Source organism: Rothia sp. LK2588, from assembly GCF_040946465.1.
Taxonomy (GTDB): Bacteria; Actinomycetota; Actinomycetes; order Actinomycetales; family Micrococcaceae; genus Rothia.
Map to the genome: position 1 here is coordinate 56,874 of NZ_JAYWLS010000004.1, position 57,671 is coordinate 114,544.

At 61.8% G+C, this 57,671-nt stretch carries 50 protein-coding genes and 2 tRNA genes (2 of these 52 cut by a window edge); 11 read left to right on the forward strand and 41 right to left on the reverse strand.

Going from position 1 to position 57,671, the window contains the following annotated elements:
* The 5 genes from VVR12_RS08935 to dapB form a co-directional block, all read right to left on the reverse strand.
* Positions 1-3,107, reverse strand: partial view of a DNA translocase FtsK 4TM domain-containing protein gene (locus VVR12_RS08935; protein ID WP_368550867.1) — the 5' portion only. It extends 34 nt beyond the left edge of the window; only the first 3,107 of its 3,141 coding nucleotides appear in the window; its start codon is at positions 3,105-3,107; its stop codon lies off the left edge, out of view.
* Between the two features lie 109 nt (positions 3,108-3,216).
* Complete coding sequence (locus VVR12_RS08940; RefSeq protein WP_368550868.1) at positions 3,217-4,929, reverse strand: ribonuclease J; 1,713 nt, start codon at positions 4,927-4,929, stop codon at positions 3,217-3,219.
* Between the two features lie 87 nt (positions 4,930-5,016).
* Entirely contained in the window at positions 5,017-5,952 is a 936-nt protein-coding gene (gene dapA / locus VVR12_RS08945; RefSeq protein ID WP_368550870.1) for a 4-hydroxy-tetrahydrodipicolinate synthase, read from the reverse strand.
* A 73-nt stretch (positions 5,953-6,025) separates the two neighbouring features.
* On the reverse strand, positions 6,026-6,655 hold the full coding sequence (locus tag VVR12_RS08950; RefSeq protein ID WP_368550871.1) for a hypothetical protein: 630 nt from the start codon (positions 6,653-6,655) through the stop codon (positions 6,026-6,028).
* Positions 6,645-7,397 (reverse strand): 4-hydroxy-tetrahydrodipicolinate reductase, encoded by a 753-nt coding sequence (gene dapB / locus VVR12_RS08955; protein WP_368550872.1) that lies wholly within the window; start codon positions 7,395-7,397, stop codon positions 6,645-6,647. The genes VVR12_RS08950 and dapB overlap by 11 nt, the downstream gene beginning before the upstream one ends.
* Before the next feature lie 188 nt (positions 7,398-7,585).
* Between dapB and VVR12_RS08960 the strand changes: the two genes are divergently transcribed.
* On the forward strand, positions 7,586-9,529 hold the full coding sequence (locus VVR12_RS08960; RefSeq protein ID WP_368550873.1) for an acyltransferase family protein: 1,944 nt from the start codon (positions 7,586-7,588) through the stop codon (positions 9,527-9,529).
* Here the strand turns inward: VVR12_RS08960 and VVR12_RS08965 are convergent.
* The 5 genes from VVR12_RS08965 to VVR12_RS08985 all read right to left on the reverse strand — a co-directional run bounded on the left by VVR12_RS08965 (position 9,526) and on the right by VVR12_RS08985 (position 15,686).
* Positions 9,526-10,854, reverse strand: a complete 1,329-nt coding sequence (locus tag VVR12_RS08965; protein WP_368550874.1) for a M16 family metallopeptidase — start codon at positions 10,852-10,854, stop codon at positions 9,526-9,528. The two genes, VVR12_RS08960 and VVR12_RS08965, sit on opposite strands and share 4 nt — an antisense overlap.
* 165 nt (positions 10,855-11,019) lie before the next feature.
* Positions 11,020-13,257 (reverse strand): polyribonucleotide nucleotidyltransferase, encoded by a 2,238-nt coding sequence (locus tag VVR12_RS08970; RefSeq protein WP_368550875.1) that lies wholly within the window; start codon positions 13,255-13,257, stop codon positions 11,020-11,022.
* Between the two features lie 250 nt (positions 13,258-13,507).
* Positions 13,508-13,777, reverse strand: coding sequence for a 30S ribosomal protein S15 (rpsO, locus tag VVR12_RS08975; protein WP_368550876.1), 270 nt, complete (start codon positions 13,775-13,777; stop codon positions 13,508-13,510).
* Positions 13,778-13,939: 162 nt separating this feature from the next.
* A complete protein-coding gene (locus tag VVR12_RS08980; RefSeq protein ID WP_368550877.1) occupies positions 13,940-15,376 on the reverse strand; it encodes an amino acid permease in 1,437 nt (478 codons plus the stop codon).
* Between the two features lie 10 nt (positions 15,377-15,386).
* A complete protein-coding gene (locus tag VVR12_RS08985) occupies positions 15,387-15,686 on the reverse strand; it encodes a hypothetical protein (protein ID WP_368550878.1) in 300 nt (99 codons plus the stop codon).
* 159 nt (positions 15,687-15,845) lie between these two features.
* On the opposite strand from VVR12_RS08985, the gene VVR12_RS08990 reads away from it, so the two are divergent.
* Genes VVR12_RS08990 through VVR12_RS09000 form a run of 3 tightly spaced genes read left to right on the forward strand, consistent with a single transcriptional unit; the run spans position 15,846 to position 17,913 of the window.
* Positions 15,846-16,313 (forward strand): S-ribosylhomocysteine lyase, encoded by a 468-nt coding sequence (locus tag VVR12_RS08990; protein ID WP_368550879.1) that lies wholly within the window; start codon positions 15,846-15,848, stop codon positions 16,311-16,313.
* Positions 16,313-17,089 (forward strand): 5'-methylthioadenosine/S-adenosylhomocysteine nucleosidase, encoded by a 777-nt coding sequence (mtnN, locus tag VVR12_RS08995; RefSeq protein ID WP_368550880.1) that lies wholly within the window; start codon positions 16,313-16,315, stop codon positions 17,087-17,089. The genes VVR12_RS08990 and mtnN overlap by 1 nt, the downstream gene beginning before the upstream one ends.
* A complete protein-coding gene (locus tag VVR12_RS09000) occupies positions 17,086-17,913 on the forward strand; it encodes an aldo/keto reductase (RefSeq protein WP_368550881.1) in 828 nt (275 codons plus the stop codon). Before mtnN ends, VVR12_RS09000 begins: the two co-directional genes overlap by 4 nt.
* Before the next feature lie 54 nt (positions 17,914-17,967).
* Here VVR12_RS09000 and VVR12_RS09005 read toward each other — a convergent pair whose 3' ends face one another.
* From VVR12_RS09005 to rimP, 9 genes are all read right to left on the reverse strand, one after another.
* On the reverse strand, positions 17,968-18,924 hold the full coding sequence (locus VVR12_RS09005) for a bifunctional riboflavin kinase/FAD synthetase (RefSeq protein ID WP_368550882.1): 957 nt from the start codon (positions 18,922-18,924) through the stop codon (positions 17,968-17,970).
* A gap of 31 nt (positions 18,925-18,955) precedes the next feature.
* Positions 18,956-19,414 carry a hypothetical protein gene (locus tag VVR12_RS09010; protein ID WP_368550883.1) on the reverse strand — a complete coding sequence of 153 codons (459 nt, stop codon included), beginning with the start codon at positions 19,412-19,414 and terminating at the stop codon, positions 18,956-18,958.
* A 32-nt stretch (positions 19,415-19,446) separates the two neighbouring features.
* On the reverse strand, positions 19,447-19,821 hold the full coding sequence (locus VVR12_RS09015) for a hypothetical protein (protein WP_368550884.1): 375 nt from the start codon (positions 19,819-19,821) through the stop codon (positions 19,447-19,449).
* Positions 19,818-20,852: a tRNA pseudouridine(55) synthase TruB gene (gene truB, locus VVR12_RS09020; protein WP_368550885.1), complete on the reverse strand. Its 1,035-nt coding sequence runs from the start codon at positions 20,850-20,852 to the stop codon at positions 19,818-19,820. Before truB ends, VVR12_RS09015 begins: the two co-directional genes overlap by 4 nt.
* Before the next feature lie 7 nt (positions 20,853-20,859).
* Positions 20,860-21,300 (reverse strand): 30S ribosome-binding factor RbfA, encoded by a 441-nt coding sequence (rbfA, locus tag VVR12_RS09025; protein ID WP_368550886.1) that lies wholly within the window; start codon positions 21,298-21,300, stop codon positions 20,860-20,862.
* Positions 21,301-21,491: 191 nt separating this feature from the next.
* Positions 21,492-24,404 carry a translation initiation factor IF-2 gene (infB, locus tag VVR12_RS09030; protein ID WP_368550887.1) on the reverse strand — a complete coding sequence of 971 codons (2,913 nt, stop codon included), beginning with the start codon at positions 24,402-24,404 and terminating at the stop codon, positions 21,492-21,494.
* 223 nt (positions 24,405-24,627) lie between these two features.
* A complete protein-coding gene (locus tag VVR12_RS09035; protein WP_368550889.1) occupies positions 24,628-24,822 on the reverse strand; it encodes a YlxR family protein in 195 nt (64 codons plus the stop codon).
* A 195-nt stretch (positions 24,823-25,017) separates the two neighbouring features.
* Positions 25,018-26,043 carry a transcription termination factor NusA gene (gene nusA / locus VVR12_RS09040; RefSeq protein WP_368550890.1) on the reverse strand — a complete coding sequence of 342 codons (1,026 nt, stop codon included), beginning with the start codon at positions 26,041-26,043 and terminating at the stop codon, positions 25,018-25,020.
* A gap of 128 nt (positions 26,044-26,171) precedes the next feature.
* Entirely contained in the window at positions 26,172-26,750 is a 579-nt protein-coding gene (gene rimP, locus VVR12_RS09045) for a ribosome maturation factor RimP (protein WP_368550891.1), read from the reverse strand.
* A gap of 111 nt (positions 26,751-26,861) precedes the next feature.
* Here rimP and VVR12_RS09050 point away from each other — a divergent pair, with 111 nt between their 5' ends.
* Positions 26,862-27,725: a hypothetical protein gene (locus VVR12_RS09050; RefSeq protein WP_368550892.1), complete on the forward strand. Its 864-nt coding sequence runs from the start codon at positions 26,862-26,864 to the stop codon at positions 27,723-27,725.
* Here the strand turns inward: VVR12_RS09050 and VVR12_RS09055 are convergent.
* The 5 genes from VVR12_RS09055 to ispG form a co-directional block, all read right to left on the reverse strand.
* Positions 27,722-28,504, reverse strand: coding sequence for a TSUP family transporter (locus VVR12_RS09055; RefSeq protein WP_368550893.1), 783 nt, complete (start codon positions 28,502-28,504; stop codon positions 27,722-27,724). The genes VVR12_RS09050 and VVR12_RS09055 overlap by 4 nt on opposite strands.
* Positions 28,505-30,307, reverse strand: coding sequence for a proline--tRNA ligase (locus VVR12_RS09060; RefSeq protein ID WP_368550895.1), 1,803 nt, complete (start codon positions 30,305-30,307; stop codon positions 28,505-28,507).
* A 112-nt stretch (positions 30,308-30,419) separates the two neighbouring features.
* Entirely contained in the window at positions 30,420-31,832 is a 1,413-nt protein-coding gene (locus VVR12_RS09065) for a hypothetical protein (RefSeq protein ID WP_368550896.1), read from the reverse strand.
* Between the two features lie 239 nt (positions 31,833-32,071).
* Entirely contained in the window at positions 32,072-33,238 is a 1,167-nt protein-coding gene (locus tag VVR12_RS09070; RefSeq protein ID WP_368550897.1) for a GNAT family N-acetyltransferase, read from the reverse strand.
* A gap of 64 nt (positions 33,239-33,302) precedes the next feature.
* Positions 33,303-34,469, reverse strand: a complete 1,167-nt coding sequence (gene ispG, locus VVR12_RS09075; RefSeq protein WP_409349895.1) for a flavodoxin-dependent (E)-4-hydroxy-3-methylbut-2-enyl-diphosphate synthase — start codon at positions 34,467-34,469, stop codon at positions 33,303-33,305.
* A 221-nt stretch (positions 34,470-34,690) separates the two neighbouring features.
* Here ispG and VVR12_RS09080 point away from each other — a divergent pair, with 221 nt between their 5' ends.
* Positions 34,691-35,392, forward strand: coding sequence for an MOSC domain-containing protein (locus tag VVR12_RS09080; protein ID WP_368550898.1), 702 nt, complete (start codon positions 34,691-34,693; stop codon positions 35,390-35,392).
* Positions 35,393-35,428: 36 nt separating this feature from the next.
* On the opposite strand, the gene VVR12_RS09085 is transcribed toward VVR12_RS09080, so the two are convergent.
* Positions 35,429-36,757 (reverse strand): RIP metalloprotease, encoded by a 1,329-nt coding sequence (locus tag VVR12_RS09085; RefSeq protein WP_368550899.1) that lies wholly within the window; start codon positions 36,755-36,757, stop codon positions 35,429-35,431.
* A gap of 231 nt (positions 36,758-36,988) precedes the next feature.
* On the opposite strand from VVR12_RS09085, the gene pflB reads away from it, so the two are divergent.
* The 3 genes from pflB (at position 36,989) to pflA (ending at position 40,378) form a co-directional block, all read left to right on the forward strand.
* Entirely contained in the window at positions 36,989-39,109 is a 2,121-nt protein-coding gene (gene pflB, locus VVR12_RS09090) for a formate C-acetyltransferase (protein ID WP_368550900.1), read from the forward strand.
* 117 nt (positions 39,110-39,226) lie between these two features.
* Positions 39,227-39,484: an autonomous glycyl radical cofactor GrcA2 gene (gene grcA2, locus VVR12_RS09095; protein WP_368550901.1), complete on the forward strand. Its 258-nt coding sequence runs from the start codon at positions 39,227-39,229 to the stop codon at positions 39,482-39,484.
* 24 nt (positions 39,485-39,508) lie between these two features.
* Positions 39,509-40,378 (forward strand): pyruvate formate-lyase-activating protein, encoded by an 870-nt coding sequence (pflA, locus tag VVR12_RS09100; protein WP_368550902.1) that lies wholly within the window; start codon positions 39,509-39,511, stop codon positions 40,376-40,378.
* Between the two features lie 429 nt (positions 40,379-40,807).
* On the opposite strand, the gene dxr is transcribed toward pflA, so the two are convergent.
* The gene (gene dxr / locus VVR12_RS09105; protein WP_368550903.1) at positions 40,808-42,121 is read right to left on the reverse strand and encodes a 1-deoxy-D-xylulose-5-phosphate reductoisomerase; all 1,314 of its coding nucleotides are present in this window, start codon (positions 42,119-42,121) and stop codon (positions 40,808-40,810) included.
* Positions 42,122-42,180: 59 nt separating this feature from the next.
* Here dxr and VVR12_RS09110 point away from each other — a divergent pair, with 59 nt between their 5' ends.
* Entirely contained in the window at positions 42,181-42,594 is a 414-nt protein-coding gene (locus VVR12_RS09110; RefSeq protein WP_368550904.1) for an HIT family protein, read from the forward strand.
* A gap of 40 nt (positions 42,595-42,634) precedes the next feature.
* Here the strand turns inward: VVR12_RS09110 and VVR12_RS09115 are convergent, their stop codons facing one another.
* From VVR12_RS09115 to rpsB, 10 genes are all read right to left on the reverse strand, one after another.
* Positions 42,635-44,452 (reverse strand): ABC transporter ATP-binding protein, encoded by a 1,818-nt coding sequence (locus tag VVR12_RS09115; protein ID WP_368550905.1) that lies wholly within the window; start codon positions 44,450-44,452, stop codon positions 42,635-42,637.
* Between the two features lie 124 nt (positions 44,453-44,576).
* Positions 44,577-44,837 (reverse strand): GlsB/YeaQ/YmgE family stress response membrane protein, encoded by a 261-nt coding sequence (locus VVR12_RS09120; protein ID WP_368550907.1) that lies wholly within the window; start codon positions 44,835-44,837, stop codon positions 44,577-44,579.
* A gap of 200 nt (positions 44,838-45,037) precedes the next feature.
* Entirely contained in the window at positions 45,038-46,666 is a 1,629-nt protein-coding gene (locus VVR12_RS09125) for a cation acetate symporter (RefSeq protein ID WP_368550908.1), read from the reverse strand.
* Positions 46,666-47,079, reverse strand: a complete 414-nt coding sequence (locus VVR12_RS09130; protein WP_368550909.1) for a DUF485 domain-containing protein — start codon at positions 47,077-47,079, stop codon at positions 46,666-46,668. Before VVR12_RS09130 ends, VVR12_RS09125 begins: the two co-directional genes overlap by 1 nt.
* A 90-nt stretch (positions 47,080-47,169) precedes the next feature.
* Complete coding sequence (locus tag VVR12_RS09135; protein WP_368550910.1) at positions 47,170-47,760, reverse strand: DivIVA domain-containing protein; 591 nt, start codon at positions 47,758-47,760, stop codon at positions 47,170-47,172.
* Positions 47,761-47,837: 77 nt separating this feature from the next.
* On the reverse strand, positions 47,838-48,692 hold the full coding sequence (locus VVR12_RS09140; RefSeq protein ID WP_368550911.1) for a phosphatidate cytidylyltransferase: 855 nt from the start codon (positions 48,690-48,692) through the stop codon (positions 47,838-47,840).
* A 4-nt stretch (positions 48,693-48,696) separates the two neighbouring features.
* On the reverse strand, positions 48,697-49,254 hold the full coding sequence (gene frr / locus VVR12_RS09145) for a ribosome recycling factor (RefSeq protein ID WP_368550912.1): 558 nt from the start codon (positions 49,252-49,254) through the stop codon (positions 48,697-48,699).
* 105 nt (positions 49,255-49,359) lie between these two features.
* Positions 49,360-50,103, reverse strand: coding sequence for a UMP kinase (pyrH, locus tag VVR12_RS09150; protein WP_368550913.1), 744 nt, complete (start codon positions 50,101-50,103; stop codon positions 49,360-49,362).
* A 161-nt stretch (positions 50,104-50,264) separates the two neighbouring features.
* On the reverse strand, positions 50,265-51,095 hold the full coding sequence (gene tsf, locus VVR12_RS09155) for a translation elongation factor Ts (protein ID WP_368550914.1): 831 nt from the start codon (positions 51,093-51,095) through the stop codon (positions 50,265-50,267).
* 121 nt (positions 51,096-51,216) lie between these two features.
* A complete protein-coding gene (gene rpsB / locus VVR12_RS09160; RefSeq protein ID WP_368550915.1) occupies positions 51,217-52,053 on the reverse strand; it encodes a 30S ribosomal protein S2 in 837 nt (278 codons plus the stop codon).
* Positions 52,054-52,674: 621 nt separating this feature from the next.
* On the opposite strand from rpsB, the gene VVR12_RS09165 reads away from it, so the two are divergent.
* Positions 52,675-53,208 (forward strand): murein hydrolase activator EnvC, encoded by a 534-nt coding sequence (locus VVR12_RS09165; protein ID WP_368550917.1) that lies wholly within the window; start codon positions 52,675-52,677, stop codon positions 53,206-53,208.
* Positions 53,209-53,215: 7 nt separating this feature from the next.
* Here VVR12_RS09165 and VVR12_RS09170 read toward each other — a convergent pair.
* The 5 genes from VVR12_RS09170 to dnaG all read right to left on the reverse strand — a co-directional run.
* Positions 53,216-53,292, reverse strand: a tRNA-Ile gene (locus tag VVR12_RS09170).
* Positions 53,293-53,374: 82 nt separating this feature from the next.
* Positions 53,375-54,589: a glycosyltransferase gene (locus tag VVR12_RS09175; protein WP_368550918.1), complete on the reverse strand. Its 1,215-nt coding sequence runs from the start codon at positions 54,587-54,589 to the stop codon at positions 53,375-53,377.
* A 191-nt stretch (positions 54,590-54,780) separates the two neighbouring features.
* Entirely contained in the window at positions 54,781-55,683 is a 903-nt protein-coding gene (locus VVR12_RS09180) for a phage holin family protein (protein ID WP_368550919.1), read from the reverse strand.
* A 163-nt stretch (positions 55,684-55,846) separates the two neighbouring features.
* Positions 55,847-55,919, reverse strand: a tRNA-Asn gene (locus tag VVR12_RS09185).
* A gap of 98 nt (positions 55,920-56,017) precedes the next feature.
* On the reverse strand, positions 56,018-57,671 hold the 3' portion of the coding sequence (gene dnaG, locus VVR12_RS09190; protein WP_368550920.1) for a DNA primase. The gene runs 236 nt beyond the window's last position; only the last 1,654 of its 1,890 coding nucleotides appear in the window; the start codon falls outside the window, past its right edge; its stop codon occupies positions 56,018-56,020.

A 57,671-nucleotide genomic window follows, 5' to 3' on the forward strand; every position in this document is an offset into this window, starting at 1 on the left:
TCTTCCTCGGCGGAGTCGTGGTAGTCGGTGACCGGCTCACCGAGGGAGTTGCCGACCGCGTCCGAACCGTAGGGATCGTCCCACCCCGGTTCGGTAGCGGGTTCCTCGGCAGCCGGGGCAGGCGGGTCTTCGCCCCGTAGCTTCGCCAACACCGCGGGCAGGTCATCCGGCTGCACGAGAACGTCGCGAGCCTTCGACCCCTCGGAGGGGCCGACGATCTCGCGAGACTCCATGAGGTCCATGAGTCGGCCGGCTTTCGCGAAGCCCACGCGGAGCTTGCGCTGCAGCATCGAGGTGGAACCGAACTGGGTGGTCACGACCAACTCGGCGGCACGCAGCAGGTCGTCGAGATCGTCTCCGATGTCTTCGTCGATCTTCTTCTTTTCGGCGGTCTGGAAAACGTCTTCGGTGTAGATGGCGGGCATCTGCGTCTTGACGTGCTCGACGATCTCGTGGATCTCTGACTCGCCGACCCAGGCACCCTGCACTCGCATCGGCTTCGAGGCACCCATGGGCAAGAAGAGCGCATCACCTTGGCCGATGAGCTTCTCAGCACCGGGCTGGTCAAGAACCACGCGCGAGTCGGTGACCGAGGAGGTCGCAAACGCCATGCGAGAGGGCACGTTCGCCTTGATGAGGCCGGTGACCACGTCCACCGAAGGACGCTGGGTAGCGAGCACCAGGTGGATACCGGCGGCACGTGCCAACTGGGTAATACGGACAATGGACTCTTCGACGTCGCGCGGGGCAACCATCATCAGGTCCGCGAGCTCGTCCACGATGACCAGCAGATACGGGTAGGCGCGGATCGTGCGCTGCGAACCGGGATCCGGCTGAATCTTGCCGGCCTTCACGGCCTTGTTGAAGTCGTCGATGTGCTTATAACCGTAGTGGGCCAGGTCGTCGTAGCGGGCGTCCATTTCACGCACCACCCACTGCAGGGCCTCGGCGGCCTTCTTGGGGTTGGTGATGATCGGGGTGATCAGGTGCGGGATACCTTCATAGGCGGTCAGTTCCACACGCTTGGGGTCGACCATGACCAAGCGCACCTGGTCGGGGGTGGAGCGCATCAGGATCGAGGTGATCATCGAGTTCACGAACGACGACTTACCAGCGCCGGTTGCACCGGCCACCAGCATGTGCGGCATCTTGGCCAGGTTGGCCAGCACGAAGCCACCCTCGACGTCCTTACCCACGCCCATGATCATCGGGTGCGGGTTCTGGTGTGCCTGCGGGGACCGCAACACATCGCCCAACGCCACAGTCTCGCGGTCGGTATTGGGGATCTCGATGCCGATCGCTGACTTACCGGGGATCGGCGAGAGGATGCGCACGTCGGCGCTGGCCACCGCGTAGGCGATGTTCTTCGACAGTGCGGTGACGCGCTCGACCTTGGTGCCGGGGCCCAGCTCGATTTCGTAGCGGGTCACGGTCGGGCCGCGAGAGAAGCCGGTGACCTCGGCATCGACATTGAACTGATCCAGCACGTTGGTCAGAGATTCGACCACCTGCTCGTTGACCTCGGACGATTCCTTGGCGGGCGGGCCTGCCACCAGCATCGATTCCTCGGGCAGCTCGTACTGGCCGGATGAGGACTCGACGACCTGCGCCGGGCGCGGTGCGTTGACCTTCGCCTGCACCGTATGGTTTTCGATCGAACCGGTGGAGGCAGACGGAGCTGCCGCCGGGGCGGGACGCGATGCCGCGGCGGCCTGCGTGGGAGCTGCCACCGGGGAGGGACGCTCGGACTTGGGCGGCTCCGGAACCCCGTTTTCGGCCATCACCGGCGAATCGTCGAGGTCGTCGGTCTCTGCCGGCTGCTCCACCCGGCCATACTCGACCGCGGCAGACTGAGCCTGCGCTAGGCGGCGGGCGGGGGCGTCGGAGGAGCGATCGTAGGGGGCGTCGTCACCTGGCTCAAAACGGTCGTCTTGCAGTTGTTGCTCCGACTGTTCCCAATCCCCCTGATCGAACAGTTCGGGCTGCGCGGTGGGGCGCTGACGCTTCTTCTTCGAGCGCTTCGACTCGGCGACCACGTCGAAGGCCTGCGTATCCCCACTACGCGGACGCGCACCGGCAGCACGCTGAGAACCGCGGCTCCGTGCGGGCGCGGGTTCGGGACGAACCTCGCCAGTGGGTTGATAATCCTCGTGAAGCAGGGCGGTGTTGAAGGCTTCATCACCGTCGTAGCGGTCTAGACGGGAGTATTTCTCGTGGCCGGCGCCAAAGCCGAGCCATGCCAACAGACCACCGCGTTTCTTCGGCGCGGGTTGCGGGTCGTTGCCGTAGAGATAGCTACGATCGTGTTCTTCTGCCGAGAGATCCGTGGTGTTTTCTTCTCGCTGCCCGGCGGGTTTTTCACCGAGCAGAATGCCCATGATGTGTACCAACCGCGGGCCAATATGGCGGATCGGGGTCTTGGTGGCGATCAACAGACCGATCAAGAAAATCAACAGGATAATCAGCCACTCGAAGAAAGCCAGGTAACCCACCAGCCGCATGACGGGTGCAGCGATGACCAATCCGATGATGCCGCCGCCGGACCATACGCTCTCGAAACCGCCGGCCAGAGTCGGGTAATCGGCGAGTTTCGCACCCATCACCGAAATGGCGATAACCATCACGAGCATGCCTAAGGCGATGCGGTTATTGTCGTGCACCTCGAGGGGGTGACGGAAGATGCGTAGTGCGAAGATCAAACAGAAGATCGGGATGAGCAACGCACCCTGGCCGAAGGTTCCGCCCACGGCCACATGCCACATGCGTAGCGGCCACTCCACCAGCGAGATGGTGTCTGCGGTGCGCCAAGCCCACCATTCCACACCCGCGGTAATCAGGCCGAACACCAGGATTAAGAGCGCCCCGCCATCGCGACGATCCTCCAAACGTAGGTCGGTGCGGAGGCGCCCCATGCGGCGCACCGCGGCTCCGACGGTGTGCGCGAGACTCAACCACGCACCCAACACCATGCGCATAAACCAGTTCGGCTCAGCCACGGCTGAACCACGCTTGCCCCGGGTGGAGGAAGCGGACCGCTGTGAATTCTTTTTCTGAGACGCCTTGGATCGCGTGGATCCCGATTGTTTGGAGGAGCTTCTAGGTGCCATATATCCCGAATTAGAAGTGATGTTTCGGGGAACCTTCAACTAGGTTGAAGGTTCCCCGGTGAACGGTTAAGAGAGCTTGTAGTTTAAACCTTACGTTTAACTTACAGCACTAGTTCTTATCGTCGGAAGAGGCCTCTACCACCACGGGGATGATCATCGGCTTACGACGAAGTCGACGAGCCACCCAGGCTCCGATCGTGCGGCGCACGATCTGTTGCAGCTGGTGGTTGGTGTAGGTCTTCCCCGGGGCCTGCGACAACGCGTCTTCCAGCGCCTTCGCGATCTTCGGAGTGATGTCTCGGAAGACCTTCTCTTCTTCAGCCACACCGCGGGTGTGAATGTCGGGGCCGGCCACCACACGCTTCCGCTTGCGGTCAACCACCGAGACGATGGAGACGAAGCCTTCCTCGCCCAGGGTCACACGGTCCTTGAGGTCTTCCTCGGTGATCTCGCCGACCGACTTACCGTCAACGAAGACGTAGTCGCACTTGACCTGACCGACGATCTCGGCCTTGCCGTTGGCCAGATCCACCACGGTGCCACCCTCGCAGAGCAAGACGTTCTCGGCGGGAATGCCGGTCTCGATCGCCAGGTTTCCGTTGGCGATGAGGTGGCGCACCTCACCGTGCACTGGCATGACGTTCTTGGGCTGCAGGATGTTGTAGCAGTACAGCAACTCCCCTGCCGCCGCGTGGCCGGAGACGTGAACCTTGGCGTTGCCCTTGTGGATGACGTCCGCGCCGAGCTTGAGCAGCGCGTTGATCACGCGGAAGACGGAATTTTCGTTACCGGGGATCAGCGAGGAGGCCAGGACGATGGTGTCCCCCTCTTCCACCTGAATCTTGTGATCGCCGGTGGCCATACGGGACAGCGCCGCCATCGGCTCACCCTGTGAACCGGTGCACATCATCACGATCTCATCGGGACGGTAGTCGTCGATCTTCTTCAAATCCACCAGGGTGTTCTCGGGAACGTGCAGGTAGCCCAGCTTCTCGGCAATGGTCATGTTGCGCACCATGGAGCGACCGACCAGCACCACCTTGCGTCCGCGCTCGTGGGCGGCGTCCAGCACCTGCTGCACGCGGTGAACGTGAGAGGAGAAGGAGGCCACGATGATGCGCTGGCGCGCATCGCGGAACACGTTGGAGAGCACCGACCCGATGTTCTTTTCGGTCGGGGTGAAGCCGGGGACCTCGGCGTTGGTGGAATCGGGCAGGAACAGGTCGATGCCCTCTTCTCCCAGACGGGCGAAGTGGCGCAGGTCGGTCAGACGACCGTCCAGCGGCAACTGATCCATCTTGAAGTCGCCGGTGTGCAAGACCTTGCCCGCACGGGTGCGGATGAACACCGCCAGGGCGTCCGGAATCGAGTGGTTGACGGCCACGAACTCGCATTCGAAGGGACCGAAGGTCTCGATATCGCCCTCACGCACGGTCAGGGTGAAGGGCTTGATGCGGTGCTCGGCCAACTTCGCCTCGACCAGTGCCAAGGTCAACTCCGAACCGATCAACGGGATGTCGGCGCGACGCTTGAGCAGGTACGGCACAGCGCCGATGTGGTCTTCGTGGCCGTGGGTCAGCACCACACCGACGATGTCGTCCAGGCGGTCCTCGATGTAGTTGATGTCGGGCAGGATCAGGTCAACACCGGGCTGGCTGTCTTCGGGGAAGAGCACTCCGCAGTCAACCACCAGCAACTTGCCGTTGATCTCGTAGACAGTCATGTTGCGGCCGACCTCGCCAAGGCCGCCCAGGGGCACCACGCGCAGGGTATCTTTTTTGAGTTTGCGCGGCTGGCGCAGTTCAGAATCAATGATTGCCATTAAATTCCTTTCACTTCACGGCGAAAGCGAGCTCCCGAACCATCGGTGATGATTCGTGAACCCGCTTCACCTAAATTGTCAGTATTGCTATCGAATAAGGGTGTCAGCCACCACGGAATTCTTCAGGTCTGCTCGTATGAGCTTCTCTTCCTCCGCGGTAGGTGCCACGTGCGGCAGGCGAACGAAAGCGGAATCGAGTCGCCCCTGCCAGGAGAGGATCTGCTTGGCTGCCACGCAACCGGGTACGCGCGTCATGGTCGCGGCGATCACGGGGATAAGTTCCTGATGCACACGCTGAGCGGTCGCCAGGTCTTCGGCCACCACTGCGTCGATGAGTTCTCGGAACTTCTCGGGTGCCACGTGGGTCGTCACACCCACCAGGCCCACGGCCCCCAGTGCCATCCACGGCAAGGTCAGGCCGTCGTCACCGGAGTAGTACTGCAGGTCGGTTGCGGCCATGACAGCGCTCGCTGAGGCGAAGTCAGCCTTCGCATCCTTGACCGCCACGATGTTCTCGTGCTCGGCCAGAGCGCGGTAGGTGTCGACGGAGATCGGGATGCCGGCACGTCCGGGAATATCGTAGAGCATCACCGGGGTCTTAACGGCGTCGGCGACGGTGGTGAAGTGTGCCTGCACGCCGGCCTGAGTTGGCTTGTTGTAATACGGGGTAACAACCAGCAGGCCGTCTACACCTACAGACTCGGCGCGTGCGGCCAAGTCAAGAGTGTGCGCGGTGTCGTTCGAGCCGACGCCGGCCACGATCTTCACGCGCTCCCCCACGGCTTCCTTGACGATGCGGAAAACGCGCTCGTTTTCGTCATCCGTCATGGTGGAGTACTCGCCGGTGGTGCCGCAGACGATCAGGCCGTCGTGACCCCGGTCTGCGAGCTCCTCGGCCAGTGCGGCAGTTTTCTGCTCGTCAACCTCACCGTTGGCCGCGAACGGAGTGACCATGGCGGTCAGCAGGCGACCAAAGATCGGCTCGGAGCGGGTACTCTGGGGAATTTGCGAGGACTCAGTCATACCCTTAGCCTACCGCCTTTTCGATGGAACGTGGATATTTGTCTCTCACCTGGTGAGCATCACAGGCCGTCAGCTAGACGCTCAAGTCAAGATCCGTCTTGCCGCGATACAGGGCAATAGCCGTACGCATCGACTTCCGCGCCCGCTTGCGGTCACCCGCTGCACCGTAGAGCGTGGAGAGATTAAACCAGTACTTCCAATTCAGGGGTTCTTCCTCGACGAACGAGGTAAAACGCCGGAACTCGGCATCGGCCGCTGCGCGGTCGACTCGGCCCGAGGCGCTACGCGGGAGGTTGTCCTCGGGGAGTTCCCCGGCCGCGTCCATCTCGGCGGCCATAGCCTGCACGCGAGCGCCGAAGATGATCTCCCGGACCATCGCCCAGGCACCTACCAGCGGCAACACGATCATTCCCACACCCAGAACGACGGACGCCGGGGTGGGGTCTGCGAGGAGGAAGACGCCGCGCTGGATGCACAGGCCGAGGTAGAAGACGAGCGCGGCGACCACGATCGCTGAGAAGGTCTTCCCTTTACCCGTTGCGTCGACGAACACGAACACCGCCGAGACGGCCAACACCACGAGTAAAAATAGGCGCACCCCGAACGGGATCGGCAAGAGGAACACAGTCAACACGGCCAGCGCCACGGCCAGGCCGATGTAGAGCTTCAGCGAGGACGCCTCGCGGGACGGTTTAGAGGTCAAGGAACTTGTCCAGTCCGTGGGTCAGGCCGGGGTGGTTCGCGACCTCACGCACGCCCAGCAACACTCCGGGCATGAAGGAGACCCGGTCGAAAGAGTCGTGCCGGATCACCAGTTGCTGACCTTCGTCTCCTAAGAGGATTTCCTGGGATGCGGTGAGGCCGCGCAGGCGCACCGCGTGAACGCGCACTCCGTCGATGTCGGCACCACGGGAGTTTCCGCGGTCGGTCTCGGTGGCATCGGGTGAGGGTGCCACGCCGGCTTCGGCGCGAACCGCGGCGATCTTCGCGGCGGTGTGGGCCGCGGTGCCGGACGGCGCGTCCACCTTGTTCGGGTGGTGCATCTCGATGACCTCGACGGATTCGAAGAAGCGGGCGGCCTTGGTGGCAAATTCGGTGGCGAGGATCGCCCCAATCGCGAAGTTGGGGGCAATGAGAACGCCCACCTGGGGGTGCTGATCGAAGGCGTCGCGTAACTTCTCGAGCTTGGCGTCGTCCCATCCGGTGGTGCCGACCACCGCATGAATGTCGTGTTCCACGGCGAAGTGGACGTTGGCCTCGGTGGCGGTGGGCACCGTCAGGTCGATGAGCACTTCGGCGCCGGCCTCAACGATGGTGGAGATCGAGTCTGAGCTACCGACAGTGGCGACCAGTTCCATGTCGTGGGCCGCGTTCACGGCTTTGACGGCTTCGGTTCCCATCCGTCCCGTGGCTCCGGCAATGGCCACTTTCCACACCTTGCTCATGATGATGAATTCTCCTTCGCCTGGGGCATGTCATACTTTCCAGTTATTTCTGTTTACTCTAATCGGAGACGGTAAGCTAATACAGTTGCCACGGTGGAAGATCCGGGCGCGCCTCGTCAGCTCTCCCAGCCCCCGCCACGCCAGCGAGGTGGCCGCTGAGGATTTCATAAAACGCTCAAAGGTGAACTGTGCAAGATCACGTGTTCTACTCTTCGGTAGACCCAGCAGAGGGTGACCGTCGCTTCGTATTGCGCGGCTTAGACGGCCTGCGCGCGATTGCGGTGACCCTGGTGGTTCTTTACCACCTGTTCCCAGCGATCGTTCCCGGTGGCGCGATGGGCGTAGACATCTTCTTCGTGATCTCCGGATACCTCATCACCGCGTTGCTACTGCGCGAAGGCGCCTACACCGGCCGCATGAACATCGTCCAGTTCTGGATCCGCCGTGCCCGCCGTCTGCTGCCGGCGATGCTGGTCTTGATTATCACCGTCGCCAGCCTCGCCTTTCTCATCGGCGGCGACGTCCAGGTAGGTCTTCCGCGCCAAATCATCGGCGCGCTGACGTTTTCTTCTAACTGGCTCTACATCGCGTCGGGCAATGACTACTTTGCCCAAACCTCCCCTGAGCTGTTAACTAACTTTTGGTCGTTGGCGGTGGAGGAGCAGTTCTACATCTTGTGGCCTGTGGTGCTGGTGCTGGTGTTCATGTTTGTCTCCCGCTGGTCGCGTCGGTTGTTGGTGCCGGTGGTCTTGGGCGTGCTCTCCCTGCTCACCGCGGAGGTCCTCGGACTGTTGGGGGCCGGCGCGAGCCGCGCCTACTACGGCACCGATAGTCACCTCTTCGGCCTGATGCTCGGTGTTGCGTTGGCCTTGCTCATCCCGTGGAGCATGTACCCGCCCGTCGATGCACGACTGTACCCCGTGGTGGGTTTCGGCAACGGCTGGCAGGGTCTGTTGCGCGCCGTCTTGGGCTGGGCGTGCCTGGTGGCGATGTACCCGCTGGCGGTGTCGATGACGGACGCGACCGCCGGCATGATGCCCTGGGGTCTGCTGCTGGCCTCGGTGCTTTCCGTCGGCGTGATTCAGGCGCTACTGGCGGACGTCCGCAACCCACTGGCGAGGCTACTGCGGGCTGTGCTCTCTTTCCCCGTTTTCGTGTGGATTGGGCGGCGCTCGTACGGAATCTATCTGTGGCACTGGCCGCTGGCGGTGCTGGCGCACTACCTCTTTGGCCCGAATCTCAACCCGTGGATTCGCGGTGCAGTGGTGGTGCTGACGCTGATCATCGCCGGACTGTCGTACATGTTCATTGAAGAACCGGTGCGTCGCCACGGTTTCTTCCCCAGCCTGCGCTCGTGGGGTTCGGCGATGGTGGGTCCGGCGAAGACCGCGCCGATCGCATGCCTGGCCGTGGCTACGTTGGCAGTGGCCGGGACGGTGGCCGCCGTGCGCACGGCACCCGAACTGACCGAGGCGGAGCAGGTGGTAGCGGCCGCAGGCCCCGGTAGCGGGGAGATCAAGAAACCGGCCCCCGCGGCGAGCTCCGCATCTGCTTCGGCGGAGCCTGAGCCCTCGGGCTCCGCGACCCCGGCTCAGCCGCAGGGAGTGAGCATCATCGGTGACTCGGTGACGGTCGCATCTTCCTCGGAGCTGAGCAAGCAACTGCCTCAGGCCTCCATCGACGCGGCGGTCTCGCGAACCCTGGTCAAGGAGCTACCGGAGCTGGAGCGTCAGGCCGATGCCGGCCAGCTGGGGCGCATCGTGGTGATCTCGCTGAACACCAACTCCACCTTGACCGCCCAGCAACTCGATGAGGTCGTCGACCGGCTCGCCCACGATAAGCAGCGTCGCATCATTTTCGTGACGGGAGTGGCGCCCACCGGATTAGAGTGGGTTGCATCGTCCAATGCGGAGGTACACGCCGCGGCCAAACGCCACCCCGAGGTCGTCTCGGTTGCCGACTGGGCCCAGGCCGCCGCCGGCCACCCCGAATACCTCGTCTCCGACGGCGTCCACCCCGAAGCCAACGGCCAGGCGGTCTACGCTAAGGTGATCGCCGACGAAGTCGCCCGCGTTCAGAAGAGCCTGCAGGAGCACCCGGAGAACCCGAATGCTCCCGCGCACGCCGGTTAGCGGACAATGGTGGTCACCATATCGTGACCGGCCAGCCAGGTTGCCAGCTCACGGACGTCTTCGAGGGTGACCTCGCGGATGCGCTGGAGTAGCTCGTCGAGGCTCACGAACTGACCGGCGTCCAATTCGGCGCGGCCGAGTCGGCTCATCCGGGAACCGGCGTCCTCGGAGCCCATAATGGTCGCCCCACCGAGTTGCCCCACGACCTTGGCTAGCTCGGCTTCGGTCAGGCCGTGCACGGCAATCTTTTCGAACTCGTCTCGCATGAGCTGTTGCACCTGTTCCGCCTTCGCGGGCAAGCAACCGGCATAGAGACCGAAATACCCAGCATCGGAGTAGGCGCCGGAGAAGGCAAAGGTCGAGTACGCCAGTCCCCGCTTTTCGCGGATTTCCTGGAAGAGTCGGGACGACATTCCTCCGCCGAGCGCCGAGTTCAGTACGCTCATCGCGTATCTGCGGTCGTCACCGGCGATAATTCCCGGGCAGCCCATCACGATGTTGGTTTGCTCCACACCCTTCTGCACCTCGCGCAGCGCGGAGTCGGGGAAGAGTTCTACCGCGCTGCGTACTCGGCGGGCCTCGGGGAGCTGACCCTCCGGCAGCTCCCAGCCGTGCTTGTTCAGCGCCTCGAGCACCAGATCGACCACTTGACCGTGTTCCAGTCCGCCCGCGGCGGAAATCACCAATCGGTTCGGAGTGTAGAACTTCTGATAGTGTTCCCATACCTTGTCTCGCGGGACCGCCTGAATCTCGGCCGGGGTGCCGCCGATGGGGCGACCCAGCGGGTTCTTGCCCATGAGCTGCTCGATGAAATTCTCGAACGCCACGTCGGTGGGATCGTCTTGGTCCATCGCGAGCTCTTCGAGGATCACACCGCGTTCCTGCTCAAGCAGCTCGGGGTCGATCACCGCGTCAGAGACCATGTCCGCCAACACGTCGACGGCCATCGGGAGATCCTCCCGGAGCACCCTCGCGTAGTAACAGGTGTGTTCCTTGGCGGTGAGCGCGTTCGATTCACCGCCCACCTCGTCGAAGGCCTGCGCAATATCCAGCGCCGAGCGGGATGTGGTGCCCTTGAAGAGCAAGTGCTCCAGGAAGTGGGTGGAGCCGAACATACCCGCCTGTTCGTCGCGGGAGCCCACACCCACCCAGAATCCAATCGAGACGCTGCGCAGAGAGGGCATTGCCTCGGTAATGACGCGCACCCCACCGGGCAAAATGGAGCGGCGCACCTCGTTGCCGCCCTCTCCGGCGATCAGGCGCCCGGTACGGTAATCCAGCTCTTCGGCCACGGAATCGGCGCCGGTTGGCAATGAGATAGGCATAAGACCCTTTCTGAAATGTTCTTGCAGGTGGCGCGCTCGTCGAGCAAGCGCACCCCCGTGGAGAGGGAACAGCCCCGCCTCTGAACGGGAGGCGGGGCTGTAAGAGTTGAAGACGTCGCCGGTCTCCCCCTGGCTCGGGGAGATCAGCTCCGCTATCCGGCGAGCTTACTCGTCGTCTTCATCTGCGGAGTCGTCGGAATCAGCGACCACCGGTGCCAGCGAGAGCTTGCCGCGATCGTCGATCTTGGTGATCTCCACCTGAACCTTCTGGCCCACCGAAACAACTTCGTCCACGTCGTTGACGCGGTTGCCGTTGTTCAGCTTGCGCAGTTCAGAGATGTGCAGCAGTCCGTCCTTGCCCGGGGTCAGCGAGATGAACGCGCCGAAGGTGGTGGTCTTCACCACGGTGCCCAGGTAGCGCTCGCCCACCTCGGGAACCTGCGGGTTCGCGATGGCGTTGATGGCGGCGCGGGCTGCCTCTGCCGAGGGGCCGTCGGTGGCGCCGATGTAGACGGTGCCGTCGTCCTCGATCGAGATGTCAGTGCCGGTGTCTTCCTGGATCTGGTTGATCATCTTGCCCTTGGGGCCGATGACCTCGCCGATCTTCGAGACGGGCACGTTCACCGAGATCACGCGCGGAGCGAATTCGCTGAGTTCGTCCGGGGCGTCGATCGCTGCGTTGAGCACCTCGAGGATGTGCAGACGAGCCTCACGAGCCTGGGTCAGTGCGGCGGCCAGCACTGAGGCGGGGATGCCGTCGAGCTTGGTATCCAGCTGGATGGCGGTGACGAACTCGGAAGTACCGGCGACCTTGAAGTCCATATCACCCAGGGCGTCTTCAGCGCCGAGGATGTCGGTCAGCGCCGCGTAGCGGGTCTCGCCGTCGATCTCGTCGGAGACCAGACCCATTGCGATGCCGGCCACGGGTGCGCGCAACGGCACACCGGCGTTGAGCAACGACAGGGTCGAGGCGCAGACCGAACCCATCGAGGTCGAGCCGTTGGAGCCCAGAGCCTCAGAGACCTGACGGATCGCGTAGGGGAACTCTTCGCGAGTCGGCAGCACCGGGGTCAGCGCACGCTCGGCGAGCGCACCGTGACCGATTTCGCGGCGCTTGGGCGAACCCACGCGTCCGGTTTCACCGGTGGAGTACGGCGGGAAGTTGTAGTGGTGGATGTAGCGCTTGGTCTTGACCGGGTGCAACGAGTCCAGCTGCTGCTCGAGCTTGAGCATGTTCAGGGTGGTCACACCCATGATCTGGGTCTCGCCTCGCTCGAAGATGGCCGAACCGTGGACGCGGGGCAGAACCTCGACCTCGGCGGTCAGCTGGCGGATGTCGGTCAGGCCGCGGCCGTCGATACGCACCTGCTCGGTGAGGATGCGCTGGCGCACGGTGTGCTTGGTCAGCGCATTGAAGGCGGCGTTGACTTCGTCTTCGCGGCCCTCGTATTCCTTGCCTTCACCGGCCAGCTCTTCGACGAGCTCCTGCTGCAGGTCTGCGGAGGCCTGCTCGCGCTCCTGCTTGCCGGCGATCGAGTAGACGTCGACGATCTTCTGCTGTGCGTATTCCTTGACGGCGGCGTCAACGTCGTCACCGTGAGAACCGAAGAAGGGCAGTTCCAGGGGTTCCTTGCCGGCCTTCTCTTTCAGGGCCAGCTGTGCCTCGCACAGTGCCTTGATGAAGGGCTTGGCGGCCTCGAGGCCCTCGGCGACGATCTCTTCGGTGGGTGCCTGAGCGCCCTTCTCCTTGATGAGGTTCCAGGAGGAGTCGGTAGCTTCGGCCTCGACCATCATGATGGCCACGTCTTCGGTGCCGTCCGACTTGGTCACGATGCGACCGGCAACTGCCATGTCGAAGGTGGCATCAGCCAGCTGGGAGTGCTTGGGGAAGCAGACCCACTGTCCGTCGATGAGAGCCACGCGCACACCACCGATGGGGCCCGAGAAGGGAGCGCCCGAGAGTGTGGTGGAGCAGGAGGCGGCGTTGATAGCCACGGTGTTGTAGATTTCGTCGGGCTCACAGGTCAGCACGGTGACGACGACCTGTACCTCGTTGCGGATGCCCTTGGTGAAGGCGGGACGCAACGGGCGGTCGATCAGGCGGGCGGCGAGGATGGCCTCGGTGGCGGGGCGTCCTTCACGGCGGAAGAAGCCACCGGGGATCTTGCCGGCCGCGTACATACGCTCTTCGACGTCCACGGTCAGCGGGAAGAAGTCAAAGCCTTCGCGCGGGCTCTTGCCGATGGCGGTTGCCGAGAGCAGGGTGGTCTCATCGTCGATGGTGACCAGTGCCGAACCGGCGGCCTGCTTGGCCAGACGGCCGGTTTCGAAACGAACGGTGCGCTGACCGAACTTTCCGTTGTCAATGATTGCTTCTGCAAACTGAATTTCGGGACCTTCCAAGGTTCCTCCATCTCTTTTCATGTCATCGAGGCGAGTGAGTGTACAGCTTCGATCTTCGATTGAAGAACACGGTCTCGTTGGTTCTCAACGCTTCCGTATACCGCAACCGAGGACCGCCACTGCATCGGTGCCTCACCCGTTCTCGAGAACGGATTTTTACTATATGAGTGAAAGGGCGGCACCCGTCCCAGGTCGCAGAGACCCTGTGGTCCCCACGCCGTGGACAAGCACCGCCCTCACAAGTTTTAGATTATCGACGCAGACCGAGACGCTCGATGAGGTTACGGTAACGCTCGATGTCGGTGTTCTTGAGGTAGCCGAGCATGTTGCGACGACGACCAACAAGGATCATCAGACCGCGACGGGTGTGGTGATCGTGCTTGTGGAACTTCAGGTGTTCGGTCAGGTCGGTGATACGACGAGTCAGAACTGCAATCTGCACCTCGGGCGAACCGGTGTCGCCTTCGTGAGTTGCGTATTCCTTGATGATTTCCTGCTTGATTGCCGGATCCAGTGCCACTGAATAACTCCTAGAGTTAGTGCCGCGAACGTCCCGAACTGAATTTTTACCGAACGGGTTATCCCCCTATAGAGGAGAGCATGACAACCGCGGACCGCAGTCATGCGTTTCTTACTCTACCTGATAGGGCCGGTGAGCGAAAGACACGCCTCCTTGTGGTGGCTACCGCAACGCCTCGTCTTCCCGTTGCGCGGGGGCCTCGTGCAGCTTCTTGCGGGTCACGCCGAAGTACAGCGCGGCCATAATCAGGCACCACACCGCGCCCACCACGAGCGCCAAACGGGTGTCGGGGAAGAACGCGAACTGCACCAGAATCGCCAGCATAAAGATGAGGGCAATGACGGTGCCGGCCATACCGCCGGGGGTTTCGAATTCGATCTTCTGCCCCTGGCGCGCCATGGCCTTCTTGAATCCGATATTGGCCCAGAGGATCATCACCCATACCATCACCGTGGCGAAGGTGGCCAGCGAGGCGATGACGAGGAAGGCGTCCTCAAAGAGGTAGTTGACGATCACGCCCACCACGAGCACCACAGCCATGCAGACCACGGTCATGTACGGTGCGCCGCGGCGGTCGGTTTTCATAAAGGACGCCGGGGCCATCTTCTGCGCCGCCAGGCCGTAGAGCATGCGCCCGGCACCGTAGACGTCGGCGTTGATTGCCGAGACTGCCGCGGTGATCACCACGAAGTTCAACACGTGAGCCGCGGCGGGGATGCCGAGGTTCTCGAAGATCTGCACGAACGGCGAGGTGTCTCCGTTGATGCCCGACCAGGGGGTCAGGGACATGATGATGGTCAGGGTCAGCACGTAGAAGAGCAAGATGCGCACCGGGGTAGTGTTGATCGCCTTCGGGATTGATACGCGCGGATTATCTGCCTCTCCGGCGGCCACGCCGATGGTCTCAATGCCGCCGAAGGCGAACATCACCACGGTAAAGCAGGCCAGGAACCCGCCGAATCCGTTGCTGAAGAATCCGCCTTCATCCCAGAGGTTGGTCACCGAGGCGGGAGAGTCGGCGGAATTCATATTCAGCAGCAAGAGCACCGCGCCGCCGACGATCATGGCAATGATCGCCAGCACCTTGATCATGGTGAACCAGAATTCGCTTTCGCCGAACGCCTTCACGTGCACCAGGTTGATAGTGATGATGATGAGCAATACCAGCACGATCCACAGCCAGGCGGGTGAATTCGGGAGCCAGAACTGCATGTAGACGGCGAAGGCGGTCACATCAGCCACCGCCACCAGAGCCATCTCGAACGCGTACGTCCACCCGGTAACAAAACCTGCCCAGGGGCCCAGGTAGCGGGTCGCGTACTCAGAGAACGCACCGGCCACCGGGTGAGCCAGGGCCATCTCACCCATGGCGCGCATGACCATGAAGACGGCGGCGCCGCCGATGAGGTAGGCCAACAAGACGGAGGGGCCGGCGAGCTGGATCGCGCTCGCCGAGCCGTAGAAGAGCCCCGTACCGATCGCCGATCCCAGCGCGATGAACAGGATATGTCGTAGCGACAAACCACGATGCAGCGCCGAGTCGTGGCGCTCAAGGGTGATGTTCTCGGCGGTGGAACGCGAAGCGGGTACGGAGTTCATCGAGTACTTCCTATTTCTCTCGACCCAATACGAGGGAGGCTACAGCGGTGGCCGCAGTCACGGTGTAGACCGAAGGCCAGGCACCGATCTGCTTGGCGAGCGCGTGCGAGTAACCAAACGCGCCCAGGTACACGCCGGTGAGTGCGGCGGCGGTAGCCGTTCCGGCGTTGCGCTGCCAGCCGTAGAAGGCAGCGGCGCCGCCAGCGGCTAGGCCCACGCCGCCCAGGGCGCGGACGCCGGTGGAACGGGCAATCGAGTACCCGCCCATGAGGCCCGCGGCAGCGGCTGCGGTAGGAATGACAACGTTCATAGTTGTCCCCTCTCTTTTGTAAACCGGATAGATTGAATAAAGGTTACCTCCATCACGTCAATCTGTACATTTGACTCCCAGACCACACTTTGGCCCCGTGACGCAACACCGTTGCCCGCCAATGTGGTGTGCGGTGACATTGTGCGAAAGAATAGATGCATGACGAAAACACAGCAGACCAACGTAGAATCTTTCGATCTTGACCACACCGCCGTGGCCGCACCGTATGTGCGTGTCGCTGGCCGCACCGAGCTGGGCGACGGGGTTGAGCTGATCAAGTACGATGTGCGTTTCACCCAGCCCAACAAGGGCCACCTGGGAATGAAAGCCGTGCACTCGATCGAACACATGACGGCTCACCACATGCGTAACCACACCGATAAGCTCATCGACTTCTCCCCCATGGGTTGCCAGACCGGTTTCTACGCCATGACCAACGGCCTCGAGCCCGAAGAGTTCCTCCCCATCTTGGCCGCGACCATGCAAGACCTGCTCGACGCCACCGAGGTGCCCGCCGCCAACGAGATCCAGTGCGGCTGGGGCGCCAACCACTCGCTGGCCGAGGCGCAGGCCGCCGTCAAGGAATTCCTCGACCGTCGCGACGAGTGGGAACAGGTGATGGCGTAGTGTCGCCGATCTCCTTGCCTGCCGTGGACGCCGCGGCGATCGTCCAGGTGGCGATGGACGAAGAGGCCGCGCCCTTCCTGGAACTCACCGAACAGGCCGGGGAGGCCCTCGACTTCGGTCAGGCCCGCATCTACCCTCGGGCGGTGCAGACCGACCACGGTTCGCTCCCCCTGCTGTTGGTGCGCTCGCGGATCGGTTTGGTCAACGCCGCAACCGCCATCACCGCCGCGTTGCAGATCGCCTCGCGATGTGAGCTCGTTGTCTCTGCGGGTACCGCTGGTGGCTTGCGTTCCGACATTAACGTCGGCGATCTCGCGGTGGGCACCGACTACACCTATGCTGATGCAGATGCCACCGCCTTCGGGTACGTCCGCGGGCAGGTGCCGGGCATGCCCGAGCGTTTCGCCACCACGCCCGAACTGCTGCGCATCGCTCAGGACGCCGCGGCCGACTACCGGGGCGAAGGTACGGTCTTCTGCGACACCATGCTCGCCGGTGGCTCCTTCGTGACCGCCGCGAACGTTGCGAATACGCGGGAGCTTTTTGACCGCGCCATTTCGGTGGATATGGAAACCACCGCCATCGCGCAGGTCTGCGACAGCCTGCGGGTCCCCTTCATCGCTGTACGTGGCATCTCCGACCTGTGCGGCCCGGCAGCAGACCAAGACTTCCATTTAGGAGTGGAGATCGTCGGGCCTCGGTCCGCGGCCCTCACCCTCGACCTGGTGAAGCGCTTTAGCGTAAACTCCCCGACTTCCCTGAAGGACAAGCCATGAGAACACATACGATGAACGACGGCCGAGAAATTCCCCAGATCGGCCTGGGCACCTACGGATTGCGGGGCGCGGCCGGGGAAGCCCAGATTTCCGAGGCCATCCGCTTCGGGTACCGCCTCATCGACACCGCCGTGCGCTACGAGAATGAGGAGGTCGTCGGGCGCGCCGTGCGGTACTGCGGTGTCGACCGCGATGACCTCTTTGTCACCTCGAAGATTCCCGGCAACGCTCACGGTATGCGTTCGGCGGTGGAAGCCGTCAAGGGGTCGCTGTCCCGCACTGGGTTGGATTACCTGGATCTGGCGCTCATCCACTGGCCCAACCCCTCGCAAGGTAAGTTCGTTCAGGCCTGGGAGGGTCTGATCCACGCCCGCGAACAGGGTCTGGTGAAATCGATCGGTGTCTCGAACTTCTTGCCCGAGCACCTGCAACAGATCGTGGCGGAGACCGGGGTCAAGCCGGTGCTGAATCAGGTGGAGCTCAACCCCTTCTTCCAGCGCGAAGAGTTGACTCGTTTCCACGCCGAGAATTCCATCATCACCGAATGCTGGACCCCGCTGGGTCGTAAATCCGATCTGCTGTCTTCGCCGACCGTTCTCGAGATCGCGCGCGAGGTGCACGCAACGCCGGCGCAGGTGGTCTTGCGGTGGGCCGTGCAGAAGAATTTCCTGCCGATCCCTAAGACCTCGCAACTGAAGCGGGCTCAGGAGAACCTTCTGGTCTTCAGCTGGGAACTCTCCGAGGAGCACATGGAACAACTGCGGATGCTTGAGACCGGAATTTCCGGTTTCGGTTTCGACCCTACAACGCACGAAGAGTACTAAACGTCAGAGCCGCTATGCGGCCCGCGTGATGGCGTGTCGAGGGGGTGCTGGGGGTTAGACTCCCAGCACCCTCTTTGCTTCGGCCACGTCTTTCTGCATCTGCTCGATGAGAGCTTCCGGGCCCGTGTAGGCCACGATGTCGCGCAGTTGCGCGACGAACTCCAAGATCACGTGCTGCCCGTAGAGATTGAAATCCTCGATGCTCTCGCTCTCGGGGCGATCGATAACGTGGGCCTCCACCTGGGTGCGTTCGATACCGTCGAACGTGGGGTTCTTGCCGATCGAGGTCGCAACCGGGTGGCGGCGTCCGGACGCGTCGGTCAGCCAACCGGCGTAAACCCCATCGGCGGGGATGAAGCCCTCAGCATCGAACGACAGGTTGGCCGTCGGGAATCCCAGCTGCCGGCCGCGGGCGGCGCCGTGCACGATCTCGCCGCTCATCAAGTGCGGACGCCCCAACAACCGCGCCGCCTCGGCCACCTCGCCGCGCGCCAAGAGCTGACGGATGCGGGTGGAAGAACAGCGGCGGCTCGCGTCGGCCATCAGGTCGGCAACGGTGACCACCTCGAAGCCGTGTTCGGCGCCGAGCTGATGCATCGTCGCCAGGTCGCCCTCATTGTTGCGGCCGAACCGCACATCGTCACCGATCACCACGAACTTGGCGTGCAGTTTCTCCACGAAGGTGGAGCGAACGAACTCTGCCGGAGTCTGCTGCGCGAAGGCCAGGGTGTAATGGATCAGCACGTAGGCGTCGATCCCAACTTCGGCCAAAAACCGTTTGCGATCCGCCTGCCCCATGATCTGCTCCACCGGGGACTGCGGTTGATGCACCTGCGAGGGGTGCGGGTCGAAGGAGACAGCCGTGGCCACCAACTGGTGCTCCTCGGCCAACTCGACCACCTTTCCGAGCACGGCCGCGTGACCGGCGTGAACGCCGTCGAAGTTACCGATGGTCACCACAGACGGGCCGAAATCGGCCGGGAAGTTACTGAGATCCTGGTAGATTTCCACGTCTGCCTCCCTTCTCTCTCTGAGCTCAATCCTACTTGCCGCTGCGGCGAGTATGGAAAAGCCACCACAAACCGACGATCGGCAACACCAGAGGAACGAAGCCGTACCCCTGGCCGAAGTGCGACCACACGGAGGCCAACGGGAAGTCCTGCGGGCGGATCAGCGAATAGATACCGACCAGCAACACGCCCGCCAGCTCGATCGAAATCGTGGTCACGGCGATCGACCAGGAGGTCTTGTCTTTCTTCGCCAGGAACACGGTAGCCACGATGTAGATCACCGCGGCCAATGCCGAGAGCGCAATAGACACCGGCGCCTCGTCGAACTTACGCACCAACTGATACCCGGCGCGGGCGGTGGCGGAGAGCGAAAATACCCAGTAGATAACGATAAGCAGGCGGCCAAAACCCCGGTTCTTAGCGGGGACGCCGGGCTCACCGGTCGTTGTCGCAGCGGGTGCCGAGGGGTGTTCGGTTGAGTGATTCTGCACGGATCATCCTTGAAAGTAGTAGCGGCCAGTGACTAGTGGTAGTAGTACCAGATGACGTTCATACGCTGAACCATGACGATCAGCACGGGGCCAACCAGCGCCAATACCAGCGTGCCCCACCGGGTGCGTTCGGACATCGACCAGGTAAACGCGCCGGCGGGAATCACCATCGCGGTCAGCAGATACCCGTAATACTCGAGCCAATCACCGCCGGGGCCGTCGGTCACAACCTGCATGATGATGGAACCCACCAGGTAGATGAACAACCACCCCTGCAACGCGATGACGGAGCCCTGGGAGAAGTCGTCGGGGGCCGCGCCACGAGCGAATTGCACCAGGCACACAGCGCAGGAGATCAATCCTAGGACGAGAGTGATCCAGAACCAGAGATCGTAACCGGCGATCATGATATCTCCTCAAAAACGCTTCCCGCCTCGAAGACGAGAGTCGGTGCGGCAACTTTCTCACCGCGGAACGTATCGTTCTCCAGCAGGGCCACCAGCGTCCCGTTCGGCGCAAAAGCCGCGGTGATGTGAGCGAACTTCTTCGTGGGATCGCTCGGTTCAGCACTGGGTGGGATGCGGCGTCCGTTGGCCAGGTCGTTAGCCTCGGCGGCGGAGACGCGCCGGGTGCAGAACAGCGCGGTGGCGGCGTCCTCGAGCGGGAAGAGCTCGAGCGCGCCGCGCTTCTCACGCTGCTGAGAAAGCTCCTCGAGGTCATAAGCGGCGTCGAGACCGATCTGCCCCACCTGCGTGCGGCGCAGGGCCGTGAGGTGGCCGCCCACACCCAGGCCCACACCGATATCGCGCGCCAAGGCGCGGATGTAGGTGCCCGATGAGCAGGTCACCGTCACGTCGCAGTCGATGACCGGCAACGAGTCGCCACTCAAGTCGACCGCCTCGGCCGCATCGGACAGTTCGACGGCGGGGATGCTCAACCGGCGCACATCGTGCACCTCGAAACGCGAGATCGTCACCGGACGCGCCTGCAGAGTGACGTCCTCACCCGAACGAACTTTGGCGTAGGAGCGCACTCCGTCAACCTTGATCGCCGAGACCGAAGACGGCACCTGCATGATCTCGCCCGTCAGACGCTGCACCTGAGCCTGGATGTCTTCTCGGCTCACCGCGTTCACACGGTCGGCCGGGGCAACGGATGTCACCTCGCCCTCGGCATCATCGGTGACCGTCGCCAGTCCCAAACGGATCGTGGCGGTGTAGGTCTTCGACTCCCCCACGATCCACGTCAGCAACTTGGTCGCTTTGCCCACACCGAGGATCAACACACCGGTCGCCATCGGGTCCAACGTGCCCGCGTGGCCGACCTTCCGTGTGGCGGCCAAGCGGCGAACGCGAGACACCACGTCGTGACTGGTCATGCCGCCGGACTTGTCCACGACCACCAGGCCCGACGGGCCCACATGCTGTTTCTTTGCCAACGCCCCGTTACGCCTCGTCGTCCTCGTCGGCCTCGGGCTTCTTGTATGGGTCTTCCCCGCCGGCGTAGGTAGCACCGGCTGAAGCCTCTGCCAACTCGGCGTCGCGCTCGCGGGTCTTGCGTAGCAGGTCTTCGATGTGAGCGGCGTTGACCGGCACCTCGTCGGAGACGAAGGTCAGGGTCGGGGTCAGGCGCGCGGTGATGTTCTTGCCAACCTCCGAACGCAGGATGCCTTTGGCGGATTCCAGCGCGGCCTGGGTCGAAACCTGCTCCTCGGCGGTGCCGTACACGGTGTAGTAGACGGTGGCGTGCTGCAGGTCGTTGGTCACGCGCGCGTCGGTAATGGTCACGAATCCCAGGCGGGGATCCTTGATGCGGCGCTCCAGCGCCTGAGCAACGATGACTTTGATGCGATCTGCCAGTCGTGCCGCGCGTGCTGCGTCAGCCATGGTGAGTCTCCTGTGTAGTTGGTTTGTGCTGATCTAGGCACAAGTTTATCTGTTCGACGCCGGCGGCTTGAATCAGTCTGCGTCGGCGTCATCACCAACACGGGCGGGGCACCGCTGAGGTACCCCGCCCGTGAAGGTTGGTCATCGACTAGCTCGCTGCCTCAGCAGAGAGCCAACCGAAAGCGCATCGATTAGTCGCGGGGCTTCTCCTGAAGCTCCCAGGTCTCGATGATGTCGCCTTCCTTGATGTCGTTGAAGGAGCCGAGGCCAATACCACACTCGTATCCTTCGCGAACCTCGGTGGCGTCGTCCTTGAAGCGGCGCAACGACTCGATGGTGAGGTTGTCCTGAACCACCTTGCCGTCGCGCACCAAGCGAGCCTTGGCGTTGCGCTTGATGAGGCCAGACTTGACGATCGAGCCGGCGATGTTGCCCCACTTGGAGGAACGGAAGACCTCGCGGATCTCCGCCGAACCGAGTTCGACCTCTTCGTACTCGGGCTTGAGCATGCCCTTGACAGCGGCCTCGATGTCTTCCAGCGCGCGGTAGATCACCGAGTAGAACTTCATCTCGACGCCCTCGCGCTCGGCCAGTTCGGTCACGCGCTCTGCGGGACGAACGTTGAAGCCGATGATGACTGCGGAGTCCACGGTCGCCAGGTTGACGTCGTTCTGGGTGATCGCACCCACGCCACGGTGGATCACGCGCACCTGAACTTCGTCGCCGCCGGCTTCGATCTTCATGATCGACTCTTCCAGGGCCTCCACGGCACCGGAGACGTCGCCCTTGATGATCAGGTTGAGGGTGTCCATGTTGCCCTCGGCCACTGCGGAGTCAAAGTTCTCCAGGGTCACGCGCTTACGGCGCTTGGCCAGCATCGCGTTGCGGTCGGCTGCCTCACGCTTCTCGGCGATCTGGCGAGCGGTGCGCTCTTCTTCGGTCGAGATGAAGGTGTCACCTGCGCGGGGCACGGTCGACAGACCCAGCACCTGCACAGGACGCGAGGGGCCGGCTTCTTCCACCGCATTGCCGTTTTCGTCGAACATCGCACGCACGCGACCGTGTGCCACACCGGCCACGATAGCGTCACCGATACGCAGGGTACCGGACTGTACGAGCACGGTGGAAACCGCGCCGCGGCCCTTATCGAGGTTGGCCTCAATGGCCACGCCGCGGGCTTCCTTATCGGGGTTAGCCTTCAGCTCCAGGGCACCGTCTGCGGTCAGGCAGATGGCTTCGAGCAGTTCGTCAATGTTCAGGTTCTGACGAGCCGAGACGTCCACGAACATGGTGTCGCCACCATATTCTTCCGGCACCAGGCCGTACTCGGTGAGCTGACCACGGATCTTGTCGGGGCTAGCGCCGTCCTTATCGATCTTGTTGACCGCGACCACGATCGGCACGTCAGCCGCCTGGGCGTGATTGAGCGCCTCAACGGTCTGAGGCATCACGCCGTCGTCAGCTGCGACCACGAGAACCGCGATATCGGTGACCTTCGCACCGCGGGCACGCATAGCGGTAAACGCCTCGTGACCGGGGGTATCGATAAAGGTCAGCGCGCGGTCTTCGCCCTCAACCTCGGTATGAATCTGGTACGCACCGATGTGCTGGGTAATGCCGCCGGCCTCACCCTCGATGACGTTGGTGTTACGGATCGCGTCCAGCAGGCGGGTCTTACCGTGGTCAACGTGACCCATGACGGTCACTACCGGCGGGCGGAACTCGAGAACGTCGTCGCCCTCAGACTCCGCTTCGCCTTCGAGGTCGATGTCGAAGGATTCGAACAGCTCGCGCTCTTCGTCCTCCGGCGAAACGATCTGAATCTTGTAACCCAGTTCGGCACCGAGCAGCTCAAAGGTCTCTCCGTCCAGCGAGGTGTTCTGGTTAGCCATCTCACCCAGGTGGAAGAGAACGGTGATCAGCGAGGCGGGGTTAGCGTTGATCTTCTCGGCGAAGTCCATGATGGACGCACCGCGACGCAGACGGATCAGAGTGTCACCGTTACCGCGAGGAACGACAACGCCGCCCACGCTAGGTGCCTGCAACTGCTCTTGCTCGCGACGCTTAGCTGCCTTCGACTTCTTGCCGCGCTTGCCGCCACCGCGACCGAAAGCGCCCTGGGCATTTCCGCGACCGCCGGGGCCACCGCGACCGGGGCCGCGGTTGAAGCCGCCGCCGGGTCCGCCACGACGCGGGCCGTTGCCACCGCGACCGCCACCGGCGTTCGAGCTGGGGGCGCCCACGTTGGTCATCTTGGGCATCATGTTCGGCGAGGGGCGGTTGCCGCCACCTGCCGGACGCGGTGCGGCGGTGCGCTCTGCACCGGGACGCGGAGCTCCGCCGTTCGCCGGACGCTGCGGACGAGCACCACCGGCAGGACGGGGGCCACCCTGGCCTGCACCACCGGGGCGCGGGCCACCGCTGCGGGGGTTGTTACGACCGCCGGCAGGACGCGGGCCGCCCTGGCCACCGCCACGCTCGTTGCGCTTACCCATCCCCTGCTGAGTGGAGAAGGGGTTGTTGCCGGGGCGCGGACCGGGCTTGGCACCCGGCTTGGGTGCGGCACCGGGTTTCGGTGCGGCTGCACCAGGCTTCGGCGCGGGCTTGGGAGCGGCAGCGGGTTTCGGAGCCTCGTTGCGGGTCATGCCCTGAGAAGTCGAGAACGGGTTGTTACCCGGACGCGGGCCGGAGGGCTTGGCCGCAGGCTTCGGACCGGGCTTTGCAGCGCCCGATGCCGAGGAGCTAGCCGGCTTGGCCGACTCGTTGGTTTCGGTGGGCTGCTGGGCGCGAGGAGCACCCGGCTTAACGTTCGATGCGGAGCTCGGTGCCTTGGGGCCCGGCTTCGCGGAAGATGCTCCCGGCTGAGGAGCGGACTGGTTTGCTCCCGGCTTGGGAGCAGAGGAAGACTTGGTGCCGGAATTCTCGGCGGACTTGTTCGCCGCATCCGACTTCGGGAATGCTGCGCGCAGCTTCTTCTCTACCGGGGGTTCCACGGTGGAAGAGGCGCCCTTGACGAATTCGCCAAGTTCCTGAAGCTTTGCGACAGCTTCTTTAGACGTAATGCCGAGATCTTTAGCGATCTCGTGTACGCGGGGCTTTGCCACTTTTCTCCTGTTCTGGCTCACGCCACAACAGGCGCGAACCTTCAGTTATTCAAATGTAACCGCGTAACGCGAAGGCGCGTTACGCCGTACGGGTTGCCGTGGTGAGAGCACAGGTGGGTACTCATCGTGCGGCACTCATTGGGTTTCCATCAGTTTTCTGACTCGCTTTCGATGTAAGAAGTCGTCAAACTCGTTGACTTACATTCGGTTCGCATAAACCGGCTCACCCGGGAAGACCCGGGATGTCCAGCTCAGCGGCGTTGACCCGTCCGCGAAACGCTCGGTGAAACGCGCCCTTTTTGTGGGCGGCCTGCACGCATTTCGGATCCACGTGGATCCACGCTCCGCGTCCGGGGAGTTCGCGCCGTTCATCGCAGACGACCTCGGGCACGTCTTGGCCTGAGGGGGTGCGACACACGAGGCGAACGAGTTCGTGCTGAGCACAGGTTTCTCTACACCCGATACAGGTACGCTGGGGATCGCTCAGGGGTCCCCTCCTTTACCGAGAAATATCTGCGCCGCTCGCCACCGAGGTGGCAAGCGGCTACACAGAAGTCATGTTAACCAAATACCAGTTTATCCCCCATGAGGGGTTGTGGTGCAAGTAAGTGGTTTAGCTCGCATCTTCTTCCGACTGCAATCCTGCTTTCTTCGCCTCGGCGAGAGCCTGCTCGTAGCGGGATTCCGAGAGAATGTCGATGCGCCAACCGGTCAGCTTCGCGGCCAGGCGGGCGTTCTGCCCCTCCTTGCCGATAGCCAGCGAGAGCTGGTCGTCGGGCACGACGGCGCGGGCGGAGAAGGTGCGCTGATCGGTAACGGTCACGCTCTTGACCTTGGCCGGGGAAAGCGCAGCCGAGATGAAGGCCACAGGATCGTCGTTGTAGTCGACGATGTCGATCTTCTCGTTGTTGAGCTCCGACATCACCGCGCGCACACGGGAACCCATTTCACCGATGCACGAACCCTTGGGGTTAATACCCGGCTTCTTCGCGGTCACCGCGATCTTGGTGCGGTGGCCGGCCTCGCGGGCAACCGCCATGATCTCCACCGAGCCGTCTTGGATCTCGGGAACTTCGTGCTCGAAGAGGCGACGAACCAGGTTCGGGTGCGAACGGGAGAGCACGATCGAGGGGCCCTTGGGGCCGCGACGAGCCTCGAGAATGTAGGCACGCAGACGCGAGGCGTGCGGGTAGCGTTCACCGGGCACCTGCTCGGACTGCGGCAGAACGGCCTCGACAGTACCTAAGTCCACGTGAACCATGCGGGGGTTGGGGCCCTGCTGGATGACGCCGGAGGCCAGCTGGCCCTCGCGGTCGCGGAATTCACCCAAGAGGTGGGAGTCTTCGGCGTCGCGCAGGCGCTGGAAGATGATCTGACGTGCGGTGGACGCCGCGATGCGTCCAAAATTGTTCGGGGTGTCGTCGAACTCGCCGATACGTTCGTCGTTTTCGTCAAGCTCGGGAGCCCAAATGGTGACGGTGCCGGTCACCGGGTCGATCTCGGCGCGGGAATCCTTGATGGCACCGGGCTGCTTCTGATACGCCAGCAAAAGGGCGCTTTCGATCATCGGAATGAGCTCGTCGATCGAAATATCGCGCTCATTTCCAAGAAGTCGCAGGTTGCTCAAGTCAATGTCCATGGCAGGCCTTTCTCGGTAGAACAGGGCCGGGACGCCATGAGCGCCCCGGCACCGCCGCTGTGGTCAATTCACGCGAGTACTCCCGCACAAATTCTGTTGTTATGGATAGATTCTAGCGAATTTTTCGGCTAGTGATTGAATTCGATTTCGACGTGCGCCGAAGAAATAGCTTCCCACCGCACGGTTTCTTCGGGGTTGTACGACTCTTTTTGGCCCTTCTTGGTATTCTTCTTCCGCGCCAACACCGGCCCGACCTGCCCGACCTCAATCAGGCGGGCGAGGTAACCGTCGCCCTCTGCCGGAGTGACCGCGATGAGGCGGCCCACCGAGCGTTCCCAGTGACGGGTCTCGCGCAATGGGCGGGTGGCTCCTGGGGAGGAGACCTCGAGCATGTACGGGGCTTCGCCGTCGTCGGTTGCGTCGAGGCGAGCCGACATCGCCTGCGAGATTTCGGCAATGGTGTCCAGGGAAAGCTGTTCGGTGCCCTCGGCGTAATCGACCACGACCTCGAGGGTACGGTTAGCACCGGAGCCTTTGGCGGTCACCGACTCCACCACACACCCGAATTCGGCGGCGGCCTGCTCTAACTCGGCGCGCACCTGCGAAACGTCGAGGAAGCTCGCCTTGGGTTCCGCCACGGTCGCGCCGGACGCCGCGCGTTCGGCTGCTCGGCGAGCGCGGGCATTGGGTTCGTTCTGCTTTGCCATAGTTAATACCTTCCCAGGTGGATGGGGTACGCGTTGAATTCCCCATTTTACCCATGCGGCTTGTGAAAGAATAAGGGGATAGCTTGTGACCTAATCTGCTGAGGAGGCTGCGTGAGATCATCCACGATGCTAACGCTGACCGCAACGTGTGCGCTGGTGGGTCTGGGCGCTACGGGATTCCTCAGCACACAGGACGCCGAGCACACACGAGCAGAGTTGGGTGACTCGACGCAGGCCGCCGCGCAATTACTATCCGTACAACGAGCCGCCGCGAAGGCCCCCGCCACGTCGGGTGACTCCGGAGCGGCGGCGTCCTTGAAGCAGGTGGCAATGGAAGAGCTCGATCGCCTCCCCCGCGCCGCGGTGGAGCAAGCCTCCCAACAGCCAGACAGCGAAACGCCACCATCGATAAAGTCCGCGGCTGATGCGGCCGCACGGGAGCTCTTCCGCGTTGCCGGCTCCCCCGAGACAGATGCCGCTACCCGCCTTCAGGCGCTCAACGCCGCGCAACGGGTGTGGAAGGCCTCCGGTTCACACCCAAAGTCTCCGGAGTGGGCCGTAGCGCCCTCCCCCGAGTGCGACCTGGCGCAGGATTCCACCGCGGCTCCCGAGAGTGTCACCGACCTGGCTCATGCCATCGATGCGCAGGTCTACATCGCCGAGGTGACGGACGCCCGGGGTGAGCAGTCCGATCAGCCCACCCCCGAAAGCGAGCGGCTCAGCGAGCAGGCTCAGTCTCTCGATAGCGGTTTCGACCAGGCACTGGCCTGTTCCTTTGCACCCGTGACCGAGGCTCCTGCCTATCCGGTGAGCGCCGCTGACCCCGGTGCCGATCTCAAGAAGGCCCAACACTCCGTGAGCCAGCACCTCGATCGGGCCTTGGCCGACGATGCGCTACCGAGCGATAGTGCCCTGTACCGGTTCCTCGCCGCCCAGAAGTTCACCGCGGGAAACGCCGCCTCGTCGCAGTCTTAACCGGCGTAGATGTCGAAACCCAGTTTGAGGATGAGCGCGCTGACCACCGCGATCATCATTCCGCGGATGAATCCGTTGCCGCGGGCAATGGCGGTGCGTGCGCCGAGGTAACCGCCCACCAGATTCGCCACACCGACGATCAACCCCACCGCCCAGAGCATGTGGCCCGAGAGTGTGAAGTAAGCCAGCGCACCCAGGTTCGTAGCCAGGTTGACGATCTTGGTCTGCGCGGTGGCCATGAGAAAGTTGAAACCGAGCAGGCTGATCATGGCGATCATGAGAAATGAACCGGTTCCCGGCCCCAAAATCCCGTCGTAGAAACCGATGATCAAACCGGCCGCGAGCGCGATGATCAGGTGACGTCGGCCGGAGTGTTTGAGCTGGGTGAGCTCGCCGGCACCGGGTTTGAGGACAGTAAAGAGTAAGACCGCCACCAGGGCGCAGAGAATGATGGGTCGAAAGGCGGAGGCCGGTATTAGTGTCGCCACGATCGCTCCACAGAAGCTGGCGGCCAGCGCCACACCCGCCATCGGTAGGGCGGTCGAAACATCGCACGCGGTGCGCCAATAGTACGTCAGGGCACTGGTGGCGGTACCCATGGATGAGGCGAGTTTGTTGACCGCCAGGGCCTGCACCGGGGAGAGGCCGGGCACCATGAGCACCACCGGTAGCTGAATGAGGCCACCACCGCCGACCACGGCGTCCACCCACCCAGCCAAGAGCCCGGCCACCACCAGTAAAACCAGGGTGCCGGGCTCTAATGTCTCGATACCGAGCACTTAGCGACCCAGTTCCGCCAGGATCTCCTGCACTGCGGCGTCCACGGCGATGTCGCGGGCCTCGCCGCTCCGGCGATCCTTGAGTTCCAGCTTGCCGTCCTTGAAACCGCGGCCGACCACCACGATGGTGGGCACGCCGACCAGCTCGGCGTCGCCGAACTTCACACCGGGCGAAGCCTTGGGGCGGTCGTCCAGCAGAACCTCGACGCCTTCGGCGGCCAGGTCTTCGGCCAGCTTCTCGGCGGCTTCCAAGATTTCCGCGCCCTTGCCGGTTGCTACCAGGTGTACGTCGAAGGGCGCCAGGTTGCGCGGCCAGATGAGGCCCTTATCGTCGTGGTTACCTTCGGCCACCGCTGCCAGTGCGCGGGTCACACCCACGCCGTAGGAGCCCATGGTGACCGTCTTCAACTTTCCGTTCTGATCCAGCACCTGCAGGCCCAGGGCCTCGGCATATTTGCGGCCAAGCTGGAAGATGTGCCCCATCTCGATACCGCGTGCGGCCTGGAGCGGGCCGGAGCCGTCCGGCGCGGGGTCTCCCTCGCGCACCACGCAGGCTTCGATCACGCCGTCTGCGGTGAAGTCGCGTTCGGCGACCAGGTGGTAGACGTGCTTGCCGTGTTCGTTGGCTCCGGTGATCCACTCGGTACCGGCGACCACGCGCGGGTCCAGGAAGTAGGGAATCTCGGTGACGGATTCCTTGCCCAGCAGGGGGTTCTCGAGGCTGAGACCGGGGCCAATGTACCCCTTGATCAGTTGCGGGTAAGCCTTGAGGTCGTCTTCGGTGGCGGCCTCGACCTCCACCTCGCCGCCGATACCCAGCAGTGCGCCGACGTTGACCTCGACTCGACCCATGTCCACCGCACGGTCACCGGGCACGCCGATGGCTACCAGCTGGCGTTCACCGTCGGGGCGCACCACGGCCACGATCACATTCTTCAGGGTGTCGGCGGCGGACCACTGCCCATCGTTCTTGGGGTGTAGTTCGTTGGAGCGCTGCACCAAAGTTTCGATGGTGGGCGAATCCGGGGTCTCCAGCACGGTTGCGGCCGGCACGTTAGTGGCGTCATGCGGTTCGGGGACGACGGTGGTCACGGCCTCGACGTTCGCCGCGTAACCACCGGCCGAACGCACGAAGGTGTCTTCACCGACGGGAGTGGGGTGCAGGAACTCCTCGGAGCGGGATCCGCCCATGGCGCCGGACTGCGCCTTGACGATGGCAATCTCCAGGCCGAGGCGTTCGAAGATTTTCTGGTAGGCGGCGCGGTGGGCGAGGTAGGCCTCGTCAAGGCCTTCGTCGTCGATGTTGAAGGAGTAGGAATCCTTCATCACGAATTCGCGACCGCGCAGCAGACCCGCGCGGGGGCGGGCTTCGTCGCGGTACTTGGTTTGAATCTGGTAGAGGTACACCGGCAGGTCTTTGTACGAGGTGTACATGTCTTTAACCAGCAGGGTGAACATCTCTTCGTGGGTCGGAGCCAGCAGCATGTCTGCCTCGCGGCGGTCCTTGAGGCGGAAGAGGTTATCCCCGTATTCGTCCCAGCGGTTGGTGGCCTCATAGGGCTCGCGCGGCAGTAGCGCCGGGAAGTGAACCTCTTGGGCACCGATCGCGTTCATCTCTTCGCGGACGATGTTCTCGACCTTGTTCAGAACCCGCAGACCCAGCGGGAGCCAGGAGTAGATGCCGGGTGCGGCGCGGCGGATATAACCGGCGCGCACCAGGAGTTTGTGGCTGGCAACCTCGGCGTCGGCCGGGTCGTCGCGCAGAGTGCGGAGGAAGAACTGAGAAAAGCGGGTTACGGTCACCTGGGTTATCCAATCCACGAGGGTGCGAATCCCCGCACCCGAACGGTGTCGGGTGCGGGGAACATTTTCCACCTAGTTTAGCGTGCGGAGTTGAGGTGGCTCGACTTGGGGATTAGTAATCCAGGGTTTTCTCGTACTCTGCCAGCGCCGCAGCAGCATCCGGGTGCAGGGTGATCACGGCGTCTTGAGCGACGGCACCCTCGGCGGGAACCTCCCACTTGATGGAGCCGTGCTCGAACTCCTGGGTCAGGTAGGTGACACCGTTCTCGGTGACCTTTTGTTGCTCGGCGATGGGAGCGCCCAGGGTGGAAACCTCGTTGAACCAACCGAAGTATCCGCCATAGCCCCACTCAGTTGCCTGGTTGATGTCGAACCGACCCTCGCGGGACATGAAGTAACCCAGCCAGTCGGAGCGGTATGCCTGAGCGCCAGCCACGGGTTTGCCGTTGGCGTCGGCCTTGATGATGATGGCGGAGTTCTCGCCGTCCTGGTAGAACAGTGCGCCGCCTTCTTCATTAGGCAGACCGGGGAAGTGTAGATAAGACTGCTGTGACCAATCCACGTTCACCGGGTCGGTGGGAGTGAAGGCGGGCTCGTTGTCGATCACGCCGTTAGTAGCGGTGCTCTGTCCGTTAGCATCGGGTGCGGAGTAAAGGGTGTATTTCACCGAAGCGATCTTGTCTCCCCAAGCCTCCACGGTTTCACCGGAGGGGCGCTCGAAGATGGAGACGAAGAAGTTGTAGCGGGCTCCACCGCGGTCGTCACCGACCTGATGAGTGTGGGTGAACTTGCCGAAGAAGTCAGGGTTCTTGATGAACTCGTTGTAGACGCGGCCGTCCATCTTGCCGGTGTAACCGGTGCGGGCGTCGAATACCTCGTAGACGTCGTACTGGAAGTTGATTCCCTCATCGATGCTGTAGAGCACCCGAGCAGAGATGTAGTCATTGACCTTTTCCCAACCGTCGCCCACGGGATGTTCAGGGGTGGGTGCGGGCTGCTGCGGTTCGGGAGTGTGCTCCGAACCGGTGAAGCAGGCGCCGGTCTGGTTGCGAGTGGTCTTCCAGTCCTTGGCTGCCTGGGAAGAAAGGTCAAGCTTCGAAGCGGCCTTGGCCTTTTCGTCACCGACCACGACCAGCCAGCGGGTCGAACCATCGTAAGTGGTGACCACGGGGCCACACTGGGCGTGATTCCAGGCGTCCGATTCCACCGCACCGACGGCAGCCACGCCACCGGCCTGCTGATAGGCCTTCACGCGGTCGGCACCCATAAGAGCGTCCACGCCGTTGCGCTGGTTCCAGGTCAGCACGGCGTTCTCGAAGATCTGCTCACAGCCCTTGCCCTTGACGCACTTCTCGGCAGAGAGCGGCTGGCCGTACTTCTCGGGGTTCTTCTTCCAGACCTTGGTAATGCCCGCGTTGGGGTTCATGTAAACGGATTCTGCTGCAACAGCCGCACCCGGAGCGGTGCTCAACAGAGCTGCGGCGGACAGTGCAACAGCGCCGATCTTGGAGGCGGAGAACTTCATGTGACCTCTTCTAAGTTGGTGGTGAGTGATGGGTGTGAACCATAAGGCCCTGCGTTGTATGGGCTCCATGGTGAAGAAAATTCAGTGAAGGGCCGGTGCAGGCCCCTTGGAATATCACTCAAATTAGCGGCGTCGCTCCAGGTTTCCTAGCTTATAGCCGCAAAACTCAAGAAATGTCCCCAGAAAAGTCTTTCCTAGTCACAGGGCGGGCGACAGAGCCCCCCCGACCCGCCCACAGATTAGAAGAGGATGGTGGAGAAAGTGTCGTGTTGCCGCATGCCAAGGGCCTCATACAGCGCTCGGGCGGTGTGGTTGTAATCGTTGACATACAGACTGATCTGCGGGAAACGCGTGCGGATCAAGTCGAAGGACTGGGCCAACAGAGTCTTCGACAACCCCCGGCCCCGATACGCCGGATGCAACCAGACACCCTGTATCTGACAATACGATTCATGGGCTAGTCCGAGGTCTGCCTTAAACACCACCACGCCGTCACGATTCGTGGCCACCACCGAGCGCCCGGTGCGGATATACTCCTCCACGCGGCGGGCGTACCCGGCTGCATCGCGCGTCATCGGGTCGTAACCCACCTCTTCCACGAACATCGCTACCGAGGCCTTCAACAGGGAACGGCGGTCGGAGGTGCGCGCCCACCGTGCTCCCCCGGAGCTGAGGGGAGGCGCCGATAGGCCTGGACGCTCCAAAGTTTCGTCGGCGAGATCCGCGAGATCCTGCGAGAGGTCAAGCGTGAGCAAGGGTTGGTTGGGACGCACCGACAGCGGGCGTCCCATGCGCGGCGCCAAAAGTTCCCACAGCGGCAGTACCTGCTCCGCCGAGCCGAAGATGGACGCCACCGAGCGGCGATGTCGCGCAATAACCGCCGCCACCGCGCCGCGAGCGCAGGCGGGGATCGTCAACGGCACACAGTTCGACCCAAGCCAGAATGCGCCCACCAGCTGGAGCGGGCTCTCGGTGTGAGCCCGTTGCGCGGGAACGACGTCCAAGACTTCGGTGCCTGGGTCGGCGACCGGGGAGGGTCGGTTTGGCGCCGTCAGCTGAGCCGCGCGCGGTGCCAGTTGCACGGCAACCTCTCGCAGCCCCCTAGCCACTTTACGGCGCACCTGGGCGGTGACTTCGGGGATTCCCCCGCCGCCGGCATCCGCGGTGAAACCCGAATTCGCACAGGGGGTGGCGGCCTCGGGGGCGAAGATGCCCATGAAACCGAAAGGGTTACGTCTGAGGTTCAGTGTGGACGGCGCGGGGAGCCCGAAGTGTTCCAGGTGCTCTAAGGCGTAAAGGAAAACCGCCGGATCCGTTTCGATCATCGCCTCCAGCTGCCCCCACTCGTCGGTGGTCAACGGGCGCACCACCACGTGGTCACCGGGGCTGGGGAAGAGTGAGAACACGGAAGATCTGGGGGCTTTCTCGGGAAAGCCTGCCGGGGTCTGACTCGTCCGGCAGGCTGGGCAACTACTTGACGGTGACCTCGGGGGCCGAGTCTGCGTTCGGGGTCCATTCGCCGGAGGCCTCCATCTCGGAGGCGATGCGGTTCGCCTCGTCGATGAGGGTCTGCACGATCTCTTCTTCGGGCACGGTGCGGATGACTTCGCCCTTGACGAAGATCTGGCCCTTGCCGTTACCCGAGGCAACACCGAGGTCGGCCTCTCGGGCTTCGCCCGGTCCGTTCACCACGCACCCCATGACGGCAACGCGCAGCGGAACCTTCATGCCTTCCAGACCCTGGGTGACCTTCTCGGCCAGTTCCCAGACGTCGACCTGAGCGCGGCCGCAGGAGGGGCAAGAGACGATGTCGAGCTGGCGCTGACGCAGGTTCAGCGATTCGAGAATCTTCAGGCCGACCTTCACCTCTTCGACCGGCGGGGCCGAGAGGGAAACGCGAATCGTGTCACCGATACCCTGGGAGAGCAGGGCGCCGAATGCGGTGGCGGACTTGATAGTGCCCTGCCACGCCGGGCCAGCCTCGGTCACGCCGAGGTGCAGGGGCCAGTCGCCGCGCTCGGCCAGTTGCTTGTAGGCCTCGACCATGACTACCGGGTCATTGTGCTTGACCGAGATCTTGAAGTCTTTGAAACCGTGCTCTTCGAAGAGGGAGGCCTCCCACACGGCCGACTCCACCAGGGCCTCGGGGGTCGCTTTGCCGTACTTCTCGAGCAGGCGTTTATCGAGCGAACCGCCGTTGACGCCGATGCGCAGGGAGACTCCGTGGTCGGAGGCCATCTGGGCGATTTCTTTCACCTGGTCGTCGAACTTACGGATGTTACCGGGGTTCACGCGAACCGCGCCGCAACCGGCCTGAATCGCCTGGTAGACGTACTTGGGTTGGAAGTGGATGTCGGCGATCACCGGGATCTGGGACTGCTGAGCGATGATCGGGAGCGCCTCGGCGTCTTTATCGGTGGGGCACGCCACGCGGACGATGTCGCAACCGGCTGCGGTCAGCTCGGCGATCTGCTGCAGGGTCGACCCGATGTCGTGCGTTTTCGTGGTGGTCATCGACTGTACCGAGATCTGCGAGTCTGATCCCACACCGACGTTACCGACCTTGAACTGGCGGGTCTTACGACGCGGATGAAGCGTCTGGGGTGCGGGTGCGGGCATTCCAAGGTTGACCGACAAGATAATCCTCCAACGACTGATTACTTCAGCGCGTCTGCGGGCGCGCTGATACCTCTCCATTGTGCCCCACACAGGCGGGTTTGGGCGAACTTTTGCGCCCTCTTCAGCTCTGAGATAGCGCTGGACGCACCGGCCGTCTCCCGCGCGCTCCCCCGGCGATATGCCGCGGCCGGGGCTTAGCACAATGCCTCGAGGTGATGAAGGATGCTTAGGATAGTGACATGGATCAACAATCTGCCGGTTCTACCCCCACCACCCATCAACAGGCCGCGGCCCGCGTGCTGTCCACCAACGTCGCCGCACCATTTACCTGCCCGGCCGACGCTCAACGTCAGACAGGCATCGACAAGCGTCCCCAGCCCGAGATCTCGGTATTCGCACCGGGGCCTCATTACGGCGACGGATCCGGGGTGCGCGGTGACTTCGTGGGAGACCTGCTACACCACAGCGGCGCCCACAAAGCGGTGTACGCCTTCGCCAACGAAGAGCTGCGCTATTGGTCCGATCAGAACGGTGAGACCTATGTGCCCGGCGCGTTCGGGGAGAACCTCACGACCGTCGGGATGGATTGGACGCAGGCGGTGATCAACCAGCGCATCCGTGTGGGTAGCGCGCTACTCGAGGTCAGTGTGCCCCGCTCCCCCTGCCGCACCTTCGCCGAATGGCTCGAGATCAAAGGGTGGGTCAAAAAATTCGCCGCACACGGCGACTGCGGCAGTTATTTTCGGGTGATCGAACCCGGCGTCATTCACCCCGGCGACGCCCTAGAATTCCTCGCGCCGCCCGAGCACGGAGTGACCATGGGGCAGGCGTTCCGCGCCGCCATGGGAGACAGAAACGCCATGCGCACCCTCGTGGAGGCCGCCTGTTATCCGCCGTTCTACCACGACCGCCTCGTGCGTACCCTTGAAAAATCGAAGTAACCCGTCGAACGCCTCGCCGACGCACCGCCCTTCGCGCTAGAAGAGGGTAATCGGCTTGACCACGTCCGCCACAATCAAGATCAGCGACATCAGCATGAAGGAACCGGCTACGATCCACGTCAGCGGCAAGAGGCGCACAGGGTCGAAGGGGCCGGGGTCGCGGCGTCCGAAGAGGCGAGCAACGGTGCGACGCACGCCCTCCCAGAGGGCACCCACCACGTGACCGCCGTCCAGGGGTAGCAGCGGGATGAGATTGAAGACGAACAGCATCAGGTTCATCGAGGCCACCAATGAGACCAACGAGGCAGTCTTGGCGTGCAGGTCGATGCGATCGGTGGCGGCAATCTCACCGGCCACACGCCCCACGCCGACCACCGACACCGGCGAATCGGCCGAACGCTGACCGTTGGTCGCCAGCGTCTCCGCAACCCCATACACACGGGCGGGCAACTTAATAACAGTCGCACCGATCTGCTGGAGGTTCTGTCCCACCGTGGGTAGCACGTCCTGAGCCTGACCGGGGGTCAGCTCGGTGGTGGGGCTGACGCCGACGAATCCCACCTCTTCCGTCTTCAACGAGCCGTCCGCGTTCTTCTCGTACTGACCGGTCAGATCGTTGAAAATGGGCCGGGCGGTCTTGATCGGAGTGAGGGTCAATCGCTGTTCCCGCCCGTCGCGTTCCACCGTAAGCTCGGTGCGCTGGTCGGCACGGGACTTGATGGCGTCGGTGAGCTCATCCCAGCTCCCCACGCGCTCGCCGTTAAAGGAAGTAATGACGTCCCCGGGTTTCAGCCCCGCCTGCGCCGCCGGGGCCTGCCGATCCTTAGCAGTACAACTCTGGGGCGAATCTTGCTCCTGTTGCGCCTCGACTTTCTTCACGCATTGCGAGATCTCGCTGACCGTGGTGGTCGGCTGCTGACTGCCGAACCCCATGATGAGTATGGCGGTGCAGACGGTACCAATGAGCAGGTTCATCAGTGGCCCGCCCAACATGATGACGATGCGACGGTGCACCGGCAATTGATAAAAGAGACGGCCCTCATCGGCTGCAGTAATACGTTCGTTATCGGCGCGACGGGCCTCGTCGAAGATCTCGGCAAGACGGCCGGGGCGGCGGGCACCGCGGGCAGGCGGGTACATCCCGATCATCGAAATATAACCACCCAAGGGAATGGCCTTGATACCGTACTCGGTCTCACCGCGTCGGCGCGAAAACACCGTTTTGCCGAAACCGATCATGTACTGCGGTACGCGCACCCCAAAGAGCTTAGCGGGAACGAGGTGCCCGATCTCGTGGAGGGCAATGGACGCGGCAATCGCCAGCGCCATTAGTACCACACCCACCACAAAGAGCAACATTCCCATGGTCGATTCCCCCACCTCGTAACAAACATGAACCGTCAGCGTATATCTCATCACATCCGGATGGGAAGTTCCGCAGAGTTCCGTATAAGGTCATTTTTACCTAATTCTTAGGGTCAGAAGAGGTCTAACGTAACACTGATATTCATCCCGGAATGTGTCTATGCTGATATCGAAGACGAAGGTTCTCACCGAAGTGAACCTCGCACGTGTATCTAATGCAGGAGCGTAAAGATGACCGTTAATTCGGATCAGGCACTGGCACCTAACCTCGCCGACAACGACCCCAAGGCACAAGCATGGGAGGGCTTCGTTGGCGGCCCCTGGCAGCAACATGTTGATGTTCGCGACTTCATCCAGCGCAATTACACCCCTTACCTCGGTGACGCTTCCTTCCTCGCCGGGCCGACCGACAAGACCCTGCGTGTCTGGGACACCCTTGAAAAAGAATTCCTTTCGGTAGAGCGCAAGCAGCGTGTGTACGACGTAGACGTCGACACCCCCGCCGACATCGACGCCTTCCGCCCCGGTTACATCAGCGAAGACGACGACGTGATCGTCGGCTTGCAGTCTGACAAGCCTCTCAAGCGCGTCATGATGCCCAACGGCGGTTGGCGCATGGTCGAGACCGCGATCCGCGAGGCGGGCAAAGAATACAACCCCGCCGTGAAGGAAATCTTCACCAAGTACCGCAAGACCCACAACGAGGCCGTCTTCGATGTGTACACCCCGCGTATCCGCGCGGCGCGTTCCTCCCACATCATCACCGGCCTGCCCGACGCCTACGGCCGCGGCCGCATCATCGGCGACTACCGCCGCGTGGCTCTCTACGGCGTTGACTTCCTGATCGAAGAGAAAGAAGCCGACAAGCACAAGGTCGCCGACAAGGGCTTCTCCGAGCACTGGGCACGCTACCGCGAAGAACACGCCGAGCAGATCAAGGCCCTGAAGAAGCTCAAGAAGATGGCAGCCGACTACGGCTTCGACATCTCCGGCCCCGCCAAGACTGCCCAAGAAGCCGTCCAGTGGACCTACTTCGGCTATCTGGCTTCGGTCAAGTCGCAGGACGGCGCGGCAATGTCCATCGGCCGCCTCTCGGGCTTCCTGGACTGCTACTTCGAACGCGATCTGGCCGCCGGCACCATCACCGAAACCGACGCACAGGAAATGATCGACGCGCTGGTCATCAAGCTGCGCATCACCCGCTTCCTGCGCACCATCGACTACGATCAGATCTTCTCCGGCGACCCCTACTGGGCCACCTGGTCCGACGGCGGTTTCGGCGACGACGGACGGACGCTGGTCGTCAAGACCTCCTTCCGCCTGCTGCAGACCCTGCGTAACCTGGGCCCCGCCCCCGAGCCGAACATCACCATCTTCTGGGACGAAACCCTCCCTGACGGTTACAAGGAATTCTGCTCGGCGATCTCGATCGAGACCTCCTCGATCCAGTACGAGTCTGACCCGCAGATCCGCAACCAGTGGGGTGACGACGCCGCCATCGCCTGCTGCGTCTCCCCCATGAAGGTGGGCAAGCAGATGCAGTTCTTCGGGGCTCGCGTGAACGCCGCCAAGGCTCTGCTCTACGCAATGAACGGTGGCCGCGACGAGATGTCCGGCAAGCAGGTTGTCGAGGGTTACGAACCCATCAAGGGTGACGACGCGCTCGACTTCGATGAAGTCTGGCTCAAGTACGAAGAGATGCTGGACTGGGTCATCAGCACCTACGTCGAAGCTCTGAACATCATCCACTGGAGCCACGACAAGTACGCCTACGAGGCCATCGAGATGGCACTGCACGACTCGGACATCATCCGCGCCATGGGCTGTGGCATCGCTGGCCTGTCGATCGTGGCCGACTCGCTGTCCGCCATCAAGTACGCCAAGGTCTACCCCGTACGCGACGAGACCGGCCTGATCGTGGACTACAAGGTCGAAGGTGACTTCCCCTGCTACGGCAACGATGACGACCGCGCCGACGACATCGCCGCAACCGTCGTCCACACCGTGATGTCGAAGATCAAGGCGATCCCGCTCTACCGCGACGCGATCCCCACCCAGTCCGTGCTGACCATTACCTCCAACGTGGTCTACGGCAAGGCAACCGGCAACTTCCCGTCCGGTCACCGCGCCGGCACCCCCTTCTCCCCCGGTGCAAACCCGGAGAACGGCAAGGACACCCACGGCATGGTCGCCTCGATGCTCTCGGTGGGCAAGTTGGACTACCAGGACGCCCTCGACGGCATCTCGCTGACCAACACCATCACCCCGACCGCCCTCGGCCGCACCAAGGAAGACCAGATCAAGAACCTGGTCGGCATCTTGGACGCCGGATTCGTACCTGAAGAAGACTAACCCCTCTCCAGGCAGTGCGGGCCGCAACTCATGCGGCCCGCCTGACAAAAAACTTCGCTGGCTGACGAGAACAGAACGTCAGCCAGCACCAAACCCCCTCTGATGAAGGAGAAGAAAATGGCAGTAAAGACCTTTGAAGAGCGCCTGGCTTCGATGAAAGAAGCTCGCGCCGAGCACTCGCAGGAAGTCGGCCCCGGCCTCTACCACGCAAACATCAACGTGCTGAACCGCGAAACCCTCGAGGATGCCATGGAGCACCCAGAGAACTACCCGAACCTCACCGTTCGCGTTTCGGGTTACGCAGTGAACTTCGTGCGCCTGACCCGTGAGCAGCAGCTCGATGTTCTGTCCCGCACCTTCCACCAGGGTGCATAGTAGAAGCGATATAGAATCACTTCTATGACTACTACTACGGTTCAGACGCCGGGGGAGCAAGATTTTGCGCCCCCGGCGTCCCGCCAATTAGGCGCAGGTACCTGGGGCTTAGGCGATAACACCGAGCTCGAACGCCACGAGCAACTTAACCGAATGCGCAAAGGTGAGCTGGGTTCGGTACACTCCTGGGAACTGGTCACGGCAGTCGACGGCCCGGGTACCCGCTTGACCATCTTCATGAACGGTTGCCCACTGCGGTGCCTGTATTGCCATAACCCCGACACCTTCAACATGAGGGACGGCCAACCCATCGAGGCCGAAGACCTCATCAAGCGCATCAAGCGTTACCGCAAAGTCTTCCGCTCCACCGGTGGTGGCATCACCATCTCGGGAGGCGAGGTACTCATGCAACGCGCCTTCGCGTGGAACATTCTCATGGGTGCGAAATCCCTGGGCATCCACACCTGCATCGATACCTCGGGTTTCCTGGGGGCCGCCGCAACCGACGACTTCCTCGAATCGGTGGATCTCGTTCTGCTCGACGTTAAGTCCGGCGACCCTGCGATCTACAAGAACCTCACCGGACGCGAGTTGCAGCCCACCATCGACTTCGGCGACCGCCTCAACGCCCTGGGCAAAGAGGTCTGGATCCGCTTCGTCTCGGTGCCCGGATACACCGACTCCTACGAGAACGTTGAGAAGGTGGCGGACATCGTCTGTCGCTGGCCCAACTCGGTCAGCCGGGTAGAGGTGCTCCCCTTCCACCAGATGGGCACCGACAAATGGGAGACCCTGGGCTTGGATTACAAGCTCAAGGACGTGCAGCCTCCGAGCAAGGAGGAGACGGAGCGGGTGCGGGAGCAGTTCCGTGCGCGCGGTTTGACCGTCTACTAATCCGGTCTCGTTAGCTTTCGGCGAGATGCCGGGCAGTCAACATCCGTGGAACGATGACCGATAGACACAGCCAACGACGGCGGTGTGCTCGACTCAACATCCCTTAAACGCCGCTCCGCGATTCCGCTAGCTCTTGAGTGCTCGCGCGCTCGCACCCGCTAGCTTCATCCCGAGCTAGTTGAGTTGAGCGCACCGCCGTCGTTTCTGTGCTCGCACCCGCTAGCTTCATCCCGAGCTAGTTGAGTCGAGTGCATCGTTGTCGTTTTGGGATTGGAGCAGGGGTGGGTTGGGGCGTCTGCGGTCAGCTGGCTCGGAATGGGGTTGGCGGGTGCGTTGGGTAGGGCAGGGTGTTCCCACTCAACTGGCTCGGGTCTGGCGTTTAAGGGATGTTGGGTGGGGACACCCTGCCCTACCCCATTTCAACCAGTACTAACCCAAAAGTTCGTTCGCGCGCACCCGCGCCCATCGCTCCGCCTCAAGCACCGCCTCCAGCGTGAGGTCGGCCTCCGCTGTGCAGGCGTCCGAGCCGGCGTGCTCATCGAGTGCACGCGCCACGGTGTCGATAATCTCGGGGAATCGAATCTTGCGCGCGTGGAAGGCCGCCACCGCCTCCTCGTTGGCGGCGTTGAAGACCGCCGGGAAGGTTCCGCCGCGTTTTCCGGCGTCCTTGATCATGTTCACGGCGGGGAAGGCTTCGTTGTCGAGGGGTTCGAAGGTCCACTCGGCGGCCTGGGTCCAGTCGCAGGGCGCGGCCACCCCGGAGAGTCGGTGCGGCCAGGTCAGTCCCAGCGCGATGGGTAGCAACATAGTCGGCGGGGAGGCCTGGGCGATAGTGGATCCGTCGACGAACTGCACCATGGAGTGGACCACCGATTGGCGGTGTACGGTGACGTCGATGCGGTCGAGGTCCACGCCGAAGAGGTGGTGGGCTTCGAGCACCTCGAGGGCCTTGTTGACCAGGGACGCCGAGTTGGTAGTGACCACCAGGCCCATGTCCCAGGTGGGGTGCGCCAGGGCCTGTTCGGGCGTGACGTCCTGCAGTTGTGCGCGGGTCATGCCTCGGAACGGGCCGCCCGATGCGGTGAGGATCAGGCGATCGACCTCAACGTCGCTGCCGGAGGCCAGCGCCTGCGCCAGTGCCGAGTGTTCGGAGTCCACCGGGATCATGGGGTGGTCCAGGGGCGAGGCGTCGACGGCGGCGCGCACCAGCGGCCCGCCTGCAATGAGGGATTCTTTGTTAGCCAGCGCCACCTGCGAACCGGTTTTCAGCGCGGCGAGCGTGGGTCGTAACCCGATGGACCCGGTGATGCCGTTGAGCACGACGTCCGCCCCGGCCTGGGCGGCCTCGGTCGCGGCGTCCTCACCGTGGGCGATGCGTGGCGCAAAATCTGTCAGCCCCGCGGCGCGGGCAGCGTCGGCGATGAGCTCTTTGAGGCGCGCGGCGTCCTTCGCGGTGCCAGACGTGCCAACCAGCTCAGCTCGGTAGCTCACCGCTTGCTCGGCCAGGAGCTCGAGCGAGCGGGACCCGGCGCTGAGGGCCACCACGCTTAGGGGCGCGGAGGTATCGTGCGAAGGCACGCCAGCCAGGGAGTTCAGGTGGTCGACTACCTGTAGCCCCTGGGTGCCGATCGAACCGGTGGACCCGAGCAGGGCCACGGTACGCGATCCGCTGAGGAAGTTTTTCAGCTCGTCGGTGAGCCGGTCACGAGAAGAGTCACGGGTGATGGAGGCGCCAAATTTCATACTCACCATTCTACGTTTGGAAGAGTTCTGGAAAGCTAGAACCTTGTTAGAATCCAGGAATGTGCACCTTCTGCGACATCGTTGATGGGAAAATATCTTCGTACAAAATTTTTGAAGATTCCCAGTCTTTAGTTTTTCTAGACATCCATCCTGAGGTTCCGGGCTATATGCTTGCGATACCCAAAAAGCACGTGGTCAATTATTTGGATGCCGATAGTGTTTCACTACTAGCTGTGAATAGAGCAGTTCAGACAGTAGGGCGTCACCTGGTTGAGGTGGCGGGATATGACGGCTTCAATGTTCTCAACGCCAATGGACAAGCCGCGGAACAAAGCGAATTTCACTTACATCTGCATATTCTTCCCCGCCGTCATGCTGATGGATTGAGCGGATTTCCTCAGAGTAAGCGCCGTCCACAACAGGATCTTAGCCAGATGTGGGAATCATTGAAACTACCCACTATGTATGTGTAGAAGGCGGGAGTAAGAACCTCACCCCCGCCTTCACAAATATCTATCCCACGATGTCGTAGCTCTTCAAGCGGTTCTTATCCGCCTTCGAGCTCGAATTCTGCAGACCCAACAACTCGGCGTAGATACCACCGGACCGCGCCAGCTCTGCGGGCGTGCCGACCTCGTCAATGCGTCCATCGCGGAGCGTGACGATGCGGTCCACGGCCGAGATTGTCGAGAGCCGGTGCGCGATGATCAGTGAGGTGCGACCGGCCATCAGTTCGTCGAGGCCCTTCTGGACGGCTCGCTCGGCCTTGGTGTCCAGGGCGGAGGTGGCCTCGTCCAAGATGAGGATGGGGGCGTCCTTGAGGATCGCGCGGGCCACCGCGATGCGTTGCTTCTGACCACCCGAGAGCTTGAGCCCGCGTTCACCGATCAGCGAGTCGTACCCGTCGGCAAAGCCTCGGATGAACTGATCCGCATTCGCCTTGATGGCGGCCTCGCGCACCTCTTCGCGGGTGGCGTTGGGGCGCGCGTAGGCGATGTTTTCGGCGATGGTACCCGAGAACAGCGAGGCGTCTTGGAAGACCATGCCGATCTGAGAACGCAGTTTCTGCAGGTTGCCCTCGACCAGGTTCATGCCGTCCACGGTCACCGAGCCACTGCGCGGATCGTAGAGGCCCTCCAGCAACGACATGAGGGTGGACTTGCCGCCGCCGGACTCCCCCACGAACGCGATCTTCTCACCGCGGCGGATCGAGAGGTCGATGTCGTGCAGGACGTCTCCCTCCCCCTCGTAACCGAAGGTCACGTTCTCGAAGCGGATAATTTCTTGCCCCGGCTCGGCCTTGACCGGTTCGGGCTCCTTTTCGGTCAGTTCGCCCTGGGTCAGAGCAACCGCGCGGGGATCCACCTCGCGTTCCATGACGTCGAAGTAATCCTTGGAGCCGGCGATGGCGCGCTGCGCGGCATCGACCACCCAGCTCAACGAGGTGATGGGTTGCACCGCCATGCCCATCAGCTGGATGAGCAATACCATGTCGCCAATACTGAACTTGCCCTGCAGAGTACGCACAAAGATCAGCAGGTAGAGCAGGAAGAACACGATGTTCAAGAAGGCCAGTCGGTAGACGTCCATCTTGTGCCAGTACCGGGACTGTTGGCTGGTAGTTCCGATGGTGCTGTGGAACAGCTGACGGAAGATGCTCAGTTCGCGACGTTCCTGACCGAAGGACTTCACCACGCGGATCTGGCCGATCACCTCGTTGAAGCGACCCGAAGCGACGTCGATGTCGGCGTTCTTTTCGCCCTCCCACACCTGCCATTTCTCGCTGGTCTTGCTGGTCAACCAGAAATAGACCGGGAAGATGATCAGCAACAAAACCGCCAGCGGCCAATAGTAGATGCCACTGATGATGAGTACCGAAGCCGTGGTGATCAGCAACGATGCGAAGGTGTTGGAGAACATTTGGATGAACCGGGTGATCTCCATGATGGTGCGGTTCAAGCGCGAGACGATCGTGCCGGTGAGCTCTTCGTCGTAATACGACAGCGGCAACGACAGTAGCTTGTCGAAGTAACGCACCGAGAGCATGGTGCGCATACGCTGGCTCATCACGTCACCGAGGTATCCACCGATATTGGTGAACAGGGTGTTCAGTAACTGGGCGACAAGATAGGCTACCGCGAACCAGATGATGACGTTCAGCCCGCGGCCCCAGCCTTCGCCGGAATGCTGCACGACGGCGTCCGTGGCGCCTTTGATGGCGAAGGGCGAGGCCAAGGCGGTGACGGATGTCAGCACCGCGCAGGCCATGATGAAGATGTAGTAGCGGTTGAGTTCTTTGGTGGCTCTGAGGATGCGAAGGATGCTTTTCACGGGAGTCTTTCTGCCGGGTACGAGGTCACTGTATCGCACGAAAAACCCCTCATCGCTCACGCAATGAGGGGTTTATCAGACAGTGGCTGAGCTAACGCTCAGCGTGCTGTGCTTGTGCTAAGACTTAGCGACGGCGACCGGTAACCAAGCCCCAGATGAAGAGCACGATGAGTGCGCCGATGATGGCAGCGATCAGGGTGCCGAAGGAGAAGGTTGCAACGCCGGAGCCGATGCCCAGAGCGGATGCGATGAAGCCACCAACGAATGCGCCTACGATACCGAGGAGCATGGTGACGATGATGCCGCCACCCTGGCGACCGGGCATGATGAGCTTAGCGAGGGCGCCAGCGATGAGGCCCATGATGATCCAACCGAGAATACCCATTTGTTATTCCTTTCGAGAATGTTTGTGCGCGTAGCCGGAAAGCTTACGCCGATCGCTACCCAGTGTACAGGTGGGCATGACCATTAACTAATCTCAAATATGAAATACTTAGATAACTCTTGGATAATCGACAGTTGTCGACAAAAGCGGGTGACCCACGTCGCGCTTTGGGTGACACGAAGTGGGCCACTTCACCCACATCAGTGATCTATTGCACCTTCGGCGCCCACACCGGTGAGGGAGCGGACGTCCATTTCGGACTGCTTGGCGACGTCCTCAGCGGCACCGCCCAGCGAGCCCAGCCATCCCAGCAGGAATGAGGCGGGAATCGAGACGATGCCCGGGTTAGCCAACGGGAAGATCGCGAAATCTGCGCCGGGGATCATCGAGGTCTCCGACCCCGACATCACCGGGGAGAAGATGATCAGCACGATCGAGATCAGCAAACCACCGTACATCGACCACACCGCACCACGGGTCTTGAAACCTCGCCAGTACAACGAGTACAGGATGGTCGGCAGGTTTGCCGATGCCGCAATAGCAAACGCCAGCGCCACAAGGAAGGCCACGTTCTGGCCCTGGGCACCGATACCGCCAGCGATCGAGAGCAAGCCGATCACCACAACCGTGGTCTTGGCCACCTTGATCTCCTGGCGAGGATCGCTCTTACCCTTGCAGATGACGTTGGTGTAGATGTCGTGCGCAAAAGAGGCCGAGGCGGTGATCGCCAGACCGGCGACAACAGCCAAAATGGTCGCGAACGCTACAGCCGAGATCACACCCATGAGCACCGAACCACCGAGGTCATACGCCAACAGCGGGGCGGCCGAGTTGACTCCACCGGGAGCGTTTTTGATGGCGTCCTTGCCCACCAGAGCTGCGGCTCCGTATCCCAGCACCAGGGTGAAGAGGTAGAACAGGCCGATGAGGGTCAGCGCCCAGACCACAGACTTGCGCGCTTCTTTTGCGGTCGGCACGGTGTAGAAGCGCATCAGCACGTGAGGCAGTCCGGCAGCACCGAAGACCAACGCCAGTCCCAAAGAAATAAAGTCGAGCTTGGTGGCCTCTGATTTTCCGTACTTCATGCCGGGTTCGAGAATCTTATGCGTACCGGCCTGGTCTACTGCCGAGCCCAGCAGCTGGGAGAGATTGAATCCGTACATGCCGAGTATCCAGACCGACATCACTGCCACGCCGGCCATCAGCAGGCACGCCTTGATGATCTGCACCCAGGTGGTACCCTTCATGCCGCCGATGAGCACATAGGCAATCATGAGCACGCCCACGATGATGATCACCAGAGACTGCCCCGCCTTGGAGCTAATGCCCATAAGCAACGACACCAGCGCACCAGCACCGGCCATCTGAGCGAGAAGGTAGAACAGAGTCACAGCCAGGGTCGAGATACACGCAGCGATTCGCACCGGACGCTGGCGGAGGCGGAACGAGAGCACGTCGGCCATCGTGAACTTACCGGTGTTACGCAGGGGCTCGGCCACCAACAATAGCGCCACCAGCCAGGCGACCAAGAAGCCAATGGAGTAGAGGAACCCGTCGTAACCCTGGGTTGCGATCGCACCCACGATACCCAGGAAGGACGCCGCGGAGAGGTAATCACCGGCGATGGCCAGGCCGTTTTGCGTACCGCTGAAGGAGCGGCCACCTGCGTAGTAGTCCGCGGCAGTCTTGTTGTTCTTGCTGGCCCGAAGGACCACGATCATGGTGACCAGGACGAATGCCCCGAAGATCGCCATATTAATCCAGGGGCTACCGACCGTTTGGGAATTTTCTGCGGCCACGATAGTGGCAGAAGCATTGAGGTGCTGCATTATGCCCCCTGTCCTGCGGTGCGACGAGCTTGGTCTTCCATAGTCTCGCGCAACGCTTCAGCCTGAGGGTCCAAAGTCTTATTAGCGAAAGACACGTACAGGCCGGTGATGATGAAGGTGGTGACGAACTGCAACAGACCCAGCACCACGCCTAAGTTGATGTTTCCCAGCACCGGGCGCGACATGAATGCGGGAGCGTAGATCGCCAACATGATGTACAGCAGGTACCAGACGAAGAATGCCACCGCGAGAGGAAAGACGAAGGAGCGATGCTTCTTCTTCAACTGGATAAATTCAGGGCTGGACTGGGTGCCAGCGAAGTCAATGAAATCAGTGAAGTTCTGGGGCTCTTGACCGCTCTGAGGGTCAGGCCCTTGTGCGTGGGATGTGTGATGAGGTGCAACAGACGCCATCTCAACCTCCTTCTTAATTGGTTGAGACCTAAACTTACTGTATGAGCCAACTCACACACAAGTGTGACGTAGATTAAATCAACATTCCGGTCACTTGAGATCCAGGATCAGCTTCAGGCAGCGATCCAGAAAAGCATCCACCTGGGTCTCTTCGTAGCACATATCGGTGGTTGCACTGCGGAATACAGCCGAGCGGATGAGGCCGGGGTCAAGTACGTGCTGACTACGGAACATGTCCGAAAGACGGTCGCACAGGGCGTCCACATCTCGCACGTAGTACCCCTTGGTGAGCTTATGGGACGGTCGGCGGAACCGCTTCCCGGCCGCCCGATCCAGACGGCCCATGATCAGCGCGGCCTCAGCCTCCAGCTGGGTTTCCCATTGGTTGCGGTCCACGCTGGAGTAGTAGGCGCGTCGTTCGAACTCGGAGAAGCGATCCTCGACCCGGTCGAGGGCGGCGTCCACATCGGCAGGCAGGTATCCCCCGGCCTGCGCCTCAAAACTCATCGCGCGTATGCTCTCCGAGGTAGCGCCACCGGGGCGCGGGCGTCCAGAACGCAACGCCTCGTAATCCTCGGCCAACTCAGAGAAATATTGATCCACCTGAGCACACGAATATCCCGTGTGGCGGGAAGTCACCGTGGCAAATTCGTTGCGCGAAGGGGCACCCCGATGCTTCATTTCTCATCCTCCGTTCTCAAAGACGTTGGGAGCCACCCGCGATCACACGGGAGGCTCCCCAGCACGCACTCTGTGGTTTACAAAATGCCATTGAAAAGAGTGAACATGACCGAACCGATCGCCAGGCAGAAGACGATGGAATCGAGGCGATCCATCACTCCCCCGTGCCCGGGAAGAATGTTCGACATATCCTTGATGCCAATTTCGCGTTTGACCATCGACTCGGCGAGATCACCCGTGGTAGCTGTAATCACCAGGACGACGGCCAAGAGGATACCGAACCACCAGGGTACCGTCGGCATCACCAGCGAGGCGATGAGCCCCACCGCCATCGACCCGAACATCGACCCGGCGAATCCCTCCCAGGTCTTCTTGGGCGAAATGCGCGGAGCCATCGGATGCTTGCCCCACAACACTCCGGCGATGTAACCCCAGGTGTCGTTGCCGATCGCCATGACCAGGATGAGGAAGATAGCTCCCGCCCCGTGCGGTTCGCGGAACAGCAACAGCGCCAACGCGATCATGAACGGAACCCAGCTCACCGCAAAGATGGAACCCATCACCGACATGATCATGCCGTCTTTGGGCCCGGTCAAGCGCCAAAACATCAGCAAAATCATCGAGGCAACCACGGCGAAGATCAGCCATTGACCTCCACCGACGTAGGCGAAGAACGGCATCACCAGAGCTACCCCGACCGCGGGGATCATCGGGATGCCCATGTCACGCTTGTGGTTGATACCCTGCACTACCTCCCAGGTGCCCACCGCGGCCGCCAAGGCGGCAAACACCACGAGCAACCAAGGGAGGAAGAACAGCCCGACAATGAGCACGGCACCCAGGACGAGGCCCACACCGATGGCCGCTGGGAGGTTTCTCCCGGCCTTAGACGTGGTCCCTGATTTTGTTTGTGTGGGTGTCTGTGCGCTCATCCAGTTAGACCTCGCGCAGTTCGGCTTCCTTGCCCTTGAACAGCTCGTCGATGTGATCCACGTGCTTCTTGGTCAGAGCATCGAGATCCTTCTCGCCGCGGACACCCTCGTCTTCACCGATCTCGCCGTCCTTGACGAACTTATCGATGGCAGACTTAGCGCTACGACGTACGTTGCGCACGGAAACACGAGCATCTTCGGCCTTGTTCGAGACCAGCTTGATGTATTCCTTGCGACGCTCTTCGGTCATTTCGGGCATGACCACGCGGATCACGTTGCCGTCGTTAGCCGGGTTAGCGCCGAGATCGGAGTTGCGCAGGGCATCTTCGATATCGCGCAACGAACCCTTGTCGTAAGGGGTGATGAGGATGGTGCGAGCCTCGGGGGTCTGGAAAGACGCCAGCTGCTGCAACGGGGTGGGTGTACCGTAGTACTCCACGGTGATCGAAGAGAAGAGCGCGGGATTAGCGCGACCCGTTCGGACATTTGCGAATTCGTTTTGGAGTGCGACGATGGACTTATCCATCTTCTCGCCGGCTTCTTTGAGTGTTTCTTCGATCACTGAGGATCGCTCCTTCGAGGTTGACGTTTCCCCGCTGAACAGGGATTGTTTCTTCCTGTTCAGTCTACTGGGGTTCTAAGTGTTGTGACTAATCTTTAGCCGAGATTATGCGGTAACCAGGGTGCCCATTTCTTCACCGAGCAGGGCCTTGGTGACGTTACCTTCGCCCTGCATACCGAAGACGCGCATGGCCACGTTGTTGTCTTTGCACAGCGAGAAGGCGGTCTGGTCCATCACGCGGATATTGCGCTGCAGTGCCTCATCATAGGTCAGGTTGTACAGGCGCTCGGCGTTGGGGTCTTTGTTGGGGTCGGCGGTGTAGATACCGTCCACACCGTTCTTGGCCACCAGCACCTCATCGGCATGGATTTCGAGGGCGCGCTGGGCAGCCACGGTGTCGGTGGAGAAGTAAGGCAGGCCGGCGCCGGCGCCAAAGATAACCACGCGATCCTTCTGCATGTGGCGGATCGCCCGGCGCGGGATGTAGGTTTCAGCCACCTGCGGCATGGTGATCGCGGACTGCACGCGGGTATCAATGCCCGCCTGCTCGAGGAAGTCCTGCAGGGCCAACGAGTTCATGACGGTGCCGAGCATACCCATGTAGTCTGCACGGGAGCGGTCCATGCCTGCCTGCGATAGCTCAGCGCCACGGAAGAAGTTGCCGCCGCCGATCACGATCGAGGTTTCAACCTGGCCCACGGTGGCCGCGATCTGCTCGGCGATGCCGCGGATCACGCCGGTGTCGATTCCGACGCTGCCGCCGCCGAAGACCTCACCGGAGAGCTTCAAAAGGACGCGGCGGCGTCCGGTCTCATCGCGCTGAATGGGGTGCAGGTTGGATTCAGTCATACTGGCCTCCGTAAGGTCGTGGATGATGTACGCTGCGGCGTGTTTGTCTGTAACAGCATACGACAAAGGGAAGCACCGCGTGGGGTGCTTCCCTTTGCACTATGCGATTTGGTGCATACTCACACGATCAGGTGCGAGTGTGTTCTCAGGTTGAGAACGAATTATGCGCCTACGCGGAAGCGGACGAAGCCGGTAGCCTCAGCGCCGTTTTCCTTGAGGACCTGAGCCACAGACTTCGAGGAGTCCTTGGCGAAGTCCTGATCGAGCAGGGTGTTCTCCTTGTAGAAAGCCTTCAGCTTGCCTTCAACGATCTTGGGGATGATCTGCTCGGGCTTGCCCTCGGCAGCTGCGGTCTCCTCAGCAACGCGCTTCTCAGCGTCCACGTCTGCGGCCGGGATGCTCTCGGAGTTGAGGTACTTCGGGGACATCGCTGCGATGTGCACAGCTACGTCGTGAGCAACCTCGTTGGTGTTTGCACCGGAGACAGCCAGCAGCACGCCAACCTGTGCGGGCAGGTCCTTGGAGGTCTTGTGCAGGTAGAGCGATACGTTCTCACCCTCGATGCGGGCGATACGACGCACGACAACCTTCTCGCCCAGCAGTGCTGCGGCGTCGGTGGTCAGTTCCTCAACGGTCTTGCCGTCGATGGACGCTGCGTTGAGCTCCTCCACCGAGGTTGCGTTCGAAGCGATGGCAGCTTCGAGAACCTTGTTGCCGAAGTCGATGAAGGGGTCGGACTTTGCCACGAAGTCGGTCTCGGAGTTGACCTCGACCATGTAGCCGACGCCGTTCTCGGCGCGAGCGGCCACCAAGCCCTCAGCTGCCGCACGGCCTTCGCGCTTGGTGATGCCCTTCAGGCCCTTCACGCGAATGATTTCCTGTGCCTTCTGCTGGTCGCCGTTAGCCTCGTCCAGAGCCTTCTTGACGTCGAGCATGCCTGCGCCGGTCTTTTCGCGCAGTGCCTTGATGTCTGCTGCGGTGTAGTTCGCCATAGTGTGAACTCCTTGTTCGTCTTGACTACAACTCTAGGGTGCCGCTTAGAAGCGGCAGGTAGTGAAAAGACGGCACCCACGCTCGGTATTAGTGGGCGGGTGCCGTCTCTTCACAGCAAGATTATTCAGCCGATGCTTCAGCAGAAGCGGTCTCGGTCTGCTCTTCAGACTTCGACTCGTTCTTCGATGCCTCGTGCTGCTCGAGGAGCTCGCGCTCCCATTCAGCCATGGGCTCTTCGGTTGCGTTGCCCTTGCCGGACTTCTTGTTGTTGCGCTCCAGCAGGCCTTCAGCCACAGCATCTGCAATAACGCGGGTCAGCAGGTTGACGGAGCGGATAGCGTCGTCGTTGCCCGGGATGGGGAATGCGACCTCGTCGGGATCGCAGTTGGTGTCGAGGATAGCCACAACGGGAATGTTGAGCTTGTGTGCCTCGTCAACAGCCAGGTGTTCCTTCTTGGTGTCAACAACCCAGATCAGCGAGGGAGCCTTGGTGAGGTTGCGGATACCGCCGAGGGTCTTCTCGAGCTTCTCGTGCTCGCGACGCAGCAGCAGGAGTTCCTTCTTGGTGAACTGCGAGCCGGCGACGTCGTCGAAGTCGATCTGCTCAAGTTCCTTCATACGCTCAATACGCTTCGAAACGGTCTCGAAGTTGGTGAGCATACCACCGAGCCAGCGGTGGTTAACGTAGGGCATGTTCACGCGGGTAGCCTGTTCAGCAATGGCTTCCTGAGCCTGCTTCTTGGTACCGACGAAGAGAACGGTGCCGCCGTGTGCCACGGTGGACTTCACAGCTTCGTAAGCCTGGTCGATGAACGCCAGCGACTGCTGCAGGTCGATGATGTAGATGCCGTTGCGCTCGGTGAAAATGAAGCGCTTCATCTTGGGGTTCCAGCGGCGGGTCTGGTGTCCGAAGTGAACACCGGAATCGAGAAGCTGGCGCATAGTTACGACGGGCATGTCGTCTCCTTTTGAGGTTGCCGTGCCGACCCCTGATTCCAGGCTAGCCGAACACGCGCATTGTAGTTATCGGTTTACAAGTTGGAGCCTTGGTGCCTCATGGTGGGGGCACCGCTCCCCTGGTAGCGCTCAGAAAGCATGCTTTCTCAGGCCTCATGCCGGCGAGGACGCCGGACCGAAAGTCCCTTCGTCGCGGTCATCTTTCCCGGTGCTAAATAGAGCGGGATAAATAACGAGCGACTTTGCGCTACGCGTTGTCAGATCGGGTTCTCATGCAAAACGTGGGAAGACCGAGGGGATTCGTATGTATGCGTCTCCCCTTGTTCCTCAACTTCTCGCACCGAGAGCGCAAGCTGTTAAGGACAAACTGCAGTGTTCAACTATAGCGTAAATTGTCCCGGTTGTGGAGGTCGCGGCCACCACTTAAACCGGGCTAGACGGTGAGGGTACACGGCGTTAGATTCACCGCTTTTCATTAGTGTGACATCACTAACTTGTGGATAGGTGGTGAATTGGCGGAAATTGCCTAAAGATATCCACAATTTTAGGTAAACAACTCCGCTACGAAGGCCCCCGTGGTCTACTGCAAAGAAACCACCCGCTTAAGCAGAAAGGTTTCTCATGTTTCTCCGCATGCGTTGGGTACTGATCGCGATGGTGTTTGCCGCCACCGGCGTCCTGCCGAATGCCGGAGCGCCACCGAGTTTTGCCGCCGATCGATCCGGGTGGGTTCGCCCCATCGACGGGGAGCTCCACGTGCTCCGAGGATTCGATAAGCCGGCCCAGCGCTGGGACGAGGGCCACCGCGGAGTCGACCTGGCCGCGCCCACCCCGGAGGTTCGCTCCCCTGCCGCTGGAACGGTGGTGTTCGTGGGCAAGGTCGTCGACCGGACGGTGGTGACCGTCGAACACGGTGATGGCAAGAGATCTACCTTCGAGCCTGTGACGCCGCGGGTAATGCGCGGTGACAAGGTGTCGGCGGGGCAGATCATCGCCACCGTTGCAGAAAAGCCCCAGCACTGCCAGCAAAGCTGCGTGCACTGGGGCGTGTATGAGAACCGAGGTAAGGCGAAGACCTATCTCAATCCCCTCGCTCTCCTGGGAGCCGAGGGGCCGAGCATATTGTTACCGGTGGGGTCAGACTTCAGCGCCTGATTTGAAATGGTAGGGGGTGCGGGACTTGAACCCGCGACCAAGGGATTATGAGTCCCCTGCTCTAACCAGCTGAGCTAACCCCCCGCGTCCACCGCGCAATCGGCACCGGCAGACCCCTCAAGGTTACCGGAGACCGCCGCTGAACACGAAATTCCCTCCCGTGCCGTTACGAACGGTCCAACCCCGCCACGAAGCGGTCGTAGAGCTCGTTGGAGGTGTAGAGGGATTCGAAAGTTTCCCAGGTTTTCTGCGCGGCGTGTTTCTTCACCATCTCGTGGCTCACCGTGCCCATCCTGCGACGCTCGGCGGGCGAGAGCAGAAGCACCTGGGCAAGACGCTGCGCCAAGTCGCTCGAGTTACCCGGTTCGAAGAGAAAACCGTTTTCCCCCTCGCGTACCAGGTGCGGCAAGGCCAACGCGTTAGCCAGCACCAGCGGCTTCGAGGCGCTCATCGCCTCCAGCGTGACCAGCGATTGTAGCTCGGCGGTGCCGGGCTGACAGAAAACATCAGCGCGCAGGTATCCGGCACGGAGTTCTTCGTCGGAGACATACCCCAGGAACTTCACCCGGTCGTAGACCCCGCATTCGGTGGCTTTGGCCTGCAGTTTTTCGAGAATCTCCCCCGTGCCGGCGACCTCGAGGACCACCGTGTTCAGCTCCTGCGGCAACTTCGAGACGGCCTCGATCAACACATCGATGTTCTTCTCGATCGCCAGACGACCGGCGAAGAAGATCCGCAGGTGCTCGGGATCGGAGGGAATGCTCTCGTTAGCGTGCAATTCGTAGTCGGAAGACTGAATGCCGTTGGAAACAGGGATGACGGGCCGGCGGAAGTGCCCCGATTCCTTCATCGCCTTGGCTGCGATGGGAGTGGGAGTGGTGACCACGTCGGCGCGTTCTAAGATGCGACGCATATCCCCCCAGCTAAAGCGGGCGAACGCATCATTGAACCAGCGCGGGAAAGGCAAGAACGGGTCGAGGTTCTCGGGCATAAAGTGGTTGGTCGCTACGATGCGGATCCCCCGCCGCTTGGCTTGTAACACCAGCACACGGCCCACGATGTAGTGGCACTGCACGTGCACAACGTCCGGACGAACCCGGTCAAGTAGGCGCCCCACCTCGGCCCAGATGCCCCAGGGGGTGCAGATGCGAATGTAGGGGTGAGTGGGAGGCCGATAGGAGAACAGGCGATGTTCCACGATGCCGTCAACCACCCGGTCTTCGGTCTTTTTCTCATCGGGGTTAGCGGCAACCACGTGCACCTCATGCCCACGCTCGTGCATCGCCTGGGCTAAACGGTGACCGAATTGTGCCGCCCCGTTGATGTCGGGCGGATAAGTATCTGCGCCGATCAGGATCTTCAGGGGTGCGGTTGTGGTCATCAGTGGGCCCTTTTGCATACTCGAAGCGGATACGAGGCGATGATCAGAAACTGATTGTCCCACCACGGTGGGCGTTAAAAAGAATCTTTCTCACTTGAGCCTACCCGGCGCGCGGTGTGTTCATCAAACGCACCGTAGATAAACTGAGGCCCCGCAACCGAAAGGTTACGGGGCCTCAGGAGAAAATGTTTTTATCGGCGGATGAGCTTGCCGAGGAAAACGAAGAATGCGCTAACCGAAGCTGCCAAAGTGGCGAAGGATCCCCAGCGGGCCTTCAACAACTCGGGGTTGGTAGCGTTCTTGCCCAGCACACGACCGCGGTCGGCCAGGTGGTTGGGGGTGGCAGATGCGGAGGTCTTAGCCGCACCGACCAGACCGTTAGCATCGCGCTTAGCGGTGTTCGAGTAGGTGTCGATGTCGTCACGTAGCGACTTCAGGTGTTCGCGACGCTGCTCGGTGCGTAGCTTCAGGCGCTCCTCGCTGGTTGCGGCACCATCGTGCTCGTTTTCCTTCTCTTCGCGCTTAGCGGCTTCTTCCTTAGCCTTCTTCTGCTCAGCCTTCTTGGCTTCCTTCTCCTCCTGCTCGCGCTTGACGCGTGCGGCAGTCATGTCGGAGCCCTTCTTCAGAACACCGAGGTCGTAGAGGATACCGAAGATAGCAGACTCAGGCTTCAGCGGGAGCTGCTTCTTGATCATCTTCATAGCAACCAGACCGCAGATAGCGGCGAGGATGAGGAAGAGCAGTGCTACCAGCAGAGCTGCCAGCCATGCTTCCATGATCTTGCCGAGGCCGAGAATAGCCGCGGAGATCAGGGCGATCAGCATGCACAGAGCGAAGATCGCGGCAACAGCACCCACTGCGGCACCCTTACCCATCGACTTGCCCTTATCGACCATTTCCAGCTTTGCGAGCTGAACTTCGTCCTTGAGCTGCTTGGGGGTCAGGCGGGTGAGCACCTTAGCCGCGTCGGCGGTGTTGGTGACCGACGACTTCAGCCCCACGAATGCGGACTTGATGCCCGACGTGGGGGTACGGCGTTCATAGAACTCGTCAGCGCGAACGCTTTCGGGTCCGGGGTTAACGTGTTCGTTCATACCCTTTACTTCTCCAAAATTGAGTGTGCTTTTAGTTACCAAGTGTAACAGTAGAGGTTTTTACAAGGCCGACAATACCGCACGCGGCAAGTAAATTTTGTTCTATTTCGAAAAGTCTAGAGAAACAAAAAACCGGTTCCCGTAGGAACCGGTTTTACTGCTGCTCCCCCGACTGGACTCGAACCAGTAACCCTTCGATTAACAGTCGAATGCTCTGCCAATTGAGCTACGGGGGAATAATCCCGTTACAACGTTTTCTCCGTCGCAACGAGTAATTACTTTACACAGTCTCCTCGCAGCTCGCAAATCGGAATCCTATGACGTCACTCACAGGCTAGTTTTGGCCCTCCATGATGGAACGTCTACGGTGCTCCAGCTCGAGAAGTTGCTGTTGCACAGCATTGAAAGCATCAGGCTCAGCCTGAACATTAATACGCTGCAGCTGCATCAAGAGGTCAGACTTCTCCCGATCGATCTGCAACTGCAAGATGTGGTTGACGATTCCGTGAATATAGCGAGCCAACTCCGACTCCTTCGCCAAGACCGGAGCCACCGTCAGTTCGGCCAACAACCCGTGGGCCTGCTCATCGGTGTGGGATCGGATCGCGTTCACCCAGTTCACCCCCGGTTGCGGAACCATTTCGGCCGCCGCACCCACGATTCCCTCAGCAATGGCCTGATGCATGTCATACCGGAAGCGCGATTTTGCCAACTCTTGCCACTGCGGCACCGACAGAAAATGGGGGTGTTGCACGATGATCGTCAGCGCCTGATGTTCAGCCCGCGCCACCGGATCCCGCATGTCGGGGCGTTCGAAGCGCGGCTCGGGCGCCGGTAACGAAGACGCGGCGTCCTGAGCTGTCTCTTGCTCCCGGGCACGGTCGCGATACGAGGGTTGCGGGTTGCGCAGGGCGTAGTCGACCGCCGACTGCACCTCGGCGGTATCGATGCCCAGCCAGCCCGAGAGTTCTCGAACATAGGCGGGGCGCAGGGTGCGGTCCTTGATCCCGGCGACGATCGGGGCGGCCGCGCGCATCGCCCGTACGCGCCCTTCCAGCGTGTCGAGGTCGTAGTTGCGGATCGTGGCGTCCAACGCGAACTCAAAGAGAGGACGCTTGTGTTCGATCAGCGACCGCACGGCGGCATCACCGCGAGCCAGTCGAAGGTCGCAGGGATCCATGCCGTCTTTTGCGACGGCCACGAAGGTCTGCGCCACGAACTTTTGGTCTTCCTCAAAGGCGTGTAGTGCCGCTTTCTGCCCCGCGGCGTCCCCATCGAAGGTGAAGATGACCTCTCCCCCGGAACCGTCATCGGAGATCAAGCGGCGCACGATCTTGATGTGACCGGCCCCGAACGCGGTGCCGCACGTTGCCACGGCGGTATCGATGCCGGCCAGGTGCGCGGCCATGACGTCCGTGTACCCCTCGACCACCACGATCTGCTTCTTCTTGGCGATATTGCGCTTCGCGAGGTCCAGCCCGTAGAGCACCTGGGACTTCTTATACAGCTGTGTTTCGGGAGTATTGAGGTATTTCGGCCCCTGGTCGTCGTCGAAGAGTTTGCGCGCTCCGAAACCGATGGTCTCACCGGCGATGCCGCGGATGGGCCAGATAAGTCGGCCGCGGAACCGGTCGTAGAGGCCGCGGTTACCCCGCGAGAACATCCCGGTGGCCTCGAGCTCTTCTTCCGTGAAGCCCTGCGACCGCAGGTAGCGCAAGAGGTGATCCCAACCGCGCGGCGCGAACCCGACCCCAAATTGCCGAGTGGAGCGAGGGTCGAATCCGCGAGCGCCCAGGAATTTCTGGGCTTCCCGCGCGGCCGGGGTGTAGAGGTTGCGTTGGAAGAATTCGGCGGCAACCTTGTGGGCGTCGAGTAGGCGCTGGCGGCGTCCGATCTCTTCGCGGCTGACACCGCTACCGGCCTCGTAGTGCAACTCGTAGTTGATGCGGGCGGCGAGTTTCTCCACGGTCTCGGTGAAGGAGGTGTGG

Coding starts and splice junctions, on each gene's coding strand:
- VVR12_RS09175 (WP_368550918.1), bottom strand. CDS start 54,589: ATGACCACAACCGCACCCCTGAAGATCCTGATCGGCGCAGATACTTAT.
- VVR12_RS09110 (WP_368550904.1), top strand. CDS start 42,181: ATGTGCACCTTCTGCGACATCGTTGATGGGAAAATATCTTCGTACAAA.
- nusA (WP_368550890.1), bottom strand. CDS start 26,043: ATGGACATTGACTTGAGCAACCTGCGACTTCTTGGAAATGAGCGCGAT.
- VVR12_RS09165 (WP_368550917.1), top strand. CDS start 52,675: ATGTTTCTCCGCATGCGTTGGGTACTGATCGCGATGGTGTTTGCCGCC.
- rpsB (WP_368550915.1), bottom strand. CDS start 52,053: ATGCCCGTCGTAACTATGCGCCAGCTTCTCGATTCCGGTGTTCACTTC.
- pyrH (WP_368550913.1), bottom strand. CDS start 50,103: ATGACTGAATCCAACCTGCACCCCATTCAGCGCGATGAGACCGGACGC.
- VVR12_RS09135 (WP_368550910.1), bottom strand. CDS start 47,760: ATGAAGCATCGGGGTGCCCCTTCGCGCAACGAATTTGCCACGGTGACT.
- VVR12_RS08940 (WP_368550868.1), bottom strand. CDS start 4,929: ATGGCAATCATTGATTCTGAACTGCGCCAGCCGCGCAAACTCAAAAAA.
- dapA (WP_368550870.1), bottom strand. CDS start 5,952: ATGACTGAGTCCTCGCAAATTCCCCAGAGTACCCGCTCCGAGCCGATC.
- pflB (WP_368550900.1), top strand. CDS start 36,989: ATGACCGTTAATTCGGATCAGGCACTGGCACCTAACCTCGCCGACAAC.
- VVR12_RS09065 (WP_368550896.1), bottom strand. CDS start 31,832: ATGAAGTTCTCCGCCTCCAAGATCGGCGCTGTTGCACTGTCCGCCGCA.
- rimP (WP_368550891.1), bottom strand. CDS start 26,750: ATGGCAAAGCAGAACGAACCCAATGCCCGCGCTCGCCGAGCAGCCGAA.
- tsf (WP_368550914.1), bottom strand. CDS start 51,095: ATGGCGAACTACACCGCAGCAGACATCAAGGCACTGCGCGAAAAGACC.
- VVR12_RS09015 (WP_368550884.1), bottom strand. CDS start 19,821: ATGATCGCCGGTTACGATCTCTGGTTCTGGATCACTCTCGTCCTAGGA.
- dapB (WP_368550872.1), bottom strand. CDS start 7,397: ATGAGCAAGGTGTGGAAAGTGGCCATTGCCGGAGCCACGGGACGGATG.
- VVR12_RS09130 (WP_368550909.1), bottom strand. CDS start 47,079: ATGGCGTCTGTTGCACCTCATCACACATCCCACGCACAAGGGCCTGAC.
- VVR12_RS09085 (WP_368550899.1), bottom strand. CDS start 36,757: ATGGGAATGTTGCTCTTTGTGGTGGGTGTGGTACTAATGGCGCTGGCG.
- rbfA (WP_368550886.1), bottom strand. CDS start 21,300: ATGGCTGACGCAGCACGCGCGGCACGACTGGCAGATCGCATCAAAGTC.
- VVR12_RS08965 (WP_368550874.1), bottom strand. CDS start 10,854: ATGCCTATCTCATTGCCAACCGGCGCCGATTCCGTGGCCGAAGAGCTG.
- VVR12_RS09140 (WP_368550911.1), bottom strand. CDS start 48,692: ATGAGCGCACAGACACCCACACAAACAAAATCAGGGACCACGTCTAAG.
- VVR12_RS09120 (WP_368550907.1), bottom strand. CDS start 44,837: ATGGGTATTCTCGGTTGGATCATCATGGGCCTCATCGCTGGCGCCCTC.
- grcA2 (WP_368550901.1), top strand. CDS start 39,227: ATGGCAGTAAAGACCTTTGAAGAGCGCCTGGCTTCGATGAAAGAAGCT.
- VVR12_RS09000 (WP_368550881.1), top strand. CDS start 17,086: ATGAGAACACATACGATGAACGACGGCCGAGAAATTCCCCAGATCGGC.
- VVR12_RS08980 (WP_368550877.1), bottom strand. CDS start 15,376: ATGAACTCCGTACCCGCTTCGCGTTCCACCGCCGAGAACATCACCCTT.
- VVR12_RS09180 (WP_368550919.1), bottom strand. CDS start 55,683: ATGAACGAACACGTTAACCCCGGACCCGAAAGCGTTCGCGCTGACGAG.
- VVR12_RS09080 (WP_368550898.1), top strand. CDS start 34,691: ATGGATCAACAATCTGCCGGTTCTACCCCCACCACCCATCAACAGGCC.
- VVR12_RS08990 (WP_368550879.1), top strand. CDS start 15,846: ATGACGAAAACACAGCAGACCAACGTAGAATCTTTCGATCTTGACCAC.
- VVR12_RS08985 (WP_368550878.1), bottom strand. CDS start 15,686: ATGAACGTTGTCATTCCTACCGCAGCCGCTGCCGCGGGCCTCATGGGC.
- pflA (WP_368550902.1), top strand. CDS start 39,509: ATGACTACTACTACGGTTCAGACGCCGGGGGAGCAAGATTTTGCGCCC.
- dxr (WP_368550903.1), bottom strand. CDS start 42,121: ATGAAATTTGGCGCCTCCATCACCCGTGACTCTTCTCGTGACCGGCTC.
- VVR12_RS09125 (WP_368550908.1), bottom strand. CDS start 46,666: ATGCAGCACCTCAATGCTTCTGCCACTATCGTGGCCGCAGAAAATTCC.